This is a genomic window from Pseudomonas sp. NPDC089407 (assembly GCF_044900445.1).
In the GTDB taxonomy this organism is placed as follows: Bacteria; Pseudomonadota; Gammaproteobacteria; order Pseudomonadales; family Pseudomonadaceae; genus Aquipseudomonas.
In genome coordinates this window covers 1-57511 of the sequence record NZ_JBJDNB010000026.1, presented here as the reverse complement: position 1 = coordinate 57511, position 57511 = coordinate 1, and the positions used below count along the sequence as shown (strand labels likewise).

Sequence of the window (57511 nt, the reverse complement as noted above, 5' to 3'; positions counted from 1 at the left end):
CCGCTTTGCTCGGAACCGGCGATGGGGTGGCCGGGGACGAAGCGTGGCAAACGCTGGCCGCTCTCGTTTACAAAAACAGAACGCGCCTCACGGACGACGTTGCCCTTGGCACTGCCGACGTCAGTGATGATGGCGTCGCCGAGGTCGAGCCGGGCCAAGCGTGCCAGGACCTTTTCCATGGCCAGGATCGGTACGGCCAACTGGATGACATCGGCGCCCACGCAGGCGGCGGCGAGGTCTTCTTCGCAGCGGTCGACCACGCCCAGGGCTACGGCCTGCTTGCGCGAGGGGGCATCCAGGTCGACACCGACCACTTCGCGGCACAGGCCGCTTTCACGCAGGCCCTTGGCGAACGAACCACCGATCAGGCCGAGGCCGACCACGACCAGGCGATTGATAATTGGCGCGGGTTTGGTTTTTGCTGCATTTACCACTGGTGCGAACCCTGTTCAGAAATCTAGACAGCCTGTTAGGGCCATTGGGGCTGCTTTGCAGCCCATCGCGACGCAAGGCCGCTCCTACAATGGATTGCGTACTCCTGTAGGAGCGGCCTTGTGTCGCGATGGGGCGCGAAGCGGCCCCAACAACCTCAGATCAAAGCACCGCCTTCGGATACGACCCCAGCACCTTCAGCGCCACAGCCTCCTGGCTGATCTGCTCCAGCACCGCTTTGATCAGCGGGTCGCGGTGGTGGCCGACGAAGTCGATGAAGAACACGTAGGTCCACTTGCCGCTGCGCGACGGGCGGGTCTCGATGCGGGTCAGGTCGATGCCGTTCTGGTGGAATGGCACCAGCAGCTCGTGCAGGGCACCTGGCTTGTTGCTCATCGAGACAATGATCGAGGTCTTGTCGTCGCCGGTCGGCGGCACTTCCTGGCTACCGATCATCAGGAAGCGCGTGGAGTTGTCCGGGCGGTCTTCGATTTTCTCGGCCAGGCGGGTCAGGCCGTACAGGTTGGCCGCCATATCACCGGCAATCGCCGCCGAATTCCACTCACCCTTGACCCGCTTGGCTGCCTCGGCATTGCTCGACACAGCCACGCGCTCCACGTTCGGGTAGTGCGCGTCCAGCCACTTGCGGCACTGGGCCAGCGACTGGGCGTGGGAGTAGATGCGGGTGATGCTGTCGGTCTTGGTGTTCTCGCCCACCAGCAGGTGGTGGTGAATACGCAGCTCGACTTCACCGCAAATCACCATGTCGTGCTCGAGGAAGCTGTCCAGGGTGTGGCTGACAGCGCCTTCGGTGGAGTTTTCTACCGGCACCACGCCGAAGTTGACGGCACCGGCCGCCACTTCGCGGAACACTTCGTCGATGGCCGCCATCGGCCGGCTGATCACCGCATGACCGAAGTGCTTCATGGCCGCAGCCTGGGTGAAGGTACCCTCTGGGCCGAGGTAGGCGATTTTCAGCGGCTCTTCCAGGGCCAGGCACGACGACATGATTTCGCGGAACAGCCGCGCCATCTCTTCGTTACCCAGTGGCCCCTTGTTGCGCTCCATCACGCGCTTGAGCACGGCGGCTTCACGCTCGGGGCGGTAGAACACCGGCTTCTCGCCTTCTTTCAGCGAGGCGGTCTTGACCCGGGCGACTTCTTCGGCGCAACGGGCGCGGTCGCTGATCAGCTCGAGGATTTTTTCGTCGAGGCTGTCGATGCGCACCCGCAGGGCCTTGAGTTCCTGTTCGGACATCAGCCGTGCTCCTTCTCGAATTCAGCCATGTAGCCTACCAGCGCTTCTACTGCTTCCAGGCCCAGGGCGTTGTAGATGGAGGCACGCATGCCGCCCACCGAACGATGGCCCTTGAGGTTGAGCAGGCCACGGGCGTCGGCACCGGCAAGGAAGGCTTTGTCCAGGCGCTCATCCGCCAGGCGGAACGGCACGTTCATCCACGAACGGGCGTTGACGCTGATCGGGTTGGTGTAGAACTCGCTGCTGTCGATGAAACCGTACAGGCGCTCTTTCTTGGCACGGTTACGCTGCTCCATGGCATCGACGCCACCCTGCTCTTTCAGCCACTCGAACACCAGGCCCGAGAGGTACCAGGAGTAGGTGGCCGGGGTGTTGTACATCGAGCCGTTGTCGGCCGAGACCTTGTAGTCGAGCATGGTCGGGCAGCTGCTGCGGGCGTGGCCCAGCAGGTCTTCACGCACGATCACCACCACCAGGCCGCTTGGGCCGATGTTCTTCTGCGCACCGGCGTAGATCAGGCCGAACTGCGACACGTCGATCGGCCGCGAGAGGATGTCGGACGACATGTCGACTACCAGCGGAACGTCACCGGTCTGCGGCACCCAGTCAAACTGAAGGCCACCGATGGTCTCGTTGGACGCATAGTGCACGTAGGCAGCGTTCTTGGTCAGGTTCCAGTCGTTCTGGCCCGGGATGGCCAGGTAGTCGTAGGGCTTGGCGCTGGCGGCGACGTTGATGTTGCCGAAGCGGCGCGCTTCCTCAATGGCCTTTTTCGACCAGATACCGGTCTCGACGTAGTCGGCGGTGCCGTTTTCCGGCAGCAGGTTCAGCGGGATCTCGGCGAACTGCTGGCTGGCGCCGCCCTGCAGGAACAGCACCTTGTAGTTGGAGGGGACGGACAGCAGGTCACGCAAGTCCTGCTCGGCCTTTTCGGCAATGGCAACGTAATCGTCGCTGCGATGGCTCATTTCCATCACCGACAAGCCCTTGCCATGCCAGTCCAGCATTTCGGCCTGGGCGCGCTGCAGGACAGCATCAGGAAGCGCGGCAGGGCCTGCGCAGAAGTTAAAGGCTCGTTTGCTCACATCCACTCTCGCTCTGCCAAATGGTACAAATTCTTTTCTTGCAGGCCGCACGCGGCTTTTTTGTAGGAGCGGCCTTGTGTCGCGAAAGGGCCGCAAAGCGGCCCCCAGCTTTTTGCAGCGCCGCTGAAACCTTGGGGCTGCTTTGCAGCCCTTTCGCGACACAAGGCCGCTCCTACAAAAAGCTCGCCCGCACCCGGCCAGGCATTGCCTGCCGTAATCAGTCAAACGGGGCGACCTTGGTCGCCCCGTTCGGGTTTACGCTTGCTTACTCCTGCGGGGCCTCTTCGGCGCCTGCAGCTTCATCGTTGTCTGGCACTTCGGCCTCGACACCCTCCTCGTTCGCCTCGACCACATCATCGAGTTCGTCCTCGGACGGCTCCTGGATCCGCTCCAGGCCCACCAGTGTTTCATCAGCAGCCAGCTTGATCAGGGTAACGCCCTGAGTGTTACGGCTGAGGCTGGACACCTCGCCAACCCGGGTGCGCACCAGCGTGCCCTGGTCGGAGATCAGCATGATCTCTTCGCCTTCCTGCACCTGGATAGCGCCGATCAGCAAGCCATTACGCCCTTTGGTACCCATGGCGATCACGCCCTGGCCACCACGGCCGCGACGCGGGAACTTGGACAGCGGGGTGCGCTTGCCAAAGCCACGCTCGGAGGCGGTAAGGATCTGCGAGCCGGATTCCGGGATCAGCATCGAAATGATCTGCTGGCCCTTGCCCAGCTTCATGCCACGCACGCCACGGGCGGTACGGCCCATTTCACGCACCACGCTCTCGGCGAAGCGAATGACCTTGCCGGCGTCGGAGAACATCATGACTTCCTTGGCGCCGTCGGTAATGGCCGCGGCAATCAGGGTGTCACCTTCCTTGAGCTTCAGGGCGATCAGGCCATTGGAGCGCGGACGGGCGAACTGCACCAGCGGGGTCTTCTTGACGGTACCCGAGGCGGTAGCCATGAAGATGTACGCGCCAGTCGGCTCTGCCACCCACTCCGGGGTGTCGCCGTCTTCTTCGTCGACTTCTTCGGCCTCTACCAGCTCACCTTCGAGCACGGTGTCATCCGCGTCTTCCAGCTCTTCGTCGAGGTCGGCGTTCTGCTGCAGCGCTTCGAGGTCGATCTGCAGCATGGCGGTGATGCGCTCACCTTCTTCCAGCGGCAGCAGGTTGACCAGCGGGCGACCACGGGCAGCGCGGGACGCTTCGGGGATTTCGTAGGTCTTCTTCCAGTACACCTTGCCCTTGCTGGAGAACAGCAGCAGCGTGGCGTGGCTGTTGGCGACCAGGAGGTGTTCGATGTAGTCCTCGTCCTTCACGCCGGTCGCCGACTTGCCTTTGCCGCCACGGCGCTGGGCCTGGTAAGCGGACAATGGCTGGGTCTTGGCATAACCACCGTGGGAAATGGTCACCACGCGCTCTTCTTCCGGGATCATGTCGCCGTAGTTGAGGTCGTGGCTGGCATTGAGGATTTCGGTACGACGGGCATCGCCGTACTCGGCGCGGATGGCTTCCAGCTCTTCGCGAATCACTTCCATCAGGCGCTCGGCGCTGCTGAGGATGCGGATCAGCTCGCCGATCTGCTCGAGGATTTCCTGGTACTCGGCCAGCAGCTTCTCGTGCTCCAGGCCGGTCAGGCGGTGCAGGCGCAGGTCGAGAATGGCCTGGGCCTGTTCCGGCGACAGGAAGTATTTGCCGTCGTGCAGGCCATACTGCTCCGGCAGGTCTTCAGGGCGGCAGGCGTCGGCGCCGGCGCGCTCGACCATGACCTGCACGGCACTGGATTCCCACGGCGTGGAAACCAGGGCTTCCTTGGCTTCGGACGGCGTCGGCGAGGCCTTGATCAGGGCGATGACCGGGTCGATGTTGGACAGCGCAACCGCCTGGCCTTCGAGGATGTGGCCGCGTTCGCGGGCCTTGCGCAGTTCGAAGACGGTACGGCGGGTCACCACTTCACGGCGGTGACGGACAAACGCTTCGAGCAGGTCCTTGAGGTTGAGCAGGCGCGGACGGCCGTCGACCAGGGCCACCACGTTGATACCGAACACACTCTGCAGCTGGGTTTGCTGGTAGAGGTTGTTGAGCACCACCTCTGGCACCTCGCCGCGACGCAGCTCGATGACGATGCGCATGCCGTCCTTGTCGGACTCGTCACGCAGCTCGGTGATGCCTTCGATCTTCTTCTCTTTTACCAGCTCGGCGATCTTTTCGATCAGGCGCGCCTTGTTCAGCTGGTACGGCAGCTCGGTGACCACGATCTGCTGGCGGCCGCCGACCTTGTCGATGTCTTCGATCTCGGAACGGGCGCGCATGTAGATGCGGCCACGGCCGGTGCGATAGGCCTCGATGATGCCCTGGCGGCCGTTGATGATGCCGGCAGTCGGGAAGTCGGGGCCGGGGATGAACTGCATCAGTTCATCGATGGTGACTTCCGGGTTGTCGATCAGCGCCAGGCAGCCGTCGATGACTTCACCGAGGTTGTGCGGCGGGATGTTGGTCGCCATGCCCACGGCAATACCGCTGGAACCGTTGACCAGCAGGTTGGGGATGCGCGTCGGCATGACCGCCGGAATCTGCTCGGTGCCGTCGTAGTTGGGCACCCAGTCGACGGTTTCCTTGTGCAGGTCGGCCAGCAGCTCGTGGGCCAGCTTGGTCATGCGCACTTCGGTGTATCGCATGGCCGCGGCGTTGTCGCCGTCCACCGAACCGAAGTTGCCCTGACCGTCGACCAGCAGGTAGCGCAGCGAGAACGGCTGGGCCATACGCACGATGGTGTCGTAGACCGCAGTGTCGCCGTGCGGGTGGTACTTACCGATCACGTCACCGACCACACGGGCGGATTTCTTGTACGGCTTGTTCCAGTCGTTGCCCAGTTCGCTCATCGCATAGAGAACGCGACGATGCACGGGCTTCAAGCCGTCACGCGCATCGGGCAGCGCTCGCCCGACAATCACGCTCATCGCGTAGTCGAGGTAAGACTGTCTCAGTTCGTCTTCGATATTGACCGGGAGGATTTCTTTGGCCAGTTCGCCCATGAGAAGCCTGATTCCTTTTTCTGGTGAAACTTCGCAGCTCCATCAAGGGCCGAACGAAGCTCGCCGCCGCAACGCATAAGGGTGCGACGACTTACGACAAATCAATGAGTTGTGCCATGGATCTGCGCAATGAAGGCCGCCGTGATGGGCGGTCTTGGAAACTGCCGGATGTTACCACAAAGGCGGGGGCGGTGGGGAGATGTGGCACGGGGGCTTGTGTGAGGGCTGAGAGGTGCTTGTCTTGGTTTTTTTGGGGCCTGGGAGATCGAGCGCCGCCCGCGCGGCGCTTCGCGGGGCAAGCCCGCTCCCACATTTGTTGCAACGTGGCCATGCCTGTGAGGCCATGGTTGTCAGCCTTGTTGGCATGACTGGATTTCGAGGTGGGCATTGATGCCGCCTCACCTGTCTCAAGACATGCACCAAGGCTGGCAACCATGGCCTGTCAGGTTCGGCACGTTGCAACAAATGTGGGAGCGGGCTTGCCCCGCGAAGCGCCGCGCGGGCGGCGCTCGATCTCCCAGGCGACAACCCCCTATCGCCCTACCCCCTCAATGCAACCGCTTGCGGCACATCAATTGCGCCAATTTGGCGGTATCCGGGCGTTCGACGATGCCGCGTTCGGTCACGATCACGTCGATCAGGTCGGCCGGGGTCACGTCGAACACCGGGTTGAACACCTCGACATCCGGCGCCACCCGGGTACCGCCGATGTCCAGCAGTTCGTCGGCGGCGCGCTCTTCCAGCGGGATATCCTCGCCGGTGGCCAGGTTCAGGTCGATGCTGGTGCTCGGCGCCACCACCATGAAACGCACGCCATGGTGCATGGCGCTGACCGCCAGTTGGTAGGTGCCGATCTTGCTGGCAACGTCACCGTTCGCCGCAATGCAGTCTGCCCCCACCACCACCCAGGTGATGCCCTTGCTCTTCATCAGGTGGGCCAGCGCCGAATCGGCGCACAGGGTCACCGGGATGCCTTCGTTGGTCAATTCCCAGGCTGTCAGGCGCGAGCCTTGCAACCAGGGGCGGGTTTCACCGGCATACACCCGCTCGACCATGCCCTCCAGGTAACCGGCGCGAATCACCCCCAACGCTGTGCCGAAGCCGCCACTGGCCAGTGCACCGGCATTGCCGTAGGTCAGCAGGGTCTGGGCATTGCCCTGGTGGCGGCGAATCAGCTCGATACCGAACTGGGCCATGGTCAGGTTGGCTTCACGGTCGCTTTCGTGGATGGACACCGCTTCGGCCTCCAGCGCGGCCAGCACGTTTTCGTCCGGGCGCAGGCGCTGCAGGCGCTCGCGCATGCGGTTCAGCGCCCAGAACAGGTTGGCCGCGGTGGGGCGGGCTTCTGCCAGGCTGAGGAAGTCCTCTTCCAGGTCCATTTCCCAGTCGCCGCCTTCGGCCAGCCGCTCTTCCAGGGCCAGCACCAGGCCGTAAGCGGCGGCAATGCCAATTGCCGAGGCACCGCGCACGGCCATGTCGCGGATCGCCGCCGCCACCTGCGCGACATTGTCGCAGGCCAGCCAGCGCTCTTCCGACGGCAGCAGGCGCTGGTCGAGCAGGTGCAGGATGCCGCCCTGCCAGCGGATCCCGGTCACCTTCTCCGCCGCCAAAAGTCGCTCGCGCATCGCCTCTCCCTGTCGTTCGGATATCAAAAGCCGGCGATTATAGCGACCCTGGGGGCCGAGCGCTCGGGTATACTCCGGCGCAATTTTGCGAAGTTTCAGAGGACTGTTCAATGAGCAACGTCGACCGCGCCGAAATCGCCAAGTTCGAAGCGCTGGCCCACCGCTGGTGGGACCGCGAAAGCGAGTTCAAGCCGCTGCACGAAATCAACCCGCTGCGCGTCAACTGGATCGACGAACGCGCAAGCCTGGCCGGCAAGAAAGTGCTGGACGTAGGCTGCGGCGGCGGCATCCTCAGCGAAGCCATGGCCCTGCGCGGCGCCACGGTCACCGGTATCGACATGGGCGAAGCGCCACTGGCGGTGGCCCAACTGCACCAGCTGGAGTCCGGCGTGCAGGTGGAGTACCGGCAGATCACCGCCGAAGCGCTGGCCGAGGAAATGCCTGAACAGTTCGACGTGGTCACCTGCCTGGAAATGCTCGAGCACGTGCCCGACCCGTCTTCGGTGATTCGCGCCTGCTACCGCATGGTCAAGCCCGGCGGCCAGGTGTTTTTCTCCACCATCAACCGCAACCCGAAGGCCTACATGCTGGCCATCGTCGGCGCCGAGTACATCCTGAAGATGCTGCCGCGCGGCACCCATGACTTCAAGAAGTTCATCCGCCCATCCGAACTGGGCGCCTGGAGCCGCGATGCCGGCCTGCAGGTGAAGGACATCATTGGCCTCACCTACAACCCGCTGACCAAGCACTACAAGCTCAACAGCGACGTCGACGTCAACTACATGATCCAGACCCTGCGCGAGGAATAAGCATGCGTTTGCGAGCAGTACTCTTCGACATGGACGGCACCTTGCTCGACACGGCGCCGGACTTCATCGCCATCTGCCAGGCCATGCTCGCCGAGCGCGGCCTGGCGGCGGTTGACGACAACCTGATCCGCGGTGTGATTTCTGGCGGTGCCCGGGCGATGGTTGCCGCCACCTTCGGCATGGACCCGGAAGCCGAAGGCTTCGAGGCCCTGCGCCTGGAGTTCCTCGAACGCTACCAGCGCGACTGCGCGGTACACAGCAAGCTGTTCGACGGTATGGCCGAGTTGCTGAGCGATATCGAGAAAGGCAACCTGCTGTGGGGCGTGGTTACCAACAAGCCGGTGCGCTTTGCCGAGCCAATCATGCAGCAGCTGGGCCTGGCCGAACGCTCGGCACTGCTGATCTGCCCGGACCACGTGAAAAACAGCAAGCCCGACCCCGAGCCGCTGATCCTGGCCTGCAAGACCTTGGACCTGGACCCGGCCACCGTACTGTTCGTCGGCGACGACCTGCGCGACATCGAGTCGGGCCGCGATGCCGGCACCCGTACGGCGGCCGTGCGCTACGGCTATATTCATCCAGAGGACAACCCCAATAACTGGGGCGCCGACGTGGTGGTGGACCACCCGCTGGAACTGCGCAAGGTGATCGACAGCGCGCTGTGCGGCTGCTGATCGAGACCTGGAAACAGCAGGGCCTGTGGGAGCGGGCTTGCCCCGCGAACACGGGCGGAGCCCGTGCCATCCTCCGCGCCGCCTGCTTCGCGGGACAAGCCCGCTCCCACAAGGATTGGCGCTACCCAATGAACAAGGGAAAAATCTGATGTTCGACTACACCGCCCGCCCCGACCTGCTGCAAGGCCGGGTCATCCTGGTTACCGGTGCCGGCCGCGGCATCGGCGCTGCTGCCGCCAAGGCCTATGCCGCGCTGGGCGCCACCGTGCTGTTGCTGGGCAAGACCGAGGCCAACCTGAACGAGGTCTACGACCAGATCGAAGCCGCCGGGCACCCGCAACCGGTGGTCATCCCGTTCAACCTGGAAACCGCCCTGCCGCACCAGTACGACGAGCTGGCCGTGATGATCGAAGACCAGTTCGGCCGCCTTGACGGGCTGCTGAACAACGCCTCGATCATCGGCCCGCGCACGCCGCTGGAGCAGCTGTCGGGCGACAACTTCATGCGTGTTATGCACATCAACGTCAATGCCACCTTCATGCTCACCAGCACCCTGCTGCCGCTACTGAAGCTGTCGGAAGACGCCTCGGTGGTATTTACCAGCAGCAGCGTCGGGCGCAAGGGCCGGGCGTACTGGGGCGCCTATGGCGTCTCGAAGTTCGCCACCGAAGGGCTGATGCAGACCCTGGCCGACGAACTGGAAGGCGTGGCGCCGGTGCGCTCCAACAGCATCAACCCGGGCGCTACGCGCACGGCGATGCGGGCACAGGCGTACCCCAGCGAGAACCCGCAGAACAACCCGCTGCCGGAAGAGATCATGCCGGTGTACCTGTACCTGATGGGGCCGGACAGCAAAGCCGTGAATGGGCAGGCGCTTAACGCCCAGTAAGGCTTGAGATTGCCGGGGCCGCTGCGCGCCCCATCGCGACGCAAGGCCGCTCCTACATGGGTACGCAATCCCCTGTAGGAGCGGCCTTGTGTCGCGATGGGGCGCGCAGCGGCCCCAAGGCCTTACCCTGCCGCCAACGCCGGTCGCATACGCCCCTGCTGGCGCCCCTCCAGCTGCATGCAACGCTCCAGGAACAGGAACATGCAGTCGTAACTCTTGCAAATCGCCCTGCGCAGCTCGGTACGCAAGCCCAGGCTGGGGTTCTCGCCGGCCAGGGTGCAGATGATCTCCAGCGCCTCCCACGGGTGCGCATCGTCGTACTGGGCATGCATCTTCAGCCATTTCATCGCCCGCTTGCGCCCTTCCTCAGGGAAGCCCTGCGCATAGGTGTCGGTCGAGCACACCACCGCCGACCATTCGCCGGTCGCACCTTCAATGGCGTAGTTGGTCGCGGCCATGGAAATGGCCAGGTTCTCGGTGGCACACACCCGCCAGCACCAGTCGTTCAGGCCGTTCAGCTCGGGCGGCACTTCCTGCGCCTGCAGTTCGTGCAGGTGCACCCCGTGCGCCTGGCACCAGTTCACCCAGTAGTCGGCATGGTTGAGTTCGACACGAATGTTGCGCATCAGCCAGCGCCGCGCCATGTCTTCGCCCTGATGGCGGCCATAGCGGGTCTTGGTCAGGTTGTGCGCCATGTACAGCGAGAACTGCTCCACCACCGGCCAACCACCGATCAGGTACTGGCGAATGGTCGACTGCTTCAGCTGGCCATCGCGCAGGCGTGCATAGAATTCATGCTCCACCACACGACGCTTGCTTTCACGGCAGTCTTCAATCAGTTGCTGGGCCCATTGAGGGTAGCTGGCGGGGTCCATCAAAGGCCCGATACGAACGAATGCATCAATCACTTTCAGCTCCTTGATCCTTGTGATTTCTAGCTAGCGAAACGTGCCAGGTGCCCGCTGCAACAGAGGCCGGGCGGCGATCCGTTGGCGCTGCAGACTGTCACAGGTGAACACCTGGGGGCGTTCGATCAGGTAACCCTGGGCGTAGTCCACGCCTATTTCCTGCAGGGCCTGCTCGATCAAGGGTGTTTCGACAAACTCGGCGATGGTGCGCTTACCCATCACATGGCCGATGTGGTTGATGACCTCGACCATGGCCCGGTTGACCGGGTCGTCGAGCATGTCCTTGACGAAACTGCCGTCGATCTTCAGGTAATCCACGGGCAAATGCTTGAGGTAGGCGAACGAGGACATGCCGGCGCAGAAATCATCGAGCGAGAAGCGGCAACCCAGGCCCTTCAGCTCATTGATGAAGCGGATGGCACTGCCCAGGTTGGCAATGGCACTGGTTTCGGTGATTTCGAAGCAGATCATCCGCGGCGGGATGGCGTACTCGATAAACAGCCGCTGCAGGTACTCAAGAAACTTGTCGTCACCAATGCTCGACCCCGACAGGTTGATGGCACAGATCGACAACGGCCCTTCACGCCCTTCGTCGAGGCACTGGCGGATGACCAGGAACACATTGCGCACCACCCAGCGGTCCAGCGCGGTCATCAGGCCGTAGCGCTCGGCCGCCGGGATGAAGCTGTTGGGCAGGATGGTACGGCCGCTTTCATCGTGCAGGCGCAGCAGGATTTCGATATGGCCGGGGCCTTCAAAGGTTTTCAGCGGGGCGATTTCCTGGGCGTACAGGCAGAAACGGTTCTCTTCCAGGGCCACGTGCAAGCGCTGGATCCAGGCCATTTCGCCAAAGCGCATGGACAGTTCGCTGTCGTCGGCGTGGTACACCTGCACGCGGTTGCGGCCTTTTTCCTTGGCCATGTAGCAGGCCATGTCGGCGGCACGCAGCGAGGCCTCGAGGGTGCCGGGGGCCTGGGCCATGTGCACCAGGCCAACGCTGACAGTGGTCACGAACGGCCGGCCCTTCCACACGAAGTGCAGGCTCTGCACCATCTGGCGCAGTTGCTCGGCAATGCGCTCGGCCTGGTCGGGCGGGCAGCTTTCCAGCAGTACGCCAAATTCATCGCCGCCCAGCCGCGCCAGCGTGTCGCCTTCGCGCAGGCCGGACTGCAGCACGGCGCAGATATGCCGCAACAGTTCGTCGCCGGCGGCGTGGCCGCAGGTGTCGTTGACCAGCTTGAACTGGTCGAGGTCAAGGAACATCAGCGAGTGTCGCCCGGCCTGGCGTGCCAGCTCATTGAGCGCCTGCTCCAGGCGGTATTCGAACTCGCGGCGGTTGGCCAGCCCGGTCAGCGCATCGTGGGTGGCCTGCCAGGACAGGTTGGCGATGTATTGGCGCTCCTGGGTCATGTCGTGCAGCACCAGTACGATGCCGCTGACCTGGCCATCATTGACGATCGGCGACCCCACCAGGTTGATCGACACGGTGCTGCCGTCCAGGCGCTGGATAAGCCGGGCATGCTCGGCGCCGCCCTTGAGGCTGCCGCTGAGCACCTGTTCGACCAGGCTGCGACCGCCTTCCTCGGCCTGCTCGTCAACCAGGCTGAACAGTGCCGACAGCGGCAAACCCTGGGCCTGCCCGGCCTGCCAGTGGGTCAGTTGCTCGGCGGCCGGGTTCATGTAGCCGATGTAGCCGTCGACGTCGGTGGTAATTACCGCATCGCCGATGGCCTGCAGGGTGATCTGTGCCCGCTCCTTTTCTGCCTGCAGGGCACTGGCAAAGGCCTGGCGCTGGGCCAGCAGCTTGCTGGAGCGGCGCCAGGCGATGGCAATCAGGAACATTGCCGTCAGCAGGTTGGTGATCAACAGCACCCGCAGCAACATGCGCGAACCTTCGCCCAGGGCATCACTGAAAGCCTTGGCCGCAGGCGTCACGCCTTCATTGATGGTGACGATGCGGGCCTTCCAGTCGCTGAGGGTGGCCGCATCCACCGGGCCACTGGTGAAGCGCTGGCGCATTTCGCCGGCCAGCACATCCAGCTTGGCCAGGTAGTCGTCGCCGATGTCCCAGTAGTCGATGGCGGTCTGCATGTAGCTGATGTGGCGGAAGTTGCGATAGAACCAGATGATCCGCTCGACATCATCGGGGTGGTTACCCCCTTGCAGCACCGCTTGGCGCGCGGCATCGAGGTCGGGGCTGGGCTGGTCGAGCACCTCGCGCACCTGGTGGTCACCCTGCGGCACGGTAATGGCCTGACGGTAGCGCTGGTAGGTGCTTTCGTCGCGGGTTTCGGCATACAGGTTGAGGTAGTAGATGGCGTCTTTCTGCGCCTTGGACCATAGGCTTTCGCCCGCCACATAGGCACGCACGGCCGAGAGCGTATAAAGGCTGAGGCTACCCAGTGCCACCTGGAAGACCACAACGGCGATGAAGGGCCAGGTAATACCGAGCAACTTTGGCGCTTCGAGTGTGCGATGTTCCTTCATGTAATCCCTGTCACAGAGCAGATAAGGCGCAAATCGACCCAGACAAGCACAGCGTAGGCCATTTGCCATCGCTGTGGAGGGGATTTTTATGACAGGTTCAACGCCATTTCTGATTCCGCCGCTGCGCTTTTTGTAGGAGCGGCCTTGTGTCGCGAAAGGGCCGCAAAGCGGCCCCGGGATTTTTGCATCAGCGCTGGGATCCTGGGGCCGCTTTGCGGCCCATCGCGACGCAAGGCCGCTCCTACACAGAGCGCGATGGCCTGTAAGGCCTAGCTTTGCTGCAGATGCCCATAAAGCTTGGCATACAGCCCACCCTCGGCAATCAGCTGCTGGTGGTCGCCGTCTTCGGCCACGTGGCCGCCATCGAACACCAGCACCCGGTCGGCCTGTTTCACTGCCGACAGGCGGTGGGCGATGATCAGTGTGGTGCGGCCGCTGAGAAAGCGCGCCAGGGCCTGATGCAGGTTGTATTCGGTCGCGGCATCCAGGGCCGAGGTGGCTTCGTCAAGGATCACCACCTTGGGCTCGGCCAGCACCATGCGGGCAATGGCCAAGCGCTGGCGCTGGCCGCCGGACAAGCGCACGCCAGAGCGCCCCACCACGCTGTCCAGGCCCTGCGGCAAAGCGCCGATGGTAGCGTCCAGCTGGGCGATACGCAGCGCCTGCCAGCAGGCCTCGTCACTGCACTCGCGGCCCATGGTCAGGTTGGCGCGCACCGTGTCGTTGAACAACGACGGGTGCTGCAACACCACCGCAACGTGCTCGCGCAGGGTTTCCAGGCCGATTTCCTGCAAGCTGGCACCGCCAAAGCGAATGGTCCCGGCCTGGGCGCTGTACAAGCCCAGCAGCAGCTGCACCAGGGTACTCTTGCCGCCGCCGCTGGCCCCGACGATTGCCACCTTCTCGCCCGGGGCGATGGACAGGTCGAGGTGATCCAGCACCGGCTCGTCGGCATAGGCAAAACGCAGGTCACGCACATCGATGCCGACGGTCTCGCGGCCGGCGAACGGGTCGCTGGCGGCCGGGTACTGCGGTTCGTCGGCCCGCGCCAACAGCTCGTTGAGGCGGCTTAGCGCGCCGCCGGCGGCGTAGTAGGCGTATTGCAGGTTGAGCAGCTGCTCGACCGGGCCGATCATGAACCACAGGTAGCTGAACACCGCCAGCATCTGGCCGATCGACAGGTCGGAAAACAGCACGGTCAGCATCGCGGCGGCGCGGAAGATGTCGATGCCGAACTGGAACAGCAAACCACTGGCGCGGCCACTGGCATCGCTCTTCCATTGCGAGTCCACGGCATAGTCGCGCACTTCGCGGGCACGCAGGCCGAGGCGGCCGAGGAAGTAACCCTGGCGGTTGCCGGCGCGGATCTCCTGAATGGCGTCGAGGGTTTCCGTCAGCGCCTGGGTAAAGCGTGACGTGCTGTCGTTCTCGAGCTTTTTCAGGTGTTTGACGCGTTTGCCCAGCTGCACGGTGAAGTAGATCACCAGTGGGTTGAACAGCAATATCAGCAAGGCCAGTTGCCAGTGCATCCAGATCAGGATGGCCGCCGTGCCGGTCAGGGTCAGCATGGCCACCAGGAAGCGGCTGAGGGTTTCGCCAACGAACTTGTCGAGGGTGTCCAGGTCGGTGACCAGGTGGGTCGTCACCGTGCCACTACCGAGGCTTTCGTATTCCTTCAGCGAAATACGCTTGAGCCGCTCGATCAGGCGGATACGCAGGCGGTAGACGATATCTTTGGCCAGCCCGGCAAACAGCTTGGCTTGCACCACGTTGAAGGCCAGCGCCGCCAGGCGCAGGCACAGGGTCAGCGCCAGCATCAGGCCAATATAGCCGGCAGCCACCTGCCAGCCGGACGGCAGCAGGTGGTTCATCCACTTCAGCGCCGCATCGCCATGGCCAAGCAGCACTTCGTCCACCAGCAGCGGCAGCAACAGCGGAATGGGCACGCTGCAGCAGGCTGCCAGCACGGCGATGAAGTTGGCGGACCAGAGGTTCTTCTTGTGGTGCAGGGCCAGGCGGCGGATTTCCGCCCAGCTCAGTCGATCGGCCGCAGTGTAGCGCTTGCCCGGTACCGGGTCGGGTGACCCCGGCACATCAAGCACAGGCGGCCTGCTGCAGCCAGCGGCCGAGCAAGGGTTGCAGGCGCTCCAGCGGCTGGTAGCCGTTGGTCAGCAAGGCCAGTTGGCCATTGCGTTCGGCCAGCAGGGTCGGGAAGCCGGCAATGCCGAGGTCCTGGGCCCAGGCGAAATCAGCAGCCGTACCGGCACGGGTATCGGCACGGGCGAAGCTTTCGGCAAACAGCCCACGGTCGAAGCCCGCCTGTTCAGCCAGCTCGACCAACTGCGGTGCAGTGGTCACATCCACGCCCTGCTCGTAGAAACCGCGCTGAATCAGCGCCAGCAGCGGCCAGACGCGCTCGGCGTCCAGTTCACGGGCGGTGACCAAGGCGCGGCAGGCCGGCTCGGTGTCATAGACGAAGCCGTCGGGCATGGCCCCCTCGAAGCGGAACGGCTGGCCGGTAGCTTCGGCCACCGCCTGCCAGTGCTCGAGGATGTACTTACGGGTAGAGCTGTCCAGGGCGCTGCCGCCGGTACGCAACCCGCCCGGGACCACGCGGGTGGGCACGCCTGCCTCACGCGCCTGGGCGATCAGGGCCGCCGCCACTGGTGCAAAACCCCAGCACCAGGAGCACATCGGGTCCATCACATAGATCAGGCGTGCAGACATGCATCAGGCCTCGGCTTTGTAGTTGTAACCGATCGGGTGCGGCAGGTTGCGGGCCTTGGCCAGCTCGATCTGCTTCTGCCGGTCGATGGCGCTGCGCCGGGTCTTCTCGCTCAGGGTGTCCCAGCAATGCGGGCAGCTGACACCTGGCGAATAGTGCTCGGACGCGCGCTCCTCTGCATTGATCGGGTGGCGGCAGGCGTGGCACTGGTCGTACTCGCCTTCGCTCAGGTCATGGCGCACCGTGACGCGGTTGTCGAAGACGAAGCAGTCGCCGTCCCACAGGCTTTGTTCCTGAGGCACTTCTTCGAAGTATTTCAGGATGCCGCCCTTAAGATGATAGACCTCCTCGAAGCCCTCACCGAGCATATAGCTGGAGGCTTTTTCGCAACGAATGCCGCCGGTGCAGAACATGGCCACTTTCTTGTGCTTGCTGGGGTCGAAGTTGGCCTTGATGTAGTCGGGGAACTCGCGGAAGGTCTCGGTCTTGGGGTCGATGGCGCCCTTGAAGGTGCCGATGGCCACTTCGTAGTCGTTACGGGTGTCGATCAGCAGCACTTCCGGGTCGCTGATCAGGGCGTTCCAGTCTTTGGGCTCGACGTAGGTGCCGACCGCCTGGTTGGGGTCTACGCCCGGCACGCCGAGGGTGACGATCTCTTTCTTGAGCTTGACCTTGGTGCGGTAGAACGGCTGTTCGTCGCAGTACGACTCTTTATGGTCGACATCGACCAGGCGTGGGTCGTTGCGCAGCCAGGCCAGCAGGCCATCGATGCCTTCGCGGGTGGCCGACACGGTGCCGTTGATGCCCTCGTGGGCCAGCAGCAGGGTGCCTTTGACATCATTTTCGAGCATGGCCTTGAGCAGGGGCTCGCGCAGCTCGATGTAGTCTTCCAGGGTGACGAATTTGTACAGCGCCGCGACGACGATGGCTTGGGACATGAAGCAGGTTCTCCAGGTGGTCGCCCTCGTAAGGGGCGGACCGGGTTTGACAGGTGTATAAAAAGCAGGGGGGCGCCTTGCGCCCCTTTCGCGACACAAGGCCGCTCCTACAGGAGAATGCACAACCCGATGGCGGGTGCGATCCCTGTAGGAGCGGCCTTGTGTCGCGAAAGGGCCGCAAAGCGGCCCCCGGATTTTGCAGGATTCTACCAGAACAACAGCAAGGTTTCAGTGCCCGCCGCCCGCGCACACCGGCGAGGCCGGTGCAACGCCGACCTTGGCCCACTCTTCGGCGGTGTAGGTATGAATGGCCAGGGCGTGGATCTGGCCCATCAGCTCGCCCATGGTGGCGTACACCTTCTGGTGGCGCTTGACGCTGTTCAACCCGGCAAACTGCTCGCAGACGATCACTGCCTTGTAGTGGGTCTCCTGACCACGACTGTGCATGTGGCTTTCGTTGAGCACTTCCAGGTGTTGCGGCGCCAGGGCGGCCAACTGCTGTTCAATACGCTGTTGCATGGTCATTGCGGCGTACTCACTTCTTCGCCGGGGCGGCGGCCTTACCTGCGTTCGGGTCCAGCTCCTTGGTCATGTCTTCCAGCAGCTTGTTCACCACCGGTACGGCTGGCTCCAGGCTCTGCTGGGTCAGCTGAGCCGACTGCTGGGTGACCTTGGGCATTTCACGCAGTACTTTCTTGCCCAGCGGCGACTCGTAGAACTTGACCAGGTCCTTCAGCTCCTGCTCGGTGAAGGTCTGGGTGTACAGGTCGACCATCTTCGGCTTCAGCTTGTTCCAGCCGATGGCGTTGTCCAGCGCCGCGTTGGCCTTGGCCTGGTAGCCTTCCAGGACCGGCTGCTTGCTAGCCGGGGCCTTGGTCTGGGCGAAGCGCTGGGCGAACATCTGCTGCACTTGCATGTACACCGGGGTGCCCAACTTGTCGGCGTTGGCCAGGGTCAGGAATTTCTCGGCAGCAGCGTTGTGGCTGGCGGTGGCAGCGAGTACCTGGCCGCTGGCGCAAACCAGGGCAACGGCGGCACAGAGGACACGGAGACGGGTCATTGCATTTCCTTCAACAAGAGGGAGGCGGGTACCTCAGAGTAGAGCATTCTGCGCCGTGGTGGCGGTGTGCTCAAGTGGCACGACAAGCGACGGAACCGCTCGGTCGAATCAGGGCCTAAACTGCGAATTCGAACTACACAGGAGTGAGTACAGAATGAGCCGTATCGAGACAGACAGCCTGGGCCCGGTCGAAGTTCCGGAGGACGCCTACTGGGGTGCGCAGACCCAGCGTTCGCTGATCAATTTCGCCATTGGCAAGGAACGCATGCCCCTCGCGGTACTGCACGCCCTGGCGCTGATCAAGAAGGCCGCAGCGCGCGTCAACGACCGCAACGGCGACCTGCCGGCCGACATCGCCCGGCTGATCGAACAAGCCGCCGACGAAGTGCTGGCTGGCCGGCACGATGATCAGTTCCCGCTGGTCGTCTGGCAGACCGGCAGCGGCACCCAAAGCAACATGAACGTCAACGAGGTGATTGCCGGGCGCGCCAACGAGCTGGCCGGCAAGGGCCGTGGCGGCAAGGCGCCCGTGCACCCCAACGACCACGTCAACCGCTCGCAAAGCTCCAACGACTGCTTCCCGACGGCCATGCACATTGCCGCAGCCCAGGCGGTACATGACAAGCTGCTGCCGGCCATCGCCGAGCTGTCGGCAGGGCTGGCCGAGCTGTCGGCGCGCCACAACAAACTGGTCAAAACCGGCCGCACGCACATGATGGATGCCACGCCGATCACCTTCGGCCAGGAGGTATCAGCCTTCGTCGCCCAGCTCGACTACGCCCAGCGCGCCATCCGCGCCACCCTGCCGGCGGTGTGTGAACTGGCCCAGGGCGGCACGGCCGTCGGTACCGGGCTGAACGCCCCGCATGGCTTTGCCGAAGCCATTGCTGCCGAGCTGGCGGCGGAGTCCGGCCTGCCGTTCGTCACCGCGCCGAACAAGTTCGCCGCCCTCGCCGGCCACGAACCGCTGACCAGCCTGGCGGGCGCCCTGAAAACCCTGGCCGTGGCCCTGATGAAAATTGCCAACGACCTGCGCTTGCTGGGTTCCGGCCCGCGCGCGGGGCTGGCCGAAGTGCGCCTGCCGGCCAACGAGCCGGGCAGCTCGATCATGCCGGGCAAGGTCAACCCGACCCAGTGCGAGGCGCTGTCGATGCTGGCCTGCCAGGTGCTGGGCAACGATGCGGCGATCGGCTTTGCCGCCAGCCAGGGGCATTTGCAACTGAACGTATTCAAGCCGGTGATCATTCACAACCTGCTGCAGTCGGTCGAATTGCTGGCCGATGGTTGCCGCAACTTCCAGCAGCATTGCGTAGCGGGTATCGAGCCGGACGCCGAACAGATGGCCGCGCACCTGGAGCGTGGGTTGATGCCGGTGACGGCGCTGAACCCGCATATTGGCTATGACAAGGCTGCGGAGATTGCCAAGAAGGCCTACGGCGAGGGCAAGACCTTGCGCGAGGCGGCATTGGAGTTGAAGTATTTGACCAATGAGCAGTTCGACCAGTGGGTGCGGCCGGAGAACATGCTGGCGCCGGGGGGCAAGGGCTAACAGACCAGTTCCGCAATCCCCTGTAGGAGCGGCCTTGTGTCGCGATGGGCTGCGCATCAGCCCCAGAGATCTCGGCAGAGGCAAAGATTTTGGGGCTGCTGTGCAGCCCATCGCGACACAAGGCCGCTCCTACACAGTGCGCGCGACTTTCTTGAATTTGCGCGCCCGCCACCCGGCCACCAGCGACGGCTCCAGCGCTACCAGCGCCGAACCGAACACCACGGTCACCGCGCCCAGGTAACCCAGGGCATTGATGTCCTCGGCATGCACATACTCCGGCCACACCATGGCCGCCAGCGCTACCGCCACAAAGGTCACCAGCGGCGTCAGCGCCAGCGTGGCACTCACTCGCGATGCCTCCCAGTGCGCCAGCGCCTCGGCAAACGCGCCGTACGCCACCAGGGTATTCAGGCAGCAGGCCAGCAACAGCCAGCCCTGCACCGGGGTCAGCTGCAATGCCTCCAGCGGGTGTACCCAGGGCGTCAGCAACGCAGCGCAGCTGAGGTAGATCACCATCATCACCTGTTGCGAATGCCATACCGTCAGCAACTGCTTCTGGCTCAGGGCGTAGAACACCCAGATGCTGGTGGCCAGCAAGATGGTCAGTACGCCCGTGGTGTAGGTGCCCAACGAGGTCAGCAGCTCTTCCAGGCGCTGGTTGAAGAACAGGCCAAACCCGGCCAGCAGCACCAGCAGGCCCATGCCCTGCCCCAGGCTGAAGCGTTCGCGGAACACGAACACGCTGGCTACCAGTAGCAGCACCGGGCCGATCTGCACCACCAGTTGCGCGGTGCCGGGGCTGAGCAAGTTAAGGCCGATCAGGTACAGCACGTAGTTGCCCATCAGGCCGAGCACCGCAACTGCAACCAGCGCCTTGCCCCTGGGCGCCAGCTTGCGCACCGACGGCAAACGCCGCTGGTACGCCAGCCAGGCGAACAGCAGGCCACCGGACACCAGCAGGCGGTACCAGGTAACGGTGATCGGGTCGACCACTTGCAACACCTGCTTGAGCTTGATCGGCAGGATGCCCCAGAGTAGCGCTGTCAGAAGCGCCAGGAACAGGCCATAGCCCCAGCGGCCGGAAGTGGTATGCATAAAGTCCTCAATCAAGCCCGTGGTGGGGGTGGTTCAATTCTACGGGGTTAGAGGATGGGGGCGGTGGAGAGTGCCGAGAAAAGAATTCATCAGGTCATTCTTTGGGGGCATGGCTTGGAAGGTGGGTTGTGTGTTCTGGCCCTATCGCCGGCAAGCCAGCTCCCACAAGTCACCCACAATATTCGGGTCTGTGGTAATCCTGTGGGAGCTGGCTTGCCGGCGATAGGGCCGCAACAGGTTGTTTACTTCTTGTCCTTGGCAAACGCCGCCTCAAGCGCCTGGTTGATGGTGCGCAGCACTTTCACCCTGGCCCAGCGCTTGTCGTTGGCCTCCACCAGCGTCCACGGCGCAATCTCGCTGCTGGTGCGGTCGACCATGTCGCCCACCGCCTGCACGTAGTCGTCCCACCTGTCGCGGTTGCGCCAGTCATCCTCGGTGATCTTGTAGCGCTTGAACGGGATCTGTTCGCGCTCCTCGAAGCGCTCCAGCTGGGTCTGCTGGTCGATCGCCAGCCAGAACTTGACCACGACCACGCCGGCATTCACCAGCTGTTCTTCAAAGTCGTTGATTTCGCTGTAGGCGCGCATCCAGTCGGCCGGGGTGCAGAAACCTTCCACCCGCTCCACCAGCACCCGGCCATACCAGGAGCGGTCGAAGATGGTGAATTTGCTGCGCGCCGGAATATGCCGCCAGAACCGCCACAGGTAAGGCTGCGCGCGCTCTTCTTCAGTGGGCGCGGCAATCGGCACGATGCGGTACTGGCGCGGGTCCAGCGCGGCTGCCACGCGGCGGATGGCGCCACCCTTGCCGGCGGCGTCGTTGCCTTCGAACACCGCCACCAGCGCGTGGCGGCGCATGTGCTTGTCGCGCAGCAGGCCGGCCAGGCGCGCCTGTTCGGTTACCAGTTGCTCCTGGTAGTCGGCCTTGTCCAGGCGCAGGGTCATGTCCAGCGCACCGAGCAGGCTGCGGTCGTCAATGCTGCGGCCCAGCGGGGCGACGTTGCCCTGGTGCTTGCCCTTGGGGTTATTGGCCAGCGCGGCCTGCAGGCTTTCCAGCAGGATGCGCCCCACTGCCAGGCTGCGGTAGTTCGGGTCGACCCCTTCGACGATATGCCACGGCGCATAGTCGCGGCTGGTGCGGCGCAGCACGCGTTCGCCAAAGCGCACGAAACGGTCGTAGGTTTCTGACTGCTGCCAGTCCAGCGGGCTGATCTTCCAGCTGTGCAGCGGGTCGTCCTTCAGCGATTTCAGGCGCGCCTTCATCTGCTTCTTGGACAGGTGGAACCAGAACTTGATGATCAGCGCGCCTTCGTCGCACAGCATCTGCTCCAGGCGTTCGGCGCCGGTGATGGCCTGGTCGAGCACGGCATCCTTGAACACCCCGTGCACCCGCCCCTGCAGCATCTGGCTGTACCAGTTACCGAAGAACACCCCCATGCGCCCCTTCGGTGGCAGGGCCCGCCAGTAGCGCCAGGCCGGCGGGCGGGCCAGCTCCTCGTCGGTCTGCTGGTCGAAGGTGAGCACATCGATCATGCGCGGGTCCATCCACTCGTTGAGCAGCTTTACCGTCTCACCCTTGCCGGCGCCTTCGATACCGTTGATCAGCACGATCACCGGGAAGCGCGCCTGTTGCTTGAGTTCGTACTGGGCTTCGAGCAGGGCCTCGCGTAAAGCGGGTACCTCGGCGTCGTAAGCCTCCTTGTCGATGCTGTGGCCGATTTCGGCGGATTCGAACATGCACTGGCTCCTTCAATGGATAAGCAAGACTAGCGGAATTCGAAGCTGCAAGCTGCAAGCTACAAGCTGCAAGAAAATGCAAGCCATGCCACCATCTGCTTTTTCTTGCAGCTTAAAGCTTGCAGCTTGCAGCTCATCTCCCAGTGAAACCAGCCATGCCTGAATCCACCCTCCTCCAGCACGCCCAGATCGACTGGGACGACCAGGGCCGCCCCCATTCGCGGCAGTACGACGACGTCTATTTCGCGGTCAACGAAGGCATCGAAGAAACCAAGCACGTGTTCCTCGGCCAGACCCGCCTGGCCGAGCGCTTTGCCGACCTGGCGCCGCACACCTGCCTGGTGATCGGCGAAACCGGCTTTGGCACCGGCATGAACTTCTTCTGCGCCTGGCAGCTGTTCGAACAGCATGCGCACGCTGAGGCGCGCCTGCATTTCGTCAGCGTCGAAAAGTACCCCCTCGGCCACGCCGACATGGCCCGCGCCGTGCGCCTGTGGCCTGAACTTGGCGCCTACACCGAGCCACTGCTGGCGCAGTACGTGGCCGTACACCCGGGCTTTCAGCAGTTCAGCTTCGCCGAGGGCCGGGTCACCCTCACCCTGCTGATCGGCGATGTGCTGGAACAGCTGCCGCAACTGGATGCGCAGATCGATGTGTGGTTCCTTGACGGCTTCGCCCCCGCCAAGAACCCCGACATGTGGACCCCGGCGCTGTTCGCCCAGTTGGCGCGCTTGTCTCACGCCGGCACGGTATTGGGTACGTTCACCACCACCGGCTGGGTACGCCGCAGCCTGGTCGACGCCGGCTTTGCCATGAAGAAGGTGCCAGGCATCGGCAAGAAGTGGGAAGTCATGAGTGGCGCCTACGTCGGCGCCCTGCCCGGCCCCGCCGCCCCTTGGTACGCCCGCCCGCCTGCCGCACCGGGGCCGCGCGAGGCATTGGTGATCGGTGCCGGGCTGGCGGGCTGTACCAGCGCCGCCAGCCTGGCCCGGCGTGGCTGGCAGGTGACCGTGCTGGAACGCCACCCGGCACCGGCGCAGGAAGCCTCGGGTAACCCGCAGGGGGTGCTGTACCTCAAGCTTTCGGCCCACGGCACGGCGCTGTCGCAGATGATCCTGTCCGGGTTCGGCTACACCCGGCGCCAACTGGAGCGCCTGCAGCGCGGCCGTGACTGGGATGCCTGCGGCGTGCTGCAGCTCGCTTTCGACAGCAAGGAAGCCGAGCGCCAGGGCAAGCTGGCTGCCGCCTTCAATTACGACCTGCTGCATACACTGGCGCGCAGCGAGGCCGAAGCCATCGCCGGGGTGGCTTTGCCGGCTGGCGGGCTGTTCTACCCCGAAGGTGGCTGGGTGCACCCGCCCGCGCTGTGCCAGCAGCAGTTGCAGCACCCGCGTATCCGGCGGGCGATGCATCAGGAAGTCATCGAGCTGCGCAAGGTCGATGAACAGTGGCAAGCCTGGGCGGGCGAGCGCCTGCTGGCCAGCGCGCCGGTGGTGGTGCTGGCCGGTGCTGCCGAGGTGCGCCGGTTTGAAGCCTGTGCGGGGCTGCCGCTCAAGCGCATTCGCGGGCAGATCACGCGCTTGCCGGCCACCGCCAGCAGCCGGGCGTTGCGCACCGTGGTGTGCGCAGAGGGCTATGTGGCACCGCCGCGTGGTGATGAACATACCCTGGGCGCGAGTTTTGATTTTCACCGTGAAGACCTGGCGCCGACGGTGGCGGAACACCAAGGCAACCTGGCGTTGCTGGAGGAGATTTCTACGGATCTGGCCCAGCGCCTGGGTGCGGCTGAGCTGGACCCTGAGCAGTTGCAAGGGCGTGCGGCGTTCCGCTGTACCAGCCCGGATTACTTGCCGATCGTCGGGCCGGTGGCGAATGGGCAGGCGTTTGCCGAGGCGTATGCGGTGCTGGCGCGCGATGCGCGGCAAGTGCCAGAGGTGGCCTGCCCTTGGCTGGACGGCTTGTATGTGAACAGCGGGCATGGCTCGCGCGGGTTGATCACGGCGCCGTTGAGTGGCGAGCTGGTGGCGGCCTGGGTGTGCGGGGAGCCGTTGCCGTTGCCGCGGGCGGTGGCGGAGGCTTGCCACCCTAACCGGTTTGGGTTGCGGCGGTTGATTCGGGGGAAGTGATTGCTTCGGGGGGCATGTCGTTGGATTTTTTGCGCCTGTGAGATCGAGCGCCGCCCGCGCGGCGCTTCGCGGGGCAAGCCCGCTCCCACATCTGTTTCGGGCCAGTTCATCCTGTGAGGACACCGCTGTCCGTTTTGTTTGTTCCCTTTAATATTGGCTGCGACGTTGCTCTTCATCAATCTTCAGCCATGCATCCAGGGTGCGAGTGCGGTGGTAGCAGGGAAAACTGGCCCGAAACAGATGTGGGAGCGGGCTTGCCCCGCGAAGCGCCGCGCGGGCGGCGCTCGATCTCACCGACAACAAAAAAACCAAGACAAGCACCTGGCAGCACTATCAGTTAATCCAAGACAAGCACCTGGCAGCACCATCATTCAATCCAAGACAAGCACCTGGCAGCACCATCATTCAATCCAAGACAATCACCTGCCACCCCCACCTCATATAACAGATTGTTCTAAAACTCTCACAAAGCACACAGGTCAGTTCCTTAAGGTGCCCTAATCCGGGGCATCACCTCCCCAACGGAAAAACCGGTAAGGACTTATGTGCGGATTAGCAGGAGAGTTGCGTTTCACCCCCATCAATCAAGCCCCTCGCCCAGCCGACCTGGCTGCGGTAGAGCGCATCACCCATCACCTGGCCCCGCGTGGCCCGGATGCCTGGGGCTTCCATAGCCAGGGGCCGATTGCCCTCGGTCATCGGCGCCTGAAAATCATGGACCTGTCCGACGGCTCGGCGCAGCCGATGGTCGACAATACCCTGGGCTTGTCACTGGCGTTCAACGGCGCCATCTACAACTTCCCCGAGCTGCGCCAGGAGCTGCAGGGCCTGGGCTACCAATTCTGGTCCGACGGCGACACCGAAGTGCTGCTCAAGGGCTACCATGCCTGGGGCGCGGCATTGCTGCCCAAGCTCAACGGCATGTTCGCCCTGGCCATCTGGGAGCGCGACAACCAGCGCCTGTTCCTGGCCCGCGACCGCCTTGGCGTCAAGCCGCTGTACCTGTCGCGTAACGGCGAGCGCCTGCGCTTTGCTTCGACCCTGCCAGCGCTGCTCAAGGGCGGCGACATCGACCCGATGCTCGACCCGGTAGCACTCAACCATTACCTGAACTTCCACGCCGTGGTGCCGGCCCCGCGCACCCTGCTGGCCAACGTGCAAAAGCTGGAGCCTGGCACCTGGATGCGCATCGACCGCCACGGCGAAGTGGAACGCCAGACCTGGTGGCAGCTGAAATACGGCGCCAACCCCGACGAGCGTGAACTGGACCTGGAAGGCTGGACCACCCGTGTGCTCGATGCCACCCGCGACGCCGTGGCCATCCGCCAACGCGCGGCCGTCGATGTTGGGGTGCTGTTGTCCGGCGGCGTCGACTCCAGCCTGCTGGTCGGCCTGCTGCGCGAAGTGGGCGTGGACGACCTGTCGACGTTCTCCATCGGTTTTGAAGATGCCGGTGGCGAGCGCGGCGATGAGTTCCAGTACTCTGACCTGATCGCCAAGCACTACGGCACCCGCCACCACCAGTTGCGCATTGCCGAACACGAAATCATCGACCAGCTGCCGGCGGCGTTCCGCGCCATGAGCGAGCCGATGGTCAGCCATGACTGCATCGCCTTCTACCTGCTGTCGCGGGAAGTGGCCAAGCACTGCAAGGGTGTGCAGAGCGGCCAGGGTGCCGACGAGCTGTTTGCCGGCTACCACTGGTACCCGCAGGTGGACGGCGCCGACGATGCCTTTGGCGCCTACCGCGATGCCTTCTTCGACCGCAGCCATGCCGAGTACCGCGACACCGTGCAGGCGCCATGGCTGCTGGAAACCGACGCCGCTGGCGACTTCGTCCGTGAGCACTTTGCCCGCCCCGGCGCACCGGACGCGGTAGACAAGGCCCTGCGCCTGGACAGCACGGTGATGCTGGTCGACGACCCGGTCAAGCGGGTGGACAACATGACCATGGCCTGGGGCCTGGAGGCGCGCACGCCGTTCCTCGATTACCGCCTGGTGGAACTGTCGGCGCGCATCCCGGCTCGTTTCAAGCTGCCCGATGGCGGCAAGCAGGTGCTCAAGCAGGCGGCGCGGCGGGTGATCCCGCATGAAGTGATCGACCGCAAGAAGGGCTACTTCCCGGTACCGGGCCTGAAACATCTGGAAGGGGCCACCCTGGGTTGGGTACGTGAACTGCTCACCGACCCTAGCCAGGACCGCGGGCTGTTCAACCCGGCCATGATCGACCGCTTGCTCAGCAACCCGCACGGCCAGCTGACGCCGCTGCGCGGCTCCAAGCTGTGGCAGCTGGCGGCACTTAACCTTTGGCTGAGCGAACAAGGACTCTGACCCCTGATGAAAGCCCACGAAACTGCTTACGGTCAGCGCCTGCTGCGCGGCCAGGCGCCGTCCTACGAGCGCCTGCAGGCACGCCTGGCGGGCGACGGCAGCCAGCCCCACGACCAGCCGCGTGCCGTGCACTGTGGCTGGGGCCGGCTGCTGATCGGCCATACCTATGCCGACCCGGCCACGCTGGCCGCCGACCTGCTGGATGAATGCCCGGGCGAGCGCGATATTGCCCTGTACGTGGCTGCACCGCAGCAGGTGCTGGCGCAGGCGCCGCAGCAACTGTTCCTCGACCCCTCCGATACGCTGCGCCTGTGGTTTACCGACTACCGCCCGGCGCAACGGGTATTTCGCGGCTTCCGTGTGCGCCGGGCGCAGAACCCGGCCGACTGGCAGGCCATCAACACGCTTTATCAGGTGCGTGGCATGCTGCCGGTCGATGCCGACCTGCTGACACCGCGCCATTTGGGTGGCCCGGTGTACTGGTTGGCAGAAGACGAGGATACCGGCGCCGTGATTGGCAGCGTGATGGGCTTGAACCATTGCAAGGCGTTCGATGACCCCGAGCACGGCAGCAGCCTGTGGTGCCTGGCAGTGGACCCGCACTGCACCCGCCCTGGCGTCGGTGAAGTGCTGGTGCGGCACCTGATCGAGCACTTCATGAGCCGTGGCCTGGCCTACCTCGACCTGTCGGTGCTGCACGACAACCGGCAGGCCAAGCGCCTGTACCAGAAGCTGGGCTTTCGCAACCTGCCCACCTTTGCAGTCAAGCGCAAGAATGTCATCAACGAGCAGCTGTTCCTCGGGCCCGGGCCACAGGCCGACCTCAACCCCTACGCCCGAATCATCGTCGACGAGGCCCTGCGCCGCGGCATTGAAGTGCATGTCGATGACGCCGTCGGCGGCCTGTTCACCCTGAGCCTGGGCGGGCGGCGCATTCGTTGCCGTGAATCGCTCAGCGACCTGACCAGCGCCGTCACCATGACCCTGTGCCAGGACAAGCGCCTGACCCAGCATGCCCTGCTCAACGCCGGGCTGCAGGTGCCGGCGCAGCAACTGGCCGGCAATGCCGACGACAACCTGGCGTTTCTCGACGAGCATGGCGCGGTGGTGGTCAAGCCGGTCGATGGCGAGCAAGGCCAAGGCGTGGCGGTGAACCTGACCTGCATTGACGAAATTACCCAGGCGGTTGCCCATGCACGCCAGTTCGACAGCCGCGTATTGCTGGAAAGCTTCCACGCCGGGCATGACCTGCGCATCGTGGTAATCGGCTATGAGGTGGTGGCTGCCGCCATTCGTCACCCGGCGCAGGTACTGGGCGACGGCAAGCACAGCGTGCGCCAGTTGATCGAAGCCCAGAGCCGGCGGCGCCAGGCGGCTACCGGTGGCGAAAGCCGCATTCCGTTGGATGACGAAACCGAGCGCACCTTGCGGGTGGCCGGCGTTGCCTATGACGACGTGTTGCCTGCCGGCCAGCGCCTGGCCGTGCGGCGTACCGCCAACCTGCACACCGGCGGCACCCTCGAAGACGTCACCGCACGCCTGCACCCGGTGCTGGCCGACGCGGCCGTGCGCGCTGCGCGGGCGCTGGAAATTCCGGTGGTGGGGCTGGACTTCATGGTGCGCGATGCCGAGCAACCGGAGTACGTGATCATCGAAGCCAACGAACGTGCCGGCCTGGCCAACCACGAACCGCAGCCCACGGCCGAGCGCTTTATCGACCTGCTGTTTCCGCATAGCCGGCCTTTGGCGTAAACCAGTGCCGGCCTCTTCGCGGGTAAACCCGCTCCCACAGGGTCGGTGATATCCCCTGTGGGAGCGGGTTCACCCGCGCAGAGGCCGGCACAGGAGTAAAGGAGCACCCAACATGTCCGAACGACACCCCGAACCCGATCTCGACTACCTCAAACGCGTACTGCTGGAAATGCTCGCCATCCCCAGCCCCACCGGCTTCACCGACACCATCGTGCGCTACGTGGCCGAACGCCTGGACGAGCTGGGCATCCCCTTCGAGCTGACCCGTCGCGGCACCATCCGCGCCACGCTCAAGGGCCGGCAAACCTCACCCGACCGTGCGGTGTCCGCCCACCTCGACACCATCGGCGCCAGCGTTCGCCAGTTGCAGGACAACGGCCGCCTGGCGCTGGCACCGGTCGGCTGCTGGTCCAGCCGCTTCGCCGAAGGCAGCCGGGTCAGCGTGTTCACCGACACCGGCGTGTTCCGCGGCAGCGTGCTGCCGCTGATGGCCAGCGGGCATGCCTTCAACACCGCCATCGACCAGATGCCGGTCAGCTGGGAACACGTGGAAGTGCGCCTGGACGCCTACTGCGCCACCCGCGCCGACTGCGAAGCACTGGGTGTGAGCATTGGTGACTTCGTCGCCTTCGACCCGCTGCCCGAGTTCACCGAAAGCGGCCATATCAGTGCCCGCCATCTGGACGACAAGGCCGGCGTAGCGGCGCTGCTGGCCGCCCTGAAAGCCGTGGTGGAGAGTGGCCGCCAACCGCTGATCGACTGCCACCCGCTGTTCACCATTACCGAGGAGACCGGCTCCGGCGCAGCGGGTGCCCTGCCCTGGGATGTCAGCGAGTTCGTCGGCATCGACATTGCCCCGGTAGCACCCGGGCAGGCCTCCAGCGAGCACGCGGTGAGCGTGGCCATGCAGGACTCGTCAGGGCCGTACGACTACCACCTGTCCCGGCATTTGCTGAAACTGGCCGGCGAGCACGACCTGCCGGTGCGCCGCGACCTGTTCCGCTATTACTTCAGCGATGCCCATTCGGCAGTGACCGCGGGGCATGATATTCGCACGGCGCTGGTGGCGTTTGGCTGCGATGCCACCCATGGCTACGAGCGCACCCATATCGACAGCCTGGCGGCGTTGAGCCGGTTGCTGTCGGCCTACCTGCTGAGCCCACCGGTGTTTGCCAGTGATTCGCAGCCGGCCAATGCGTCGTTAGAGCGGTTCAGCCATCAGCTGGAGCATGATGCGCAGATGGAGAGCGATACCCGGGTGCCCGCGGTGGATAGCCTGGTGGGTAACAAGGCTTGAGGGCCTCGGGGCTGCTCTGCAGCCCATCGCGACACAAGGCCGCTCCTACAAGGGTTCGGGTATCGTCTGTAGGAGCGGCCTTGCGTCGCGATGGGCCGCAAAGCGGCCCCAAAATACCGAATGTTTCGCGTAGCATGCCCACACCTACTACCCAGACACCGCCACCATGCTGATCCCCTACGACCAACTGCAAGCCGAAACCCTGACCCGCCTGATCGAAGACTTCGTCACCCGCGACGGCACCGACAACGGCGACGACACCCCACTGGAAACCCGTGTGCTGCGGGTGCGCCAGGCATTGGCCAAGGGCCAGGCGTTCATCCTGTTCGACCCGGAGAGCCAGCAGTGCCAGTTGTTGGCCAAGCATGATGTGCCGCGCGAGTTGCTCGACTAGCAGGCCCGGCCCTATCGCCGGCAAGCCAGCTCCCACAGGACCGCACAAGGTTCAGGCCTGCGAGGTCCCTGTGGGAGCGGGCTTGCCCGCGAAGAGGCCAGCACAGGCAACATCAGCCTTTGCCTTGCTTGGCCTCCTTGATGCGCTTGTACACCTCGGCCCGGTGCACCGGTACCTTGCGCGGGGCGTCCACACCAAAGCGCACCACCCCGTCCCGGGTCTCCACCACCATGATCCGGATGTCATCGCCAATGACAATGACCTCGCCCACTTCACGCCCTATCACCAGCATGCTCCGTTCCTCCTGTACAAGGTAAAACCGGAGCCTGCCTCGTGGGCATTCGGCTACTCAATAGCTCCCCAACGATTCAGAAGAGCCCTACATTCTTGGGTAATTTCTCCTACAGACCATTTATCGCGATTGAGCTTTGGTGCGCATTTTCGCCGCCATTTCGGCCATTTCGTCATACAGCCGCTCCGGTGCCTGACGCTTCAGCTCCCAGGCTTGGCGCCCGGCCTCATGGGGCAGGATCAGGAACTCGCCGGCAGCGACCTGGCGGTGGATGTAGTCGGCGATGTCGGCAGCGCTGATCGGCGAGCCTTCCAGCAACTTGCCCACCTGCGCCTTCATCGCCGGGTTCGGCCCGCGGAACGAGTCCAGCAGGTTGGTCTGGAAGAATGACGGGCACACCACATGCACCGCCACCTCCTGCTGGCGCAGCTCGACCAGTAGGCTCTCCGACAGGGCCAGCACGCCGGCCTTGGCCACGTTGTAGTTGCTCATGCCCGGCCCCTGCATCAGTGCGGCCATCGAGGCGACATTGATGATGCACCCCTTGCTGCGCTCCAGCAGCGGCAAGAAGGCCTTGCAGCCCTTGACCACGCCCATCAGGTTGACTGCGATCTGCCAGTCCCAGTCTTCAAGCGACAGCTCGGCAAAGAAGCCGCCCGAGGCGACGCCGGCGTTGTTGACGACCACGTCGATGCCACCGAACTGCTCGGTGCAGGCCTGCGCAAGGGCGGTAAGCTGGCTGTAGTCGCGCACGTCGCAGCGCTGAATGAAGCCCTCGCCGCCTGCGCCGCGGGCCAGCTCCAGGGTTTCGCGCAGGCCGTTTTCGCTGACGTCGGCCAGCGCCAGGCGCCAGCCCTCACGCGCCCAGCGCAGGGCGATCTCGCGACCGAGGCCGGACCCGGCGCCGGTGATCATGATGCGGTTTTGCATGGTGGCTGGCCTTGTTTTGATGGTTGTTGCGAGGAGTCTAAACAAGGGGCCGGGGGGTGGCAGGGTTCATCAGGGTAGTGAATGGGGGGGCATGAATATGTGTTGCCTGTACCGGCCCTATCGCCGGCAAGCCAGCTCCCACAGGTACACCACAGGTGCCAATGGTTGTGGGGTACCTGTGGGAGCTGGCTTGCCGGCGATAGGGCCAGTGCAAGCGACACACAAATGGAATCTTTCACAAACCGCAATGGTCCGATTTTACAAGAGGCCAGCAGTCCGAGGCCCTTGACCCTCAACCACGCAAGGATTCCGTCATGACCACGATTCTGATCATCATCCTGATCCTCCTGCTGATTGGTGGCTTACCGGTCTTCCCGCACTCGCGCAGCTGGGGCTATGGCCCGTCCGGCATCATCGGCGTGGTGCTGGTAGTACTGCTGGTGTTGTTACTGTTAGGCATGATCTAGCCCCGCAAACATAAAAAAACCGCGCCAAGGCGCGGTTTTTTTATTCCCTGATGGATCAGTGCGAAACAGCGCCCGATGCCCCCAGGCCGGTCTGCGAACGCACGAATTGCGGGAAGAACAACGCGCGCTCGTCTTCAGCCGCCTTGGACTTGTCGGTCACCGAGAAGAACCAGATGCTGACGAAGGCAATCGCCATCGAGAACAGCGCCGGGTACTCGTACGGGTAGATCGGTTTTTCGTGGCCCAGGATCTGTACCCAGATGGTCGGGCCGAGAATCATCAGCGTCACCGCACTCACCAGGCCCAGCCAGCCGCCGATCATGGCGCCGCGGGTGGTCAGTTTCTTCCAGTACATGGAAAGCAGCAGTACCGGGAAGTTGCAGCTGGCAGCGATGGAGAATGCCAGGCCGACCATGAAGGCGATGTTCTGCTTCTCGAACAGGATACCCAGGCCGATCGCCAGCACACCCAACGCGACGGTGGTGATCTTCGATACGCGGATCTCGTCCTTGTCGTTGGCCTTGCCTTTGCGCCAGACGCTGGCGTACAGGTCGTGGGACACCGCCGAGGCACCGGCCAGGGTCAGGCCGGCAACCACCGCCAGGATGGTGGCGAAGGCCACTGCCGAGATGAAGCCGAGGAACACACTGCCACCCACGGCATTGGCCAGGTGCACCGCTGCCATGTTGTTGCCGCCCAGCAGGGCGCCGGCGGCGTCCTTGAAGTCCGGATTGGTGCTGACCAGCAGGATGGCGCCAAAGCCGATGATGAAGGTGAGGATGTAGAAGTAGCCGATGAAGCCGGTGGCGTACAGCACGCTCTTGCGGGCTTCCTTGGCGTCACTGACGGTGAAGAAGCGCATGAGGATGTGTGGCAGGCCAGCGGTACCGAACATCAGCGCCAGGCCCAGCGAGAATGCCGAGATCGGGTCCTTGACCAGGCCGCCCGGGCTCATGATCGCTTCGCCCTTGGCATGCACCTTGATCGCTTCGGAGAACAGCGTGTTGAAGTCGAAGCCCACGTGTTTCATGACCATCAGGGCCATGAAGCTGGCACCGGACAGCAACAGCACGGCCTTGATGATTTGTACCCAGGTAGTGGCCAGCATGCCGCCGAACAGCACGTACAGGCACATCAGGATACCCACCAGAATCACCGCCACGTGGTAGTCCAGGCCGAACAGCAGCTCGATCAGCTTGCCGGCACCGACCATCTGCGCGATCAGGTAAAACGCCACCACCACCAGCGAACCGGAGGCCGACAGGGTACGGATTTCCTTTTGCCCGAGGCGGTACGAGGCCACGTCGGCGAAGGTGTACTTGCCCAGGTTGCGCAGGCGTTCGGCAATCAGGAAGAGGATGATCGGCCAGCCGACCAGGAAGCCGATCGAGTAGATCAGGCCGTCATAGCCAGAGGTGAACACCAGCGCGGAAATACCCAGGAACGAGGCGGCCGACATGTAGTCGCCGGCAATCGCCAAGCCGTTCTGGAAACCGGTGATCTTGCCGCCGGCGGCGTAGTAGTCCGCCGCCGACTTGTTGCGTTTGGAGGCCCAGTAGGTAATGCCCAGGGTGAAGGCGACGAAGGCCACGAACATGGCGATCGCAGCAACGTTCAGCGGTTGTTTCTGCACCTCGCCGGTCAGGGCATCGGCGGCCCACACGGCGGGTGCAAAGGCTCCGCAGGCCAGAACGGCCAGGGTTTTGGCGTGGCGAATCATTGTTGCGCCTCCTTCAGGATGGCCTTGTTCAGCTCATCGAATTCACCGTTGGCGCGGCGTACGTAGATGGCGGTCAGGACGAATGCCGAGATGATCAGGCCGACGCCCAGGGGAATGCCCCAGGTGATCGACGACTCAGGGCTGAGCTTGGCGCCCAGTATCTGAGGACCGTAGGCAATAAGGAGGATGAAGGCGCAGTAAAGGCCGAGCATGATCGCCGAGAGAATCCAGGCGAACCGTTCGCGTTTGGTAACCAGCTCCTTGAAGCGGGGGCTGTTTTGTATCGAGAGGTAAATGCTGTCGTTCATTGTTTTTGTCCTAGCAGCACAGGTAGGGGATGGTACCCACACCCTTACTTTATGCTGCCGATGGACGCCAACCAGACGACCTTAGTCTTAGATGCAACGGTGTTTTACCGAATCGGTAAAAAAGCGGGGGCCGCTGCGCGGCCCATCGCGACACAAGGCCGCTCCTACAGGGGACCGCATACACCTGTAGGAGCGGCCTTGTGTCGCGATGGGCTGCAAAGCAGCCCCAGGGATTCCAGCGCTTACTTGCCAGTCCACTCCTTCACGCGGTCAGGGTGCTTGGCCACCCAATCCTTGGCCGCCGCTTCAGGCTTGGCCCCTTCCTGAATCGCCAGCATCACCTCACCAATCTCGTCTTTGGACTGCCAGTTGAACTTCTTCAGGAACTCCGCCACTTCCGGTGCCTTGGTTGCCAGTTCCTTGCTGCCGATACTGTTCACGGTTTCCGCCGCGCCATACACGCCTTTCGGGTCTTCGAGGAACTTCAGTTTCCACTTGGCGAACATCCAGTGCGGCACCCAGCCGGTCACTGCAATCGACTGCTGCTTGGCATAGGCACGGCCCAGCTCTGCGGTCATCGCCGCGCCAGAACTGGCCTGCAGCTTGTAACCGCTCAAGTCGTAGTCCTTGATTGCCTGATCGGTCTTGATCATCACGCCGGAACCGGCGTCGATGCCGACAATCTTCTGCTTGAAGCTGCTGTCGGTCTTGAGGTCGGCGATGCTCACCGCCTTGACGTACTCAGGCACAATCAGGCCGATCTTGGCGTCCTTGAAGTTCGGGCCGTAGTCGACCACGTTGTCCTTGTTCTTGGCCCAGTACTCGCCATGGGTTACCGGCAACCAGGCCGACAACATGGCATCGAGCTTGCCGGTCGCCACACCCTGCCACATGATCCCGGTGGCCACGGCCTGCAACTTCACGTCGTAGCCGAGTTTCTGCTTGATCACTTCGGCAGCCACGTTGGTGGTCGCCACACTGTCGGCCCAACCATCCACGTAGCCAATACTGACTTCTTTGGCCATTGCCTGTGCTGCGCTCATTCCCAGTACCAGGGCGGTGCCTACACCCAGGAAACGTCGCATTTTTTTCAAAGTTGCCATCAAAGCATCCCCTCGTCAGGTCTTGGAGATTGCATCATCTTCCTGCCACACCGGGCGACCTGATCCAACTGCGACCTGTACCCGCCCCATATGCGACAGCACTGTGCCATTAGCGCCATCGGCCTGCAGTGGCCTGCGCGATCCTTGCATGCCAAAGGTTTGGCGCCGGGCTACTATCTAACCTTTTGCGCCTGACGATGGACCGCCCGATGCCCAGTTCTGCCCGCCTGCTGCTGCCGTTGTACCTGCTTGCCTGCCTGTTGGCCCTGCTGGGGCTGGGAGCGCTCTGGTACGGGCTGGGCAAGCCAGTGCAACTGCCCGACGCTGCCAGCCCGACGCACAAGCTGCAATGCGCCTCATACACCCCGTTCGACAAGGACCAGTCGCCCTACGACCAGCCGTTTCGCCTGCGCCCGCAGCGCATGGACGCCGACCTGGCCTTGCTGGCTGAGCGATTTCAGTGCATCCGTACTTATTCCCAGACCGGCCTTGAGGCAATTCCGGCACTGGCGCGCAAGCATGGCCTGAAGGTGATGCTCGGCGCCTGGGTGAACAGCCACCCGGCCGATACCGACCGGGAAATTAACCTGCTGATCGCCGCTGCCAACGCCAACCCTGATGTGGTCAGCGCGGTGATCGTGGGCAACGAGACGCTGCTGCGCAAGGAGGTGACCGGTGCACACCTGGCCAAGCTGATTGCCTGGGTGAAAAGCCAGGTGAAGGTGCCGGTGACCTACGCCGATGTCTGGGAGTTCTGGTTGCAGCACCCACAGATTGCCCCGGCGGTGGACTTTCTGACCATCCACCTGCTGCCCTACTGGGAAGACGAACCGCGCGGCATCGACGAAGCCCTGGCCCATGTGGCCGATGTGCGCCGGGTGTTCGGCACACGCTTTGCGCCCAAGGACATCCTGATTGGCGAAACCGGCTGGCCCAGCGAAGGCCGCCAGCGCGAGACCGCGGTCCCCAGCCGGGTCAACGAGGCGCGCTTCATTCGAAATTTTGTGGCCATGGCCGAGCGTAACGGCTGGCACTACAACCTGATCGAAGCGTTCGACCAGCCGTGGAAGCGCGCCAACGAAGGCGCGGTGGGCGGTTACTGGGGGCTGTACGACGCCGACCGGCAGGACAAAGGGGTGCTCGAAGGGCCGGTGAGCAACCTGCAGTACTGGCCGCAGTGGTTGCTGGCCAGTGCCGTGCTGATGGGGGTCATGCTGATACTGGCCGGGCGCCCTGCTACGCCGCTGGCGGCGGTGCTGTTGCCATTGCTGGCAGCGTTTGGCGCCGGTTGCCTGGGTTTGTGGGGCGAACTGATGCGCACCCACGCGCGCTTTGCCGGGGAATGGTTGTGGGCAGTATTGCTGGCAGGGCTGAACCTGCTGGTGCTGGCCCATGCGCTGTTGGCGCTGGCGCAGCGGGCGGGTTGGCGCGAGCAGGTGTTCGCCTGGTTGCAAGCGCGGGCCGGCTGGTTGCTGCTGGCGGCGGGCTTTGCTGCGGCGGTGAGCATGCTGGCGATGGTGTTCGACCCGCGCTACCGCAGCTTCCCCAGCGCGGCGCTGGCATTGCCGGCGCTGGTGTACGTGCTGTGGCCGGTGCGCGCGCGGCGCGCGGAGGTGGCGTTGCTGGCCTTTATCGTCGGTGCCGGGGTGGCGCCGCAGCTGTTTGTCGAAGGGTTGCAGAGCCAGCAGGCCTGGGCTTGGGCAGTGGTGAGCGTGTTGATGACGGCGGCGTTGTGGCGCAGCTTACGGCTGCGCCCGCTCCTACAGCCGGCGCGGTCCGTGTAGGAGCGGCCTTGTGTCGCGATGGGCCGCAAGGCGGCCCCGGCAATCTGTGCTGCTCCATGCATCCTGGGGCCGCTGCGCGGCCCATCGCGACACAAGGCCGCTCCTACAGGGACCGCGTCGCCTTGGCTTCTCTTACAAGGCGCAACCCCGCCAGCACCAGCGCAAACACGGCAATGCTGGCGGTATACAGCACCAGCGCCGGTACCGCGAACACCAGGGCCAGCACCGCCAGCCACCATCCCGCGCGGCCGGCAACGACCTGCGCCAGCAGCGCCAGGCCCAGCCCACCCCAGGCCAGTACCTGGTGGTGAATGCCAAGCCCCAGCAAGGCGCGTACTTCGCACTGCCAGTACGCCGTGGGCACCGTACACAGCCCCACCCACTGGCCATCCTCCATCAGCCCATAGCGCACGCCATAGCTGGCTGCGAGCCACAGCCCGATAAACAGCACCAGCAGCGCAGCCGGCAGCGAACGAGACATCCTGTTCTCCAATAGCGGTCATCGAAAGCATCCATGATCGCTTATGGCCCGTTGTAAGGCAAAATCACAACCCTGCAGCTATGTTGCAGATAACAAGTACACCAAAGGCCACCGCAACGGGCAACTTGCCCGGTTGGCTGTGGTCCTAGCCTGCACACTGCTCGACCTTGCGTTCTTTTGGGGGATTACATGCTTCGATCTTTGCGCCTCGCTGCCCTGCTCGGCAGCCTGCTCATGGCTGTGGCCGCTTCTGCGCGGGATATCGACGCGGCAAGCTATGGCTACCCCTTGACCAACCCGTTCGAGGCAACCATTGCCACCACGCCGCCGGACCAGCGCCCGACCCTGCCCGGCGACGATGAAATCGACCAGTCCGACTACAGCCTGAACCTGCGCCCGGAGCGCGAGTTCACCCTGCCCGACAACTTCTGGGCAGTGAAAAAGCTCAAGTACCGCCTGGCGCGCCAGGACCACGAAGCGCCGCTGATCTTCATCATCGCCGGCACGGGTGCCCCCTACAGCAGCACCATCAATGAATACCTGAAGAAGTTGTTCTATCAGGGCGGCTTCCACGTGGTGCAGCTGTCGTCACCGACCAGCTACGACTTCATGAGCGCTGCTTCGCGCTTCGCCACCCCCGGCATCAGCCAGGAAGACGCCGAAGACATGTACCGGGTGATGCAGGCCGTGCGTGCCCAGCACCCGCGCCTGCCGATCAGCGAGTTCTACCTGACCGGCTACAGCCTGGGTGCGCTCGATGCCGCCTTCGTCAGCCACCTGGACGAAACCCGCCGCAGCTTCAACTTCAAGCGCGTGCTGCTGCTGAACCCGCCGGTCAACCTGTACACCTCGATCAACAACCTCGACAAGCTGGTGCAAACCCAGGTCAAGGGCATCGACCGTAGCACCACCTTCTACGAGCTGATGCTGGAAAAACTCACCCGCTACTTCCAGGACAAGGGCTACATCGACCTCAACGACGCCCTGCTGTACGACTTCCAGCAGTCCAAACAGCACCTGTCCAACGAACAGATGGCCATGCTCATCGGCACCTCGTTCCGCTTCTCGGCGGCAGACATTGCCTTTACTTCCGACCTGATCAACCGCCGCGGCCTGATCATTCCGCCGAAGTTCCCGATCACCGAGGGCAGCAGCCTTACGCCGTTCTTCAAGCGTGCGCTGCAGTGCGACTTCGACTGCTACATGACCGAGCAGGTGATCCCGATGTGGCGTGCCCGCACCGACGGCAACAGCATCCTGCAGCTGGTCAACCAGGTCAGCCTGTATGCGCTGGAAGACTACCTGCGCAGCAGCGACAAGATTGCCGTGATGCACAACGCCGACGACGTCATCCTCGGCCCGGGCGACATCGGTTTCCTGCGCAAGGTGTTCGGTGACCGCCTGACCCTTTACCCCCATGGCGGCCATTGCGGCAACCTCAACTACCGCGTCAACAGTGACGCCATGCTGGAGTTCTTCCGTGGTTAACAAACTCCTCTTCGCCACTGCCCTGCTTGCCGCTGGCCACACCCTGGCCGCCGAAACCGCGCCGCGGGCCAGCGTGGTCGAGGCCGACCCGCAGGTAGTCGGCAGCGCCCCGCTGGTGCCTGAGGCCGACGGCTTCATCGACCCGCTGCGCGAGCTGAAATTCAACCCCGGGCTGGACCAGCGCGAGTTCGAGCGGTCCACCCTCGAGGCGCTGAACGTGTATGACCCGCTGGAGTCGCTGAACCGGCGCATTTACCACTTCAACTACCGGCTGGACCAGTGGGTGCTGCTGCCACTGGTGAACGGCTACCAGTATGTAACGCCAAGCTTCGTGCGTACCGGGGTGAGCAACTTCTTCAACAACCTGGGCGATGTGCCGAACCTGTTCAACAGCGTGTTGCAGCTCAAGGCCAAGCGCTCGGCCGAGATTACCGCACGGCTGATGTTCAACACCCTCATTGGAGTGGGTGGGCTGTGGGACCCGGCAACCAGCATGGGCCTGCCACGCCAGAGCGAGGACTTTGGCCAGACCCTGGGCTTCTACGGCGTACCTGAAGGGCCGTACCTGATGCTGCCGGTGCTGGGCCCGTCGAACCTGCGCGATACCACCGGGCTGGTGGTGGACTATGCCGGCGAGCAGGCGATCAACTACCTGAACGTGGCCGAAGCCAGCACCGACCACCCGGAAATCTTTGCCCTGCGCGTGGTCGACAAGCGCTATACCACCAATTTCCGCTATGGCCAGCTGAATTCGCCGTTCGAGTACGAGAAGGTGCGGTATGTGTATACGCAGGCGCGCAAGTTGCAGATAGCCGAGTAAGTCTGCTCGGGCCCTATCGCCGGCAAGCCAGCTCCCACAGGATCAGCACAGGCCCAGGCATTGTGCGGACCTGTGGGAGCTGGCTTGCCGGCGATAGGGCCAGCACAGGCAACACAAAAATCAGCGCTTTTTCTTGTCATACAGCCGCGGCGCCCCTTCGGGCCGCGACTTGAACCGGCGGTGCGCCCACAGGTACTGCTCGGGGCATTCGCGCAACACACTTTCAACCCACTGGTTGATGCGCAGGCAGTCGGCCTCTTCGCTTTCCCCGGGGAAGTCCGCCAACGGCGGGTGAATGACCAGACGATAGCCGCTGCCATCCTCCAGGCGCTTCTGGGTGAATGGAATCACCTGCGCTTTGCCCAGCCGGGCAAATTTGGTGGTAGCCGTCACGGTCGCCGCCGGTATACCGAACAGCGGCACGAAGATGCTCTGCTTGGCGCCATAGTCCTGGTCCGGCGCGTACCAGATCGCCCGGCCCGAGCGCAGCAGCTTGAGCATGCCGCGCACGTCCTCGCGCTCCACCGCCAGCGAATCGAGGTTATGGCGTTCACGGCCACTGCGCTGGATGAAGTCGAACAACGCGTTGCCATGCTCGCGGTACATGCCGTCGATGGTGTGCTGCTGGCCCAGCAGCGCGGCGCCGATTTCCAGGGTGGTGAAGTGCACCGCCATCAGGATCGCGCCCTGCCCCGCCTGCTGGGCGGCCTGCAGGTGCTCCAGGCCTTCGATGTGGGCCAGGCGTGCCAGCCGGGCCTTGGGCCACCACCAGCTCATGGCCATTTCGAAGAAGGCAATACCGGTGGACGCAAAATTGGCCTTGAGCAAACGCTGCCGTTCGTCGACTGACAGCTCCGGGAAACACAGCTCCAGGTTGCGCGCAGCAATACGCCGCCGCTCACCGGCAAAGCGATACATCACCGCGCCCAGCGCGGCACCGATCTTCAACAGCACCCGATACGGCAACTGGACCACCAGCCACAGCAGGCCCAGGCCCAGCCACAGGCCCCAGAACTTGGGATGAAGGTAATAGCGGCGAAAACGCGGGCGTTCCATTGAAGCATCCGGAAAGACAAAGGCCGCGCATTCTACAACGGATCAGTGCATGTTGCGGGCAACCGGTGTTCTCGTTATAAGTCAGGGCACTTTTTTCGCAACAAGCCGTCTATGCAGACCATGAGCCCAAACCACACACCCGACACCGCCTCCGTGTTCCAGCTCAAGGGCAGCATGCTTGCCATTACTGTTCTGGAACTGGCGCGCAATGACCTTGAAGCCCTCGACCGCCAGCTGGCGGCAAAAGTCGCCCAGGCACCGAACTTCTTCAGCAACACGCCGCTGGTGCTGGCGCTGGACAAGCTGCCAGCCGACGAAGGGGCAATCGACCTGCCCGGCTTGATGCGGATCTGCCGCCACCACGGCCTGCGTACGCTGGCCATCCGTGCCAACCGCATCGAGGACATTGCGGCCGCCATTGCCATCGACCTGCCGGTGCTGCCACCGTCCGGCGCCCGCGAGCGGCCGCTGGACCCCGAGCCCGAAGTGGTGAAAAAGCCCGAACCGGCCCCGGCGCCAGCACCTGCTCCGGAACCCGAAGTGCGCCCGACCCGCATCATTACTTCGCCAGTACGCGGCGGCCAGCAGATATATGCGCAAGGTGGCGATTTGATAGTTACCGCTTCGGTCAGCCCGGGTGCGGAACTTCTGGCCGATGGCAACATCCATGTGTACGGCGCCATGCGCGGGCGCGCCCTGGCCGGCATCAAAGGCAATACCAAAGCGCGTATCTTCTGCCAGCAGATGACCGCCGAAATGGTCTCCATCGCCGGCCAGTACAGGGTCTGCGAAGACCTGCGCCGCGACCCGCTGTGGGGTAGTGGCGTGCAAGTCAGCCTGTCTGGTGACGTGTTGAACATCACCCGTCTTTAACGGATACTTGCCCACATTTTTAGCGCAACTTTTTATTGTTGCCTTTATTTGAGCTATCAAGTTTCAAGCTATTTCAGTTTTTTGCAGGGACCCGTGTCCCGACTATTTTAGGGGTGAAACACCTTGGCCAAGATTCTCGTGGTTACTTCCGGCAAGGGGGGTGTGGGCAAGACCACCACCAGCGCCGCCATTGGTACCGGCCTCGCACTGCGCGGCCACAAGACCGTTATCGTCGACTTCGACGTGGGCCTGCGTAACCTCGACCTGATCATGGGCTGTGAACGCCGCGTGGTTTACGACTTCGTCAACGTGGTCAACGGCGAAGCCAACCTGCAACAGGCCCTGATCAAGGACAAGCGCCTCGAGAACCTGTACGTGCTGGCCGCAAGCCAGACCCGTGACAAGGACGCGCTGACCCAGGAAGGCGTGGAAAAGGTACTGATGGAGCTGAAAGAGCAGTTCGACTACGTCATCTGCGATTCGCCAGCCGGTATCGAGAAAGGCGCACACCTGGCCATGTACTTCGCCGACGAAGCGATCGTGGTGACCAACCCTGAAGTATCTTCGGTACGTGACTCCGACCGCATGCTGGGCATTCTGTCGAGCAAGTCGCGCCGCTCCGAAAACGGCGAAGAGCCGATCAAGGAACACCTGCTGATCACCCGCTACCACCCGGAGCGCGTGGAAAAGGGCGAAATGCTGAGCATCGCCGACGTCGAAGAAATCCTCGCAATCAAGCTCAAGGGCGTGATTCCCGAGTCCCAGGCAGTACTCAAGGCTTCCAACCAGGGTATCCCGGTCATCCTCGACGACCAGAGCGATGCTGGCCAGGCCTACAGCGATACCGTCGACCGTCTGCTGGGCAAAGAAAAGCCCCTGCGGTTCATCGAAGTGCCGAAGCAAGGATTCTTCGCGCGACTGTTTGGAGGCAAGTAAACCATGAACCTTTTTGACTTCTTTCGTGGCAGACAGAAACAGACCAGCGCGTCGGTAGCGAAAGAGCGTCTACAGATCATCGTGGCGCACGAGCGCGGCCAACGCAGCGAACCGGACTACCTGCCGGCGCTGCAGAAAGAACTGCTGGAAGTGATCCGCAAGTATGTGAACATCGGCAACGACGACGTGCATATCGAGCTGGAAAACCAGGGCAGCTGCTCGATTCTGGAGCTGAACATTACCTTGCCGGATCGCTGATCCGCGCATTTGGCCATTGGGGCTGCTTTGCAGCCCATCGCCGGCAAGCCAGCTCCCACAGGGTCCGCGCGTTACCTGTGGGAGCTGGCTTGCCGGCGATGGGCCGCAAAGCGGCCCCATTGGTTTTTCCCGATATAACCGAGACCAAGCAATGCCGCTGTCCAACATCCAGATCCTGCACGAAGACGCCGCCATCCTGGTGATCAACAAACCGACCCTGCTGCTGTCGGTACCCGGCCGTGCCGAGGACAACAAGGACTGCCTGATCACCCGCCTGCAGGAAAACGGCTACCCCGACGCGCTGATCGTGCACCGCCTGGACTGGGAAACCTCGGGCATCATCCTGCTGGCCCGCGATGCCGACAGCCACCGCGAGCTGTCGCGCCAGTTCCACGACCGTGAAACCGAAAAGGCCTACACCGCCCTGTGCTGGGGCCAGCCGGCGCTGGACAGCGGCAGCATCGACCTGCCGCTGCGCTACGACCCGCCAACCAAGCCACGCCATGTGGTCGACCACGAGCAAGGCAAGCATGCGCTGACGTTCTGGCGCATCGTCGAGCGCTGCGGTGATCACTGCCGGGTGGAACTAACCCCGATTACCGGGCGTTCGCACCAGTTGCGCGTGCACATGCTGTCGATCGGGCACCCGCTGCTGGGTGACCGGCTGTATGCCAACCCTGAAGCGCTGGCGGCCCATGAGCGGCTGTGCCTGCATGCTTCGATGCTGAGCTTTACCCACCCTGTGTCCGGGGAGCGGGTGAAATTCGAGTGCCCGGCGCCTTTTTAAGCTGCAAGTTTCAAGCTACAAGCTACAAGAAAAAGCCAAGGCAGATCGCGTGGGAGCTTGCTCCGCGGGCTGGCTTTGCTTGAAGCTTGTAGCTTATGGCTTGAAGCTCGAATTGGAGTGAGTTATGCGCGATGTACTGAATTCTGGCCTTATCGACTTCCTCAAGGCCTCCCCCACGCCCTTCCACGCCACCGCCAGCCTGGCCCAGCGCCTTGAGGCTGCCGGCTACCAGCGCCTGGACGAGCGCGACAGCTGGGCCACGGTGCCTGGCGGCCGCTACTACGTTACCCGTAACGACTCTTCGATCATCGCCATCAAGCTGGGCAAGCAGGCCCCGCTGCTGAACGGCATCCGCATGGTCGGCGCGCACACCGACAGCCCGTGCCTGCGGGTCAAGCCGCAGCCTGAGCTGCAGCGCCAGGGCTTTTTGCAACTGGGCGTGGAAGTGTATGGCGGCGCCCTGCTGGCGCCGTGGTTCGACCGCGACCTGTCGCTGGCCGGGCGTGTCACCTACCGCCGTGATGGCAAGGTGGAAAGCCAGCTGATCGACTTCACATTGCCGATCGCGATCATCCCCAACCTGGCGATCCACCTGAACCGTACCGCCAACGAAGGCTGGGCGATCAACCCGCAGAACGAACTGCCGCCGATCCTAGCCCAGGTGGCCGGTGACGAGCGCATCGACTTCCGCGCCCTGCTCACCGAGCAACTGGCCCGCGAACACGAGCTGATTGCCGATGTGGTGCTGGATTACGAGCTGAGTTTCTACGACACCCAGGACGCTGCCCTGATCGGCCTGAACGGCGACTTCATTGCCGGCGCCCGCCTGGACAACCTGCTGTCGTGCTACGCCGGCCTGCAGGCCTTGCTGGCCGCCGACAGCGATGAAACCTGCGTGCTGGTGTGCACCGACCACGAAGAAGTCGGCAGTTGCTCAGCCTGTGGTGCCGACGGCCCGATGCTGGAGCAGACCCTGCAGCGCCTGCTGCCCGAGGGTGACGCCTACGTGCGCACCATCCAGCGCTCGCTGATGGTGTCGGCCGACAACGCCCACGGCGTGCACCCCAACTACGCCGACAAGCACGACGGCAACCACGGGCCCAAGCTCAACGCCGGGCCGGTGATCAAGGTGAACAACAACCAGCGCTACGCCACCAACAGCGAAACCGCCGGGTTCTTCCGCCACCTATGCATGGCCGAAGAAGTGCCTGTGCAGAGCTTTGTGGTACGCAGCGACATGGGCTGCGGCTCGACCATCGGGCCGATCGCGGCCAGCCACCTGGGTGTGCGCACGGTGGATATCGGCTTGCCGACCTTTGCCATGCACTCGATTCGCGAGCTGTGTGGCAGCCATGACCTGGCGCACCTGGTGAAGGTGCTGACGGCGTTCTACCGTTGCCGCGAGTTGCCTTGATGTAGGCAGGTCTGGCCCTATCGCCGGCAAGCCAGCTCCCACAGGATCTCCACAGGTGCCCAAAACACATGGGCCTGTGGAGACTCTGTGGGAGCTGGCTTGCCGGCGATAGGGCCGGACCTGCCCAAGGTCAATCCCGCTTCGCCTGCTACCCGCTATGCTTGTTACATGGCCCACTGCAAAAGGATTGCTGTCCATGTCCCCGTTCCTGTCCCTGTTCGTGCCGGTGTTTCTGTTCCTGCTGTTGCTGACCATCGGCTTCAGCATGCGCGAACGCAATATCGGTGTGCTGATGATGTGGATCGGCACTTTGGGTATCTTCGGCCTCACCTGCTGGAAGATCCTCGAGAAACTGCCGACATAAACCTCTACACTCGGCCAATCGTTTGACCTGAGGTAGATTTGCCAGTGCCTGCCCTTCTGCGTTACCTGTTCCTGCTGCTGTTGCTGTCCATCACTCCGGTACAGGCGGCGGGCCTGCCGAGCCTGTTGGGCAGCAGTGCGCCCGCCCAACCGGAGGCCACTGAGCCACTGGGTAAGTCACTGGACGAGGTAATCAAGAACCTCGAGAACGACCAGCAACGGGCCAAGCTGCTGGCCGACCTGAAAAAACTGCGCGACGCCACCAAGCAATCACAACCCAGTGTGGAACAGGGCGTGCTTGGCCTGATCGGCGGCGCCTTGCATGACTTTGAAAAGCAGTTCAGCGGTGACGCCAGCCCGTTCTACCGCTGGGCCGGGGAAATCGAGCAGGCCCAGGCCGAATTGACCGAACTGATGGTGCCCGTGCACCAGTGGCCGGCCATCCTGTTCGGCTTTGCCGCCGTGATCGCTGTATGGAGCCTGCTGGCCTACGCCTTCAACTGGGTCGGGCACCGGATACGCCTGCGCTTTGGCCTGAGCGAAGAGCTGCCACAACACCCACGCACCTGGGACCTGGTGCGCTTTGCCTTGCGCAAGCTCGGCCCGTGGCTGGTAGCGCTGGTGTTCACCGTGTACCTGAGCTTCGTGCTGCCGCCGTCGCTGGGCAAGTCGCTGGCCATGGTGCTGGCCTACGCGCTGGTGGTCGGTACCTGCTTCTCGGCCATCTGCGTCATCGCCTTTTCGCTGCTTGACGGCCCGCACCGCCACCGTGCCCTGCATATCCTGCGGCACCAGGCGTTCCGCCCGCTATGGCTGATCGGCAGCTTCGCTGCATTTGGCGAGGCGATGAGCGACCCACGCATGCTGGTAGCCCTGGGCACCCACCTGGCACACGCCCTTGCGACCCTGGCCAACGTGATTGCCGCGCTGTGCACCGGGTTGTTCATCCTGCGCTTCCGCCGCCCGATCGCCCACCTGATCCGCAACCAGCCGCTGTCACGGCGCCTGACCCGGCGCACGCTCAGCGACACCATCGAGATCCTCGGCAGCTTCTGGTTCATCCCGGCGCTGATCCTGGTGGCCATCTCGCTGTTCGCCACCTTCGTCTCTGCCGGCGACACCAGCACCGCCCTGCGCCAGTCGCTGATGTGCACCGTGCTGGTGGTGGTGTGCATGGTGCTCAACGGCCTGGTACGCCGCCACGCCGCCAACCCCAAGCGCGCCAGCAAGCGCCAGGCAGTGTACGCCGAGCGCCTGCGCAACTTCGGCTACCTGCTGGTGCACCTGTTCATCTGGCTGCTGTTCATCGAACTGGGCCTGCGCGTGTGGGGCCTGTCGATGATCAGTTTCGCCGAGGGCGACGGCCACGATATCAGCGTGCGCCTGCTGGGCCTGGCCGGCACGCTGATCGTCGCCTGGCTGGTGTGGATCCTCGCCGACACCGCCGTGCACCACGCCTTGGTGCGCTCGCGCCGGGGCCTGGCCAACGCCCGCGCGCAAACCATGATGCCGTTGATCCGCAACGTGATGTTCGTGGTCATTTTCATCATTGCGGTGATCGTTGCCCTGGCCAACATGGGCATGAACGTCACCCCACTGCTGGCCGGTGCCGGTGTGATCGGCCTGGCCATCGGCTTTGGCGCGCAGTCGCTGGTGGCCGACCTGATCACCGGGCTGTTCATCATCATCGAGGACTCGCTGGCGATCGACGACTATGTGGATGTCGGCGGCCACCTGGGCACGGTGGAGGGGCTGACCATTCGTACCGTGCGCCTGCGCGATATCGACGGCATCGTGCACACCATTCCGTTCAGCGAGATCAAGAGCATCAAGAACTACTCGCGCGAGTTTGGCTACGCGATCTTCCGCGTTGCGATTCCGCACAGCATGAACATCGACCAGGCCATCACGCTGATCCGCGAAGTCGGGCAGAAGCTGCGCAACGACCCTCTGATGCGGCGCAACATCTGGTCACCGCTGGAGCTGCAGGGTGTGGAAAGCTTCGAGTCAGGGTCGGCGATCTTGCGGGCCCGGTTCAAGACCGCGCCGATCAAACAGTGGGAAGTGTCGCGGGCGTTCAACCTGGCGTTGAAGCGGCAGCTGGACGAGGCCGGGCTGGATCTGGCGACGCCGCGGTTGTCGGTGCAGGTGGTGACGGCTGGGGGTGGGGGCATGACAGAAAGCAACACAGCGTCGAATTAGGGCCGCTTTGCGCCCCATCGCGACACAAGGCCGCTCCTACAGGGTTACGCGATCCTTGTAGGAGCGGCCTTGTGTCGCGATGGGGCGCAAAGCGGCCCCAGGATCCATGATCAACCCGCCTGGGCACGAATGCGAATGGCATCATGCCGCCAATACTCCAGGTCACAGTCGATCAGGTGCCCATGCTGGTCACTGTTGACCCGGGTAATGTGCAACCCCGGGCTACCCGCCGACACCTTCAGCGCACTGGCCGCCTCCACCGGCAACGCGGTCGGCAAAATTTCGAAGCACACCTGCCCATACTCGATGCCATACACCCGCCCGTAGATCTCGGTCAGCGACTGCGCCAAGTCCTGCTCGAGAATGTCCGGGAAGTAGCTCGGGTTGAGGTAGTGCTCGGCATACAGCACCGCCCGCCCATCAATGCGCCGCAACCGGCAGATCCGCACCACGCTCGACAACGCCGGCAACTGCAGGCGCGCGCAGATGGCCGCCGAGGCCGGCTGCAGCCGCGCCGACAGCAGTTCGGTACTGGCCTCACGGCCCTGGTCACGCACCATGGCATGGAAATGGCTGCGCTCGATCAGGTCGTAGGTCAGCCGTTGCGGCGCAACAAACCAGCCACGCCGTTCTTCGCGGTAGATCAGGCCCTGGGCCTCCAGCTGCACCAGCGCCTCGCGCAGGGTAATGCGTGTGGTGTCGAACACTTCGCTGAGCCGGCGCTCGGCCGGCAGCTTGCCGCCCGGCGCCAACAGGCCGTGCTCGATCTGCTCCTGCAGGGCATGGCAGATGGCTGTTACCGCACGCGGTGGCGTCGACTGCATCAAAAGGTTACCTATCTGGACTAGTCCAGCCCCATCACAGGGCATGTGGAGAATAGTGCAAGCCTAGGCAGGGCTAATGAACATCCTGTGACAAAGGCTTGCCCAGCTATTGCCAGAAACGCGCCAAGCCAGCAGAACCGGGGCGATCGCGTGGTCTACGCTGTAGCTTCAGGGCTGCAAGCGGCCCTTCCCTACATCAAACTGTCACGCAAGCGGCCTACCTTGGCTCAAGGTTTGCTGACCTAGACCAAAGGTGCCAGTCAACCGCTCGCAACGGCTTTCCATAACTACGATCGCAAAGGCACCCACCCCAAGGAGCTTCGGATGAAAAAGTTCTTCATGGCGTCACTGCTCGGTTCGGCTATCGCGTTGTGTACCACGGCCATGGCCGCCGGCACCGACCTCAAGGCCCTGGAAGACGCCGCCAAGAAGGAAGGCACCGTCAACAGCGTGGGCATGCCCGACGCCTGGGCCAACTGGAAAGGCACCTGGGAAGACCTGGCCAGCAAATATGGCCTCAAGCACAGCGACACCGACATGAGCTCGGCCCAGGAGCTGGCCAAGTTCGAGGCCGAGAAGGACAACGCCAGCGCCGACATCGGTGACGTGGGTGCCGCCTTCGGCCCGATCGCCGTGACCAAGGGTGTCAGCCAGCCGTACAAACCCAGCACCTGGGACCAGGTACCGGAATGGGCCAAGGACAAGGACGGCCACTGGGCGCTGGCCTATACCGGCACCATCGCCTTCATCATCAACAAAGACCTGGTCAAGGAAGGCGAACGCCCGAAAACCTGGCATGACCTGGAAAAAGGCAAGTACAAGGTCGCCATCGGTGACGTAGGCACCGCGGCCCAGGCCGCCAACGGCGTGCTGGCTGCGGCAATTGCCTACAAGGGTGACGAGAGCAACATCGAACCGGGCCTGCAGCTGTTCACCAAGCTGGCCCAACAGAAACGCCTGTCGCTGGCCAACCCGACCATCCAGACCCTGGAAAAGGGCGAGGTTGAAGTGGGCGTGGTCTGGGACTTCAACGGCCTGAGCTACCGCGAGCAGATCGACCCCAAGCGTTTTGAAGTACTGATCCCGTCGGATGGCTCGGTGATTTCCGGCTATACCACAGTCATCAACAAGTACGCCAAGCACCCCAACGCGGCCAAGCTGACCCGCGAATACATCTTCAGCGATGCCGGGCAGATCAACCTGGCCAAGGGGCACGCGCGGCCAATTCGTGCCGAGCACCTGAAACTGCCAGCGGATGTGCAGGCCAAGCTGCTGCCGAACGAGCAGTACGGGGCGGCGCAACCGATCAAGAATGCCGAGGCCTGGGAAGCAACCTCCAAGGCACTGCCGCAGAAGTGGCAGGAGCAGGTGATTATCGAGATGGAATAACGGGCTAGCATCTTTAGCGCCTGGACTGGCCTCATCGCCGGCAAGCCAGCTCCCACAGGATCGCCACAGGACTCAAGCCATGTGGGGTCCCTGTGGGAGCTGGCTTGCCGGCGATGAAGGCAACGCGGTTTATGACTGGAGCCACCATGCAACACAACGTCATCCTGGTCCTGCTCGACGGCCTCAACTACCAGGTCGCCCACCACGCCATGGGCCACCTGCACGCCTATGTCGAGGCCGACCGCGCCGCACTGTACCGCGTGGAATGCGAACTGCCGTCGCTGTCGCGGCCGCTGTACGAATGCATCCTCACCGGTGTACCGCCCATCGACAGCGGCATCGTGCACAACAACGTCAACCGCCTGTCCAACCAGCGCAGCGTGTTCCACTACGCCCGCGAGGCCAACCTGGGCACTGCGGCGGCGGCGTATCACTGGATGAGCGAGCTGTACAACCGCTCGCCCTTCGACCCGCAACGTGACCGCCACACCCACGCGCCCAAGCTGCCGATCCAGCACGGGCTGTTCTACTGGGACGACCGCTACCCCGACTCGCACCTGCTGGCCGACGGCGAATACCTGCGCCGCCGCCATGCACCGAACTTTTTGCTGGTTCACCCGATGAGCATCGACGACGTCGGCCATCGCCACGGCCTGGACAGCAGCCAGTACCGCAACGCCGCGCGCAGCGTCGATATCCTGCTGGCCGACTACCTGCCGGGCTGGCTCGAAGAGGGCTACCAGGTACTGGTCACTGCCGACCATGGCATGAACAACGACCGCTCGCACAACGGCCTGCTGGCCGAAGAACGCGAAGTCCCGCTGTTCGTGTTTGGCGACGCCTTCAGCCTGGACCCTGCGGCCAAGCCGCTGCAGACCGAGCTGTGCGGGACCATCTGCGAACTGCTGGGCGCCGCGCACGACAAGACGGTGTGCCGGGAGCTGCTCAAGTGAACCGTGGCCGATACCTGGCCCTGCTCTGCCTGCTGCCGTTCGCCGTGTTCTTCGTCATCTTCCAGGTCGCGCCGCTGGCCTGGGTGGCAATCAACAGCCTGCAATCGGAAGCCGGCTGGGGCGTGGCCAACTTCAGCAAGGTGTTCGCCTCGAAGTTCTACCTGCAGGCGCTGCAACGCAGCCTGGAGATCAGCTTCTGGTCGAGCCTGTTCGGCATCGTCATTGCCACCCTGGGCGCCTATTCGCTGCGCCAGGTCGACTCGAGGCTGCGCGACTTCGTCAGCGCCTTCGCCAACATGACCAGCAACTTCGCCGGGGTGCCGCTGGCCTTCGCCTTTATCATCCTGCTCGGTTTCAACGGCGCACTGACCCTGCTGCTGAAACAGGTCGGCCTGCTGGAAGACTTCAGCATCTACTCCAAAAGCGGTTTGATTCTGGTGTACACCTACTTCCAGATCCCGCTGGGCGTGTTGCTGCTGTACCCCGCCTTCGACGCCCTGCGCGAAGACTGGCGCGAGTCGGCTGCGCTGCTGGGCGCCAGCCACTGGCAGTTCTGGCGGCACATCGGCCTGCCGGTGCTGACCCCGGCCCTGCTCGGCACCTTCGTCATCCTGCTGGCCAACGCGCTGGGTGCCTATGCCACCGTGTACGCCTTGACCACCGGCAACTTCAACGTGCTGCCAATCCGCATCGCCGGCCTGGTGGCCGGTGACATCAGCCTCGACCCCAACCTGGCCAGTGCCCTGGCGATGGTGCTGGTAGGGCTGATGACACTGGTCACGGTGGTGCACCAATGGCTACTGAAACGGAGCTACCATGCGCGCTGACTCGCGTTCTGGCGGGTGGTACCACCGCGTCGTGGTCTACCTGCTGTTCCTGATCCTGCTGCTGCCGCTGGCCGGCACCCTGCTCTACTCGCTGGCCACCAGCTGGTCGGCGAGCCTGCTGCCCAGCGGCCTGACCTTCAAGTGGTACATCGCGCTGTGGAGCGAGCCGCGCTTCCTGGCAGCCTTCGGCCAGTCGCTGCTGGTGTGCGTGGGCGCACTGCTGCTGTCGGTGGTGCTGATCCTGCCGCTGCTGTTCGTGGTCCACTACCACTTCCCCAGGCTCGACGCGCTGATGAACATCCTGATCCTGCTGCCATTCGCGGTACCGCCGGTGGTGTCGTCGGTGGGGCTGCTGCAGTTGTACGGCAGCGGGCCAATGGCCATGGTCGGCACGCCGTGGATCCTGATCGGCTGCTACTTCACCATCGCCCTGCCGTTCATGTACCGGGCCATTACCAACAACCTGCAGGCCATCAACCTGCGCGACCTGATGGACGCCGCCCAGTTGCTCGGCGCCAGCACCTGGCAGGCCGCGTTGCTGGTGGTGCTGCCCAACCTGCGCAAGGGCCTGATGGTGGCGCTGCTGCTGTCGTTCTCGTTCCTGTTCGGCGAATTCGTGTTCGCCAACCTGCTGGTCGGCACGCGCTACGAGACCCTGCAGGTGTACCTGAACAACATGCGCAACAGCAGCGGCCACTTCAACAGCGCGCTGGTGATCTCGTACTTTGCCTTCGTGCTGGTACTGACCTGGGTTGCCAACCGCCTGAACAAGGACAAGTCCTGACATGAGCTTCGTCAGCGTACAGAAACTGCAAAAAAGCTACGCCGGCAGCCCGGTATTCGAAAACATCGACTGCCATATCGAACGCGGCGAGTTCATCACCCTGCTGGGCCCCTCCGGCTGCGGCAAGTCCACCCTGCTGCGCTGCATTGCCGGGCTGACCCCGGTGGACAGCGGGCAGATCCTGCTGGATGGCCAGGACATCGTGCCGCTGAGCCCGCAAAAGCGCGGCATCGGCATGGTGTTCCAGAGCTATGCGCTGTTCCCCAACATGACCGTGGAGCAAAACGTCGCCTTTGGCCTGCGCATGCAGAAGGTCAAGGCCGACGAGAGCCAGCAGCGGGTACGCGAGGCGCTGGAACTGGTAGAGCTGGGCACGTTTGCCGGCCGCTACCCGCACCAGTTGTCGGGCGGCCAGTGCCAGCGCGTAGCCCTGGCCCGTTCGCTGGTCACCCGCCCGCGCCTGCTGCTGCTCGACGAGCCGCTGTCGGCGCTGGATGCGCGCATCCGCAAGCACCTGCGCGAGCAGATACGTGCCATCCAGCGCGAGCTGGGGCTGACCACCATCTTCGTCACCCACGACCAGGAAGAAGCGCTGACCCTGTCCGACCGCATCTTCCTGATGAACCAGGGGCGCATCGTCCAGAGCGGCGATGCCGAAACCCTCTACACCGCGCCGGTGGACCTGTTTGCCGCCGGCTTCATTGGCAACTACAACCTGCTCGATGCCGACAGCGCCAGCCGCCTGCTGCAGCGCCCGGTGGCCAGCCGCCTGGCGATCCGCCCTGAATCGATTACCCTGGGCGTCAACGGCGAACGGGACGCCGAGGTACGCAGCCACAGCCTGCTGGGCAACGTGATCCGCTACCGGGTGCAGGTGCGCGAGGTGGAGCTGGTGGTCGATGTGCTCAACCGCTCCCCGGCCGACCTGCATGCCGATGGCCAACGGGTATCCTTGTCGATCGACCCCACGGCGCTGCGCGAAGTGGCCTAAGGAGATTCAATACGATGGCATTGGCAATTTTCGATCTGGACGAAACCCTGATCCACGGCGACTGCGCGTCGCTGTGGAGCGAGCAGATGGCCCGGCTGGGCTGGGTCGACGGCAACGAATTCCTGCGCCGCGACCATGAGCTGATGGCGGCGTACGGCAAGGGCCACCTGCAGATGGAGGACTACATGGCCTTCAGCCTGGAGCCGATTGCCGGGCGCACCCTGGAAGAGGTCGAGCATTTGGTAGCGCCGTGGGTTGAAGAGGTGATCGAGCCGATCATCTACGGCGACGCCTGCCGCTGCATTGCCGAGCACCGCAAGCGCGGTGACCGCATCCTGATCATTTCTGCTTCAGGCACGCACCTGGTGGGGCCGATTGCGGCGCGGCTGGGGGTGGATGAGTATCTGGGGATCGAGCTGGAAGCGGTGAACGGGGTGTATACCGGCAAGACCCACGGGGTACTGACCTACCGCGAGGGCAAGATTACCCGGTTGCTGGAGTGGCTGGACCAGGAGCAGGAGAACCTGGAGGGGGCGAGTTTCTATTCCGATTCGAGGAATGACCTGCCGTTGTTGTTGAAGGTGGATTACCCGTATGCGGTGAACCCGGATGCGGTGTTGCGTGAGCATGCCGAGAAGAATGGTTGGCCGGTTCTGAGTTGGTCCTGAGCTTTTTGCATTGGCTGTGCCGGCCTCTTCGGGGCGCCGAACCGCCGCGAAGAGGCCGGGCCTGCTTACACCAGGCTTGGGTCAATCACCATCACCAGCTTGCCCGACACCTGGTTGGTCTCCAGTTCGGCATACGCCGCCTGGGCAAACTCCACCGGGTAGGTATCGACCAGCTGCGGCGACAGCCGCCCTTCAGCAAACAGCGGCCACACCTGCTGCAGCAACTCGCGCAACAGTTCGGCCTTGAAGCTGTCATCGCGGTTACGCAATGTCGAGCCGGTAATCTCCAGGCGCTTGCCCAGCACCTGTGCCAGGTCCAGCTCGAACTTGCGCCCGCCCATCAGGCCGATGATCACCCAGCGCCCGTCACGGGCCAGCAGCTTGAGGTTGAGCTCGCCATAACTGGCCCCCACCGGGTCGAGGATCACGTCGAACGGCCCGAAGCCTTCCAGCGCGTCCAGGTTCTGGTTACGCACCACGCCACCAGCGGCCCCCAGCGCCTCGCAATAGGCCAGGCGGTCCGCCGAGCCAACGCTGACCCACACCGGGCTGCCAAACGCCTTGCACAGTTGAATGGCCGCCGAACCCACGCCGCTGGCCCCTGCGTGTACCAGCACCTTCTCGCCGGCCTTCACTGCACCGAGCTGGAAGATGTTCAGCCAGGCGGTGGCATACACCTCTGGCAGTGCCGCGGCTTCATGCAGGCTCAGGCCCTCGGGTACCGGCAGCACGTGGCGGGCATCGACCACCACTTCCTCGGCCATGGCGCCGCTGGCCAGCAGCGCACACACGCGGTCACCCACGCGCCAGTCGGCACCGGCACCCACCTCGGCAACCACCCCGGAACACTCCAGGCCCATGTACGGGCTGGCCCCTGGCGGTGGTGGGTACAAACCTTTCATCTGCAGCAGATCGGCGCGGTTCAGCCCCGCCGCAGCGACGCGAATGCGCACCTGGCCCGCGTCACAGGCCGGGCGCTCGGCCTCGACCCAGGCCACATGTCCGTCAACGCCTTGCAATGCCTTCACAGTGCCTCCATAGTTGAATCATATGACCGAGCCTGGGCAAGCACGTGCCCAGGCTTTTTGCAGTATGCGCCCGGCTCTCTTGGAACCGGCGAACGGAATAGACGGCCTACTATGCGTGATCAAATGCCCCCACGTAAAATCAGCATGAAGCATTTCCTCCCAAGCACCGCCCTGGCCCTGATGGTTGGCCTGGGTAGCCTTACGCTCGGCGGCAATGCGGCGGCCGCCAACAAATGGGACAGCCTGCAGCCGGACCGCGACGAGATCGTCGCCAGCCTCAACGTGGTGGAATTGCTCAAGCGCCATCATTACAGCAAGCCGCCTCTGGATGACGCCCGTTCGGTCATCATCTACGACAGCTACATCAAGCTGCTGGACCCGGCGCGCAGCTACTTCACCGCGGCCGACATTGCCGAGTTCGACAAATGGAAAACGCAATTCGACGATTTCCTCAAGAGCGGCAACCTCGACCCGGGCTTCACCATCTACAAACGCTACCTGGACCGCGTCAAGCAACGCCTGGACTTCGCCTTGGCCGAGCTGAACAAGGGCGTCGACAAGATCGACTTCACCACCAAGGAAACCTTGCTGATCGACCGCAAGGACGCACCGTGGCTGAAGAGCCAGGCCGAACTCGACGACCTGTGGCGCAAGCGCGTGAAAGACGAAGTGCTGCGCCAGAAGATCGCCGGCAAGGAACCCAAGCAGATCCAGGAAACCCTGACCAAGCGCTACAAGAACCAGCTGGCGCGCCTGGACCAGACCCGTGCCGAGGATATCTTCCAGGCCTACATCAACACCTTCGCCCAGTCCTACGACCCGCACACCAACTACCTGTCGCCGGACAACGCAGAAAACTTCGACATCAACATGAGCCTGTCGCTGGAAGGCATCGGCGCCGTGCTGCAAAGCGACAACGACCAGGTCAAGATCGTGCGCCTGGTGCCGGCAGGCCCGGCAGCCAAGACCAAGCAGGTGGCCCCGGCCGACAAGATCATCGGCGTGGCCCAGGGCAACAAGGAAATGGTCGACGTGGTCGGCTGGCGCCTGGACGAAGTGGTCAAGCTGATCCGAGGCCCGAAAGGCTCCGTGGTGCGCCTGGAGATCATCCCGGCCAGCAACGCGCCTAGCGACCAGACCAGCAAGATCGTCTCGATCACCCGAGAAGCGGTGAAGCTGGAAGAGCAGGCCGCGAAGAAGTCGGTACTCAAGCTCAAGCAGGACGGGCGTGACTACAAGCTGGGCATCATCGAGATCCCGGCCTTCTACCTCGACTTCAAGGCCTACCGCGCGGGCGACCCGGAGTACAAGAGCACCACGCGTGACGTGAAGAAACTGCTCACCGAACTGCAAAAAGAAAAAGTCGACGGCGTGGTCATCGACTTGCGCAACAACGGTGGCGGCTCGCTGCAGGAAGCCACCGAACTGACCAGCCTGTTCATCGAGAAAGGCCCGACCGTGCTGGTGCGTAACAGCGACGGCCGTGTCGACGTGCTGGAAGATGAAAACCCCGGCGCCTTCTACAAGGGCCCGCTGGCGTTGCTGGTCAACCGCTTGTCAGCCTCGGCTTCGGAGATTTTCGCCGGTGCCATGCAGGACTACCACCGCGCGCTGATCATCGGCGGCCAGACCTTCGGCAAAGGCACCGTGCAGACCATCCAGCCGCTTAACCATGGCGAGCTGAAGCTGACCCTGGCCAAGTTCTACCGGGTTTCCGGGCAGAGCACCCAGCACCAGGGCGTGTTGCCGGACATCGACTACCCGTCGATCATCGACACCAAGGAAATTGGCGAGAGCGCACTGCCAGAAGCCATGCCGTGGGACACCATTCGCCCGGTGGTCAAGCCGGCGGCCGACCCGTTCAAACCGTTCCTGGCCCAGCTCAAGGCGCAGCATGAAGCACGCAGCGACAAGGATGCCGAGTTCACCTACATCCGCGACCGCCTGGCCCTGACCCAGAAGTTGATGAACGAGAAAACCGTCAGCCTCAACGAGCAGGACCGCCGCGCCCGTCACGACGACATCGAGGCCAAGCAGTTGGCACTGGAAAACATCCGCCGCAAGGCCAAGGGTGAAGAGCCGCTGAAAGAGCTTAAGAAAGAAGACGAGGACGCGCTGCCGGTCGAGGATGAAAACACCAAGCCGGAAGACGACGCTTACCTGTCGGAGACCGGTCGCATCCTGATCGACTACCTCAGCGCCAGCACCAAGGTGGCCAAGAAGTAAGGCGTTGCGGCAATGATGGCAGATTAATGTGAAAACATTCATCGCGCTGTCGTGAAACATGGGGGCCGGGCATGCAGATGCCCGGCCTTTTCATTTTCAGGAATCCGTCATGACCGATTGCAGGTGGTGGAGGCCGGTGGCAAGGCTTGTGGGTTGATTTGCAGGGATGCGTTGCCTGTCATGGCCCTATCGCCGGCAAGCCAGCTCCCACAGGTATAGCGCAAGGTTCAGGCCCTGTGTGTGAACCTGTGGGAGATCACCCAGCCCTTCCGGGCTGCGCTGTCGCGCAGCAAACATGAGATGTATGGCTCCAGATCTGCGGTGGCGCTGACATTTTGA

The 57511-nt window shown here is 63.5% G+C and carries 50 protein-coding genes (1 of these 50 cut by a window edge); 27 read left to right on the top strand and 23 right to left on the bottom strand.

Features of this window, described 5'->3' with window-relative positions:
- From ACI2KG_RS19815 to mtnA, 5 genes are all read right to left on the bottom strand, one after another.
- A protein-coding gene (locus tag ACI2KG_RS19815) for a bifunctional prephenate dehydrogenase/3-phosphoshikimate 1-carboxyvinyltransferase (RefSeq protein ID WP_404662992.1) crosses the window boundary here: on the bottom strand, positions 1–401 show its start. Its footprint begins 1819 nt before the window's first position; the window shows 401 of its 2220 coding nt (coding positions 1–401); its start codon is at positions 399–401; its stop codon lies beyond the left edge, outside the window.
- A 193-nt stretch (positions 402–594) separates the two neighbouring features.
- The gene (gene pheA / locus ACI2KG_RS19810; RefSeq protein ID WP_016485356.1) at positions 595–1689 is read right to left on the bottom strand and encodes a prephenate dehydratase; all 1095 of its coding nucleotides are present in this window, start codon (positions 1687–1689) and stop codon (positions 595–597) included.
- The gene (gene serC / locus ACI2KG_RS19805; protein WP_404662965.1) at positions 1689–2774 is read right to left on the bottom strand and encodes a 3-phosphoserine/phosphohydroxythreonine transaminase; all 1086 of its coding nucleotides are present in this window, start codon (positions 2772–2774) and stop codon (positions 1689–1691) included. The genes pheA and serC overlap by 1 nt, the downstream gene beginning before the upstream one ends.
- Before the next feature lie 265 nt (positions 2775–3039).
- The gene (gyrA, locus tag ACI2KG_RS19800) at positions 3040–5805 is read right to left on the bottom strand and encodes a DNA gyrase subunit A (RefSeq protein ID WP_400620271.1); all 2766 of its coding nucleotides are present in this window, start codon (positions 5803–5805) and stop codon (positions 3040–3042) included.
- A 548-nt stretch (positions 5806–6353) separates the two neighbouring features.
- Positions 6354–7430 carry an S-methyl-5-thioribose-1-phosphate isomerase gene (mtnA, locus tag ACI2KG_RS19795; RefSeq protein WP_404662964.1) on the bottom strand — a complete coding sequence of 359 codons (1077 nt, stop codon included), beginning with the start codon at positions 7428–7430 and terminating at the stop codon, positions 6354–6356.
- A 110-nt stretch (positions 7431–7540) separates the two neighbouring features.
- On the opposite strand from mtnA, the gene ubiG reads away from it, so the two are divergent.
- The 3 genes from ubiG to ACI2KG_RS19780 all read left to right on the top strand — a co-directional run bounded on the left by ubiG (position 7541) and on the right by ACI2KG_RS19780 (position 9802).
- Complete coding sequence (gene ubiG, locus ACI2KG_RS19790; RefSeq protein ID WP_201206748.1) at positions 7541–8239, top strand: bifunctional 2-polyprenyl-6-hydroxyphenol methylase/3-demethylubiquinol 3-O-methyltransferase UbiG; 699 nt, start codon at positions 7541–7543, stop codon at positions 8237–8239.
- A 2-nt stretch (positions 8240–8241) separates the two neighbouring features.
- Positions 8242–8913, top strand: coding sequence for an N-acetylmuramic acid 6-phosphate phosphatase MupP (gene mupP, locus ACI2KG_RS19785; RefSeq protein WP_404662963.1), 672 nt, complete (start codon positions 8242–8244; stop codon positions 8911–8913).
- Between the two features lie 148 nt (positions 8914–9061).
- Positions 9062–9802 carry a YciK family oxidoreductase gene (locus tag ACI2KG_RS19780; protein ID WP_201206744.1) on the top strand — a complete coding sequence of 247 codons (741 nt, stop codon included), beginning with the start codon at positions 9062–9064 and terminating at the stop codon, positions 9800–9802.
- Positions 9803–9924: 122 nt separating this feature from the next.
- Here the strand turns inward: ACI2KG_RS19780 and ACI2KG_RS19775 are convergent, their stop codons facing one another.
- The 7 genes from ACI2KG_RS19775 to ACI2KG_RS19745 form a co-directional block, all read right to left on the bottom strand.
- Positions 9925–10710, bottom strand: a complete 786-nt coding sequence (locus ACI2KG_RS19775; RefSeq protein ID WP_201206742.1) for a TenA family transcriptional regulator — start codon at positions 10708–10710, stop codon at positions 9925–9927.
- Between the two features lie 30 nt (positions 10711–10740).
- Positions 10741–13197, bottom strand: a complete 2457-nt coding sequence (locus tag ACI2KG_RS19770) for an EAL domain-containing protein (protein WP_404662962.1) — start codon at positions 13195–13197, stop codon at positions 10741–10743.
- A 269-nt stretch (positions 13198–13466) separates the two neighbouring features.
- On the bottom strand, positions 13467–15299 hold the full coding sequence (locus ACI2KG_RS19765; protein ID WP_404662961.1) for an ABC transporter ATP-binding protein: 1833 nt from the start codon (positions 15297–15299) through the stop codon (positions 13467–13469).
- Positions 15292–15924 carry a DsbA family protein gene (locus ACI2KG_RS19760; RefSeq protein ID WP_400620255.1) on the bottom strand — a complete coding sequence of 211 codons (633 nt, stop codon included), beginning with the start codon at positions 15922–15924 and terminating at the stop codon, positions 15292–15294. The genes ACI2KG_RS19765 and ACI2KG_RS19760 overlap by 8 nt, the downstream gene beginning before the upstream one ends.
- 3 nt (positions 15925–15927) lie before the next feature.
- Positions 15928–16860: a rhodanese-related sulfurtransferase gene (locus ACI2KG_RS19755; RefSeq protein WP_400620253.1), complete on the bottom strand. Its 933-nt coding sequence runs from the start codon at positions 16858–16860 to the stop codon at positions 15928–15930.
- Positions 16861–17088: 228 nt separating this feature from the next.
- The gene (locus tag ACI2KG_RS19750) at positions 17089–17385 is read right to left on the bottom strand and encodes a BolA family transcriptional regulator (protein WP_201206732.1); all 297 of its coding nucleotides are present in this window, start codon (positions 17383–17385) and stop codon (positions 17089–17091) included.
- 10 nt (positions 17386–17395) lie between these two features.
- Positions 17396–17920, bottom strand: a complete 525-nt coding sequence (locus ACI2KG_RS19745; RefSeq protein ID WP_201206730.1) for a DUF2059 domain-containing protein — start codon at positions 17918–17920, stop codon at positions 17396–17398.
- Positions 17921–18074: 154 nt separating this feature from the next.
- Here ACI2KG_RS19745 and ACI2KG_RS19740 point away from each other — a divergent pair, with 154 nt between their 5' ends.
- On the top strand, positions 18075–19469 hold the full coding sequence (locus tag ACI2KG_RS19740; protein WP_404662960.1) for a class II fumarate hydratase: 1395 nt from the start codon (positions 18075–18077) through the stop codon (positions 19467–19469).
- A 129-nt stretch (positions 19470–19598) separates the two neighbouring features.
- Here ACI2KG_RS19740 and ACI2KG_RS19735 read toward each other — a convergent pair whose 3' ends face one another.
- Both ACI2KG_RS19735 and pap read right to left on the bottom strand, forming a co-directional pair.
- Positions 19599–20564 (bottom strand): DMT family transporter, encoded by a 966-nt coding sequence (locus ACI2KG_RS19735; RefSeq protein WP_404662959.1) that lies wholly within the window; start codon positions 20562–20564, stop codon positions 19599–19601.
- Positions 20565–20806: 242 nt separating this feature from the next.
- Positions 20807–22300: a polyphosphate:AMP phosphotransferase gene (gene pap / locus ACI2KG_RS19730; RefSeq protein WP_404662958.1), complete on the bottom strand. Its 1494-nt coding sequence runs from the start codon at positions 22298–22300 to the stop codon at positions 20807–20809.
- Between the two features lie 155 nt (positions 22301–22455).
- On the opposite strand from pap, the gene mnmC reads away from it, so the two are divergent.
- From mnmC to ACI2KG_RS19705, 5 genes are all read left to right on the top strand, one after another.
- Positions 22456–24426 (top strand): bifunctional tRNA (5-methylaminomethyl-2-thiouridine)(34)-methyltransferase MnmD/FAD-dependent 5-carboxymethylaminomethyl-2-thiouridine(34) oxidoreductase MnmC, encoded by a 1971-nt coding sequence (gene mnmC / locus ACI2KG_RS19725; protein WP_404662957.1) that lies wholly within the window; start codon positions 22456–22458, stop codon positions 24424–24426.
- Between the two features lie 543 nt (positions 24427–24969).
- On the top strand, positions 24970–26757 hold the full coding sequence (locus ACI2KG_RS19720) for an N-acetylglutaminylglutamine amidotransferase (protein ID WP_400620237.1): 1788 nt from the start codon (positions 24970–24972) through the stop codon (positions 26755–26757).
- Between the two features lie 6 nt (positions 26758–26763).
- The gene (gene ngg, locus ACI2KG_RS19715) at positions 26764–28509 is read left to right on the top strand and encodes an N-acetylglutaminylglutamine synthetase (RefSeq protein WP_404662956.1); all 1746 of its coding nucleotides are present in this window, start codon (positions 26764–26766) and stop codon (positions 28507–28509) included.
- A gap of 112 nt (positions 28510–28621) precedes the next feature.
- On the top strand, positions 28622–29806 hold the full coding sequence (locus tag ACI2KG_RS19710) for an osmoprotectant NAGGN system M42 family peptidase (protein ID WP_404662955.1): 1185 nt from the start codon (positions 28622–28624) through the stop codon (positions 29804–29806).
- A gap of 166 nt (positions 29807–29972) precedes the next feature.
- Positions 29973–30200, top strand: a complete 228-nt coding sequence (locus tag ACI2KG_RS19705; protein WP_013971435.1) for a YheU family protein — start codon at positions 29973–29975, stop codon at positions 30198–30200.
- Between the two features lie 112 nt (positions 30201–30312).
- On the opposite strand, the gene csrA is transcribed toward ACI2KG_RS19705, so the two are convergent.
- Together csrA and ACI2KG_RS19695 are read right to left on the bottom strand one after the other, a co-directional pair.
- Positions 30313–30492, bottom strand: coding sequence for a carbon storage regulator CsrA (csrA, locus tag ACI2KG_RS19700; protein ID WP_400620227.1), 180 nt, complete (start codon positions 30490–30492; stop codon positions 30313–30315).
- Positions 30493–30612: 120 nt separating this feature from the next.
- Positions 30613–31422, bottom strand: coding sequence for an SDR family oxidoreductase (locus ACI2KG_RS19695; RefSeq protein ID WP_404662954.1), 810 nt, complete (start codon positions 31420–31422; stop codon positions 30613–30615).
- Between the two features lie 314 nt (positions 31423–31736).
- On the opposite strand from ACI2KG_RS19695, the gene ACI2KG_RS19690 reads away from it, so the two are divergent.
- Positions 31737–31889, top strand: coding sequence for a DUF3309 family protein (locus ACI2KG_RS19690; protein ID WP_013971433.1), 153 nt, complete (start codon positions 31737–31739; stop codon positions 31887–31889).
- A 55-nt stretch (positions 31890–31944) separates the two neighbouring features.
- Here ACI2KG_RS19690 and ACI2KG_RS19685 read toward each other — a convergent pair whose 3' ends face one another.
- The 3 genes from ACI2KG_RS19685 to ACI2KG_RS19675 all read right to left on the bottom strand — a co-directional run bounded on the left by ACI2KG_RS19685 (position 31945) and on the right by ACI2KG_RS19675 (position 35020).
- On the bottom strand, positions 31945–33609 hold the full coding sequence (locus tag ACI2KG_RS19685; protein ID WP_404662953.1) for a cation acetate symporter: 1665 nt from the start codon (positions 33607–33609) through the stop codon (positions 31945–31947).
- Positions 33606–33917: a DUF485 domain-containing protein gene (locus tag ACI2KG_RS19680; RefSeq protein ID WP_201204745.1), complete on the bottom strand. Its 312-nt coding sequence runs from the start codon at positions 33915–33917 to the stop codon at positions 33606–33608. The genes ACI2KG_RS19685 and ACI2KG_RS19680 overlap by 4 nt, the downstream gene beginning before the upstream one ends.
- 242 nt (positions 33918–34159) lie before the next feature.
- Positions 34160–35020 carry a glycine betaine ABC transporter substrate-binding protein gene (locus tag ACI2KG_RS19675; RefSeq protein WP_201204746.1) on the bottom strand — a complete coding sequence of 287 codons (861 nt, stop codon included), beginning with the start codon at positions 35018–35020 and terminating at the stop codon, positions 34160–34162.
- A gap of 197 nt (positions 35021–35217) precedes the next feature.
- Between ACI2KG_RS19675 and ACI2KG_RS19670 the strand changes: the two genes are divergently transcribed.
- Positions 35218–36804, top strand: coding sequence for a beta (1-6) glucans synthase (locus ACI2KG_RS19670; RefSeq protein WP_404662952.1), 1587 nt, complete (start codon positions 35218–35220; stop codon positions 36802–36804).
- Positions 36805–36907: 103 nt separating this feature from the next.
- Here the strand turns inward: ACI2KG_RS19670 and ACI2KG_RS19665 are convergent, their stop codons facing one another.
- Positions 36908–37285, bottom strand: a complete 378-nt coding sequence (locus tag ACI2KG_RS19665; protein WP_404662951.1) for a hypothetical protein — start codon at positions 37283–37285, stop codon at positions 36908–36910.
- A 189-nt stretch (positions 37286–37474) separates the two neighbouring features.
- Here ACI2KG_RS19665 and ACI2KG_RS19660 point away from each other — a divergent pair, with 189 nt between their 5' ends.
- Both ACI2KG_RS19660 and ACI2KG_RS19655 read left to right on the top strand, forming a co-directional pair.
- Positions 37475–38773, top strand: a complete 1299-nt coding sequence (locus ACI2KG_RS19660; RefSeq protein ID WP_404662950.1) for a serine/threonine protein kinase — start codon at positions 37475–37477, stop codon at positions 38771–38773.
- A 73-nt stretch (positions 38774–38846) separates the two neighbouring features.
- A complete protein-coding gene (locus tag ACI2KG_RS19655; protein WP_400620310.1) occupies positions 38847–39593 on the top strand; it encodes a VacJ family lipoprotein in 747 nt (248 codons plus the stop codon).
- A gap of 120 nt (positions 39594–39713) precedes the next feature.
- On the opposite strand, the gene ACI2KG_RS19650 is transcribed toward ACI2KG_RS19655, so the two are convergent.
- Positions 39714–40649: a lipid A biosynthesis lauroyl acyltransferase gene (locus ACI2KG_RS19650; RefSeq protein ID WP_400620204.1), complete on the bottom strand. Its 936-nt coding sequence runs from the start codon at positions 40647–40649 to the stop codon at positions 39714–39716.
- 111 nt (positions 40650–40760) lie between these two features.
- Here ACI2KG_RS19650 and minC point away from each other — a divergent pair, with 111 nt between their 5' ends.
- The 7 genes from minC to ACI2KG_RS19615 all read left to right on the top strand — a co-directional run bounded on the left by minC (position 40761) and on the right by ACI2KG_RS19615 (position 47482).
- On the top strand, positions 40761–41522 hold the full coding sequence (gene minC, locus ACI2KG_RS19645; protein ID WP_404662949.1) for a septum site-determining protein MinC: 762 nt from the start codon (positions 40761–40763) through the stop codon (positions 41520–41522).
- Between the two features lie 123 nt (positions 41523–41645).
- On the top strand, positions 41646–42458 hold the full coding sequence (minD, locus tag ACI2KG_RS19640) for a septum site-determining protein MinD (RefSeq protein ID WP_201204763.1): 813 nt from the start codon (positions 41646–41648) through the stop codon (positions 42456–42458).
- 3 nt (positions 42459–42461) lie between these two features.
- Positions 42462–42716: a cell division topological specificity factor MinE gene (gene minE, locus ACI2KG_RS19635; RefSeq protein ID WP_003252572.1), complete on the top strand. Its 255-nt coding sequence runs from the start codon at positions 42462–42464 to the stop codon at positions 42714–42716.
- Between the two features lie 151 nt (positions 42717–42867).
- Complete coding sequence (locus ACI2KG_RS19630) at positions 42868–43503, top strand: RluA family pseudouridine synthase (protein WP_404662948.1); 636 nt, start codon at positions 42868–42870, stop codon at positions 43501–43503.
- A gap of 124 nt (positions 43504–43627) precedes the next feature.
- Positions 43628–44917: a M18 family aminopeptidase gene (locus ACI2KG_RS19625; RefSeq protein WP_404662947.1), complete on the top strand. Its 1290-nt coding sequence runs from the start codon at positions 43628–43630 to the stop codon at positions 44915–44917.
- 196 nt (positions 44918–45113) lie between these two features.
- Positions 45114–45281: a hypothetical protein gene (locus ACI2KG_RS19620; RefSeq protein WP_012271002.1), complete on the top strand. Its 168-nt coding sequence runs from the start codon at positions 45114–45116 to the stop codon at positions 45279–45281.
- A 44-nt stretch (positions 45282–45325) separates the two neighbouring features.
- A complete protein-coding gene (locus ACI2KG_RS19615) occupies positions 45326–47482 on the top strand; it encodes a mechanosensitive ion channel family protein (protein ID WP_400620192.1) in 2157 nt (718 codons plus the stop codon).
- Between the two features lie 110 nt (positions 47483–47592).
- Here the strand turns inward: ACI2KG_RS19615 and ACI2KG_RS19610 are convergent, their stop codons facing one another.
- Positions 47593–48306 (bottom strand): UTRA domain-containing protein, encoded by a 714-nt coding sequence (locus ACI2KG_RS19610; RefSeq protein WP_404662946.1) that lies wholly within the window; start codon positions 48304–48306, stop codon positions 47593–47595.
- Between the two features lie 324 nt (positions 48307–48630).
- Between ACI2KG_RS19610 and ACI2KG_RS19605 the strand changes: the two genes are divergently transcribed.
- The 6 genes from ACI2KG_RS19605 to ACI2KG_RS19580 all read left to right on the top strand — a co-directional run bounded on the left by ACI2KG_RS19605 (position 48631) and on the right by ACI2KG_RS19580 (position 53918).
- Positions 48631–49695 (top strand): ABC transporter substrate-binding protein, encoded by a 1065-nt coding sequence (locus ACI2KG_RS19605; protein ID WP_201204782.1) that lies wholly within the window; start codon positions 48631–48633, stop codon positions 49693–49695.
- Between the two features lie 146 nt (positions 49696–49841).
- Complete coding sequence (locus ACI2KG_RS19600) at positions 49842–50648, top strand: alkaline phosphatase family protein (protein WP_201204784.1); 807 nt, start codon at positions 49842–49844, stop codon at positions 50646–50648.
- Entirely contained in the window at positions 50645–51475 is an 831-nt protein-coding gene (locus ACI2KG_RS19595) for an ABC transporter permease (RefSeq protein ID WP_400620182.1), read from the top strand. The genes ACI2KG_RS19600 and ACI2KG_RS19595 overlap by 4 nt, the downstream gene beginning before the upstream one ends.
- Complete coding sequence (locus tag ACI2KG_RS19590) at positions 51465–52259, top strand: ABC transporter permease (protein ID WP_404662945.1); 795 nt, start codon at positions 51465–51467, stop codon at positions 52257–52259. Before ACI2KG_RS19595 ends, ACI2KG_RS19590 begins: the two co-directional genes overlap by 11 nt.
- A 1-nt stretch (position 52260) precedes the next feature.
- Complete coding sequence (locus ACI2KG_RS19585) at positions 52261–53250, top strand: ABC transporter ATP-binding protein (RefSeq protein WP_404662944.1); 990 nt, start codon at positions 52261–52263, stop codon at positions 53248–53250.
- A gap of 14 nt (positions 53251–53264) precedes the next feature.
- A complete protein-coding gene (locus ACI2KG_RS19580) occupies positions 53265–53918 on the top strand; it encodes an HAD family hydrolase (RefSeq protein ID WP_404662943.1) in 654 nt (217 codons plus the stop codon).
- A gap of 65 nt (positions 53919–53983) precedes the next feature.
- Here the strand turns inward: ACI2KG_RS19580 and ACI2KG_RS19575 are convergent, their stop codons facing one another.
- Complete coding sequence (locus ACI2KG_RS19575) at positions 53984–54946, bottom strand: NAD(P)H-quinone oxidoreductase (RefSeq protein ID WP_404662942.1); 963 nt, start codon at positions 54944–54946, stop codon at positions 53984–53986.
- Positions 54947–55090: 144 nt separating this feature from the next.
- Here ACI2KG_RS19575 and ACI2KG_RS19570 point away from each other — a divergent pair, with 144 nt between their 5' ends.
- Positions 55091–57172 carry a carboxy terminal-processing peptidase gene (locus tag ACI2KG_RS19570; protein WP_404662941.1) on the top strand — a complete coding sequence of 694 codons (2082 nt, stop codon included), beginning with the start codon at positions 55091–55093 and terminating at the stop codon, positions 57170–57172.
- Positions 57173–57511 lie beyond the last annotated feature (339 nt).

Coding starts and splice junctions, on each gene's coding strand:
- pheA (WP_016485356.1), bottom strand. CDS start 1,689: ATGTCCGAACAGGAACTCAAGGCCCTGCGGGTGCGCATCGACAGCCTC.
- gyrA (WP_400620271.1), bottom strand. CDS start 5,805: ATGGGCGAACTGGCCAAAGAAATCCTCCCGGTCAATATCGAAGACGAA.
- mtnA (WP_404662964.1), bottom strand. CDS start 7,430: ATGCGCGAGCGACTTTTGGCGGCGGAGAAGGTGACCGGGATCCGCTGG.
- ubiG (WP_201206748.1), top strand. CDS start 7,541: ATGAGCAACGTCGACCGCGCCGAAATCGCCAAGTTCGAAGCGCTGGCC.
- mupP (WP_404662963.1), top strand. CDS start 8,242: ATGCGTTTGCGAGCAGTACTCTTCGACATGGACGGCACCTTGCTCGAC.
- ACI2KG_RS19780 (WP_201206744.1), top strand. CDS start 9,062: ATGTTCGACTACACCGCCCGCCCCGACCTGCTGCAAGGCCGGGTCATC.
- ACI2KG_RS19770 (WP_404662962.1), bottom strand. CDS start 13,197: ATGAAGGAACATCGCACACTCGAAGCGCCAAAGTTGCTCGGTATTACC.
- ACI2KG_RS19760 (WP_400620255.1), bottom strand. CDS start 15,924: ATGTCTGCACGCCTGATCTATGTGATGGACCCGATGTGCTCCTGGTGC.
- ACI2KG_RS19755 (WP_400620253.1), bottom strand. CDS start 16,860: ATGTCCCAAGCCATCGTCGTCGCGGCGCTGTACAAATTCGTCACCCTG.
- ACI2KG_RS19750 (WP_201206732.1), bottom strand. CDS start 17,385: ATGACCATGCAACAGCGTATTGAACAGCAGTTGGCCGCCCTGGCGCCG.
- ACI2KG_RS19745 (WP_201206730.1), bottom strand. CDS start 17,920: ATGACCCGTCTCCGTGTCCTCTGTGCCGCCGTTGCCCTGGTTTGCGCC.
- ACI2KG_RS19740 (WP_404662960.1), top strand. CDS start 18,075: ATGAGCCGTATCGAGACAGACAGCCTGGGCCCGGTCGAAGTTCCGGAG.
- ACI2KG_RS19735 (WP_404662959.1), bottom strand. CDS start 20,564: ATGCATACCACTTCCGGCCGCTGGGGCTATGGCCTGTTCCTGGCGCTT.
- pap (WP_404662958.1), bottom strand. CDS start 22,300: ATGTTCGAATCCGCCGAAATCGGCCACAGCATCGACAAGGAGGCTTAC.
- mnmC (WP_404662957.1), top strand. CDS start 22,456: ATGCCTGAATCCACCCTCCTCCAGCACGCCCAGATCGACTGGGACGAC.
- ACI2KG_RS19720 (WP_400620237.1), top strand. CDS start 24,970: ATGTGCGGATTAGCAGGAGAGTTGCGTTTCACCCCCATCAATCAAGCC.
- ngg (WP_404662956.1), top strand. CDS start 26,764: ATGAAAGCCCACGAAACTGCTTACGGTCAGCGCCTGCTGCGCGGCCAG.
- ACI2KG_RS19710 (WP_404662955.1), top strand. CDS start 28,622: ATGTCCGAACGACACCCCGAACCCGATCTCGACTACCTCAAACGCGTA.
- ACI2KG_RS19705 (WP_013971435.1), top strand. CDS start 29,973: ATGCTGATCCCCTACGACCAACTGCAAGCCGAAACCCTGACCCGCCTG.
- csrA (WP_400620227.1), bottom strand. CDS start 30,492: ATGCTGGTGATAGGGCGTGAAGTGGGCGAGGTCATTGTCATTGGCGAT.
- ACI2KG_RS19695 (WP_404662954.1), bottom strand. CDS start 31,422: ATGCAAAACCGCATCATGATCACCGGCGCCGGGTCCGGCCTCGGTCGC.
- ACI2KG_RS19690 (WP_013971433.1), top strand. CDS start 31,737: ATGACCACGATTCTGATCATCATCCTGATCCTCCTGCTGATTGGTGGC.
- ACI2KG_RS19685 (WP_404662953.1), bottom strand. CDS start 33,609: ATGATTCGCCACGCCAAAACCCTGGCCGTTCTGGCCTGCGGAGCCTTT.
- ACI2KG_RS19680 (WP_201204745.1), bottom strand. CDS start 33,917: ATGAACGACAGCATTTACCTCTCGATACAAAACAGCCCCCGCTTCAAG.
- ACI2KG_RS19675 (WP_201204746.1), bottom strand. CDS start 35,020: ATGGCAACTTTGAAAAAAATGCGACGTTTCCTGGGTGTAGGCACCGCC.
- ACI2KG_RS19670 (WP_404662952.1), top strand. CDS start 35,218: ATGGACCGCCCGATGCCCAGTTCTGCCCGCCTGCTGCTGCCGTTGTAC.
- ACI2KG_RS19665 (WP_404662951.1), bottom strand. CDS start 37,285: ATGTCTCGTTCGCTGCCGGCTGCGCTGCTGGTGCTGTTTATCGGGCTG.
- ACI2KG_RS19660 (WP_404662950.1), top strand. CDS start 37,475: ATGCTTCGATCTTTGCGCCTCGCTGCCCTGCTCGGCAGCCTGCTCATG.
- ACI2KG_RS19650 (WP_400620204.1), bottom strand. CDS start 40,649: ATGGAACGCCCGCGTTTTCGCCGCTATTACCTTCATCCCAAGTTCTGG.
- minC (WP_404662949.1), top strand. CDS start 40,761: ATGCAGACCATGAGCCCAAACCACACACCCGACACCGCCTCCGTGTTC.
- minE (WP_003252572.1), top strand. CDS start 42,462: ATGAACCTTTTTGACTTCTTTCGTGGCAGACAGAAACAGACCAGCGCG.
- ACI2KG_RS19630 (WP_404662948.1), top strand. CDS start 42,868: ATGCCGCTGTCCAACATCCAGATCCTGCACGAAGACGCCGCCATCCTG.
- ACI2KG_RS19625 (WP_404662947.1), top strand. CDS start 43,628: ATGCGCGATGTACTGAATTCTGGCCTTATCGACTTCCTCAAGGCCTCC.
- ACI2KG_RS19620 (WP_012271002.1), top strand. CDS start 45,114: ATGTCCCCGTTCCTGTCCCTGTTCGTGCCGGTGTTTCTGTTCCTGCTG.
- ACI2KG_RS19610 (WP_404662946.1), bottom strand. CDS start 48,306: ATGCAGTCGACGCCACCGCGTGCGGTAACAGCCATCTGCCATGCCCTG.
- ACI2KG_RS19605 (WP_201204782.1), top strand. CDS start 48,631: ATGAAAAAGTTCTTCATGGCGTCACTGCTCGGTTCGGCTATCGCGTTG.
- ACI2KG_RS19600 (WP_201204784.1), top strand. CDS start 49,842: ATGCAACACAACGTCATCCTGGTCCTGCTCGACGGCCTCAACTACCAG.
- ACI2KG_RS19590 (WP_404662945.1), top strand. CDS start 51,465: ATGCGCGCTGACTCGCGTTCTGGCGGGTGGTACCACCGCGTCGTGGTC.
- ACI2KG_RS19585 (WP_404662944.1), top strand. CDS start 52,261: ATGAGCTTCGTCAGCGTACAGAAACTGCAAAAAAGCTACGCCGGCAGC.
- ACI2KG_RS19580 (WP_404662943.1), top strand. CDS start 53,265: ATGGCATTGGCAATTTTCGATCTGGACGAAACCCTGATCCACGGCGAC.
- ACI2KG_RS19570 (WP_404662941.1), top strand. CDS start 55,091: ATGAAGCATTTCCTCCCAAGCACCGCCCTGGCCCTGATGGTTGGCCTG.